Raw genomic sequence first — 43,704 nt, 5'->3', positions numbered from 1 at the left:
CTTTCATTCCAAAAGCCCTGATCGCTAGCGCGGTCAGGGCTTTTTTCATTCCCGCCTGCCGATGACCTACCGCTGCGCGGTACGGTCATGGTGACTCGCTGCGCTCGGGGCTGCGCCCCGCCGTCGCAAGCTCCGGCGCCCAAACCAGCTACGCTGGTTAGTCAGGTTCCTCAGCTGGCGGATGCCGCATAGCGGCAGATCAGCGTAGGTCATCACTCCGCCGGACTTTTCACATCAACCCTCTACTAAACCGCTAGAAAGAAAAACGGTACCCCACGGAAAAATCGTGACTGACATAGCTGTCGGTTTTGAAGCGGTATCCGGTCGGGTCGTCCATCTGCCCACTATCTATTTCCCCGAGATCGGCATAGCGATAGCTGAATAGCCAGCTATTTCCGGATGCCAGGGTCTTCTGCCAGCCTATCTGCAGGTTCCAGGTCAGGTCGCGGACAGTATTTTTTTTATAAAACTTTACTTCACCAACCCCGCGGATCGGGACAAGCACGTCGCTCTCCGAGCGATTTCTAATTGTGCCGATGCCGACGCCGGCAAAAAAGCGGCCGCCGGTAAAAATCCCGATATCTTTCAATATATTCAGGGTGATGGATTGGCTGTTGAGGTTATTCATGTGCTTGGGGTAATAGCGCATGATCTCACCGTCGAGGTTCAGATCGAAACGATAGCGGTAAAGATATTCAAGCTCGTAGCGCCAGGTGTTTCGTTCGAGCCCGAGTGCAAAGCCGAGGGAGCTCACAGCATCGTCTTCGCCGTCATCGACCATGTCTCCGGCCGGTGTCGTCTCGACCTCATTCACACTGGTCCATGACTCCATGAATGCGGTGCCGAAATAGATGTCGCGCTCAGCAGCGAACGCGATAGCAGGCAGGAGGTTGCAAGCAAGGGTGGTAGCAAGCAAGAAACAGGCTGTACGCAGCATTGATCGAGGCCTCGATAGTCTGACCTATCAAAGCTAGTACAGCCGTACCTGATTATCGGAATTGCCGCGCCAAAAGTGGGGCCGTGATACTAGGCATGACGAAGCCGCTGTACTGATATGGCGGATATGAGGAGGAACCCTGCAGATACCCACAGGCACGCAGCCATACCGTATGACTGGTATAACCAGCCCGAGAGCAGGGTGCCGATGAGCCTGCCGCCGGCGTTGGCCATGTAATAAAAACCGATATCCAGGGAGGCGCCATCTGCCTTGGCACTGCGCACAATGAGGTAACTGTGCAGTGCGGAATTGATGGCGAACAGCACCCCGAACAGCGCCAGACCCCAGAGCAGGTAAGGGGCAGGGTCATCGGCATAGGTGAATGACAGCGCAATGCCGGCTGGCACGCACATCAATAGTGCTGCCCATCGCGCGGCGCCGTGGTCTGAGGCGGTGCTGTCATTACGAAGCCCCGTGATGCGGGGCGCCAATGCCTGCACTATGCCGTAGCCGATGATCCACGCAGCGAGAAATGCACTGGTCCTAGGGTGTCCCCAGCCGAGCTGGCTGCTGAGAAAGACTGGCAGGGCCACTACAAACCAGACGTCCCGTGCACCAAAGAGGAAAAACCGTGCAGCGGACAGGATGTTAACGGTGCGACTGGTGGAAAAGATATGCGTGAACTTGGGCTTAGACTTGGCCTTGCCAATGTCACCTCGAAGGAACATTACGCTAAATAGCCACACGAGTGCCAGGGCGCTCGCCATGGTGATGACCGCACCGCGAAAGCCCAGCAGCGCGAGCAGGGCGCCACCCATAAAGAAGCCGATGCCCTTCAGTGTGTTTTTGGATCCGGTCAGCAGTGCTACCCAGCGGTATAGCTTGCTCTGTGCATTCTCAGGGACCAGGAACTTGATCGCACTCTTGGCACTCATCTTGTTCAGGTCTTTGGCGATGCCGGAGAGGGCCTGCGCGGCCATGACCCAGGGAATACTGAGCATGGTATCCGGCACCGCCAGCATCAGCAGGGCGGCGACCTGCAAGGCCAAACCGATATTCATGGTCCGGTTCAGGCCCAGTCGAGCACCCAACCAGCCACCAACCAGGTTGGTGACCACGCCAAAGAATTCGTAAAAGATAAACAGCAGGGCAATCTCGAGTGGCTTGTACCCGAGCTCGTGAAAATAGAGCACCACCAACATGCGCAGAGCGCCGTCAGTAAGGGTGAATGCCCAGTAGTTACCGGTTACCAGCAGGTACTGGCGGATGGCCGGTGAGAGCTGTGCCAGCATTAACCGGCTTTGCCGACCAGCTCCGCCAATTCGACGGTGCGATTGATATAGCCCCACTCATTGTCGTACCAGGCGTAGATTTTTACCTGGGTGTCGTTGATGACCATGGTGGAGGGCGCGTCGATGATGCTGGAACGGGGGTCGGTACGATAATCGACAGAGACCAGCGGGCGGGTCTCGTAGCCGAGCACGCCTTTCAATGGGCCGTTCGCGGCCTCTGCCAGTGCGGCATTGACGCTTTCGGCATCGGTGGCATTCTCCACCTCGAACACACAATCGGTCAGTGAAGCATTTGCCAGCGGCACCCGAACGGCGTGCCCGTTCAGGCGTCCGCTGAGCTCCGGAAAAATCTGCGTGATCGCCTTGGCGGAACCGGTCGTCGTGGGAATCAGATTGTCCCCGCAGGCCCGCGCACGGCGAGGATTCTTGTGGGCGCCGTCGAGAATGGTCTGGGTATTGGTCAGGCAATGAATGGTCGTCATGCTGCCGTGCCTGATACCGAAGTTTTCCTGTATCACCTTCACCACTGGCGCAAGGCAGTTGGTCGTACAGGATGCAGCGGTAACGATCGGGTGCTTTGCCGGTTCAAACAGGTGCTGGTTCACACCCATGACGACATTGAGCACGCCAGCGTCCTTGACGGGTGCAGTAACCACGACGCGTTTTACGCTCTGATCCAGGTACGCCTGTAATTCTGCCGCAGTCTTGAACTTGCCGGACGCCTCAATGACGAGGTCGCAGCCGGACCAATCAGTTTCGGAGATGTTGTTGTTGCGGGTAAATGCCAGCTCACGGCCGTCGACCGTGATGGAATCGCTATCGGCACTGATGTCATGGCCCCAGTGGCCGTGCACAGAGTCGAACTCCAGCAAGTGCGCAAATACTTCGGCCGACCCGGAAGGGTCGTTTATCTGGACAAATTCCAACTCTGGGTTGCCCCAACCGGCACGCAGAGCCAGTTTCCCCATGCGGCCGAATCCGTTGATGCCGACTTTCAATGCCATGTTCAGATACCTTTTCCCGGGTCTTTATTGCTTATTTGACGATGACAGAATTGTGACTGCGAAATATTGCCGCAAGATTACCGGAGCGAAATTTACTGTTCCGGTTTGTGAGAGGTCGCTATTGCGCCTTTGCCGAGCCCCTCAAAAGCCCGCACACGCACGGTGCGACCCGGATGCTGCTCGGCAATGCGATCGGCAATGTACTGTGCCAGGTGTTCAACCGTGGAGTCCGTATCAATCAGTTCACACATGCGCGCGGGGATGCTGAGGGAAAAGTCACCCTGCTGGGCAACATAGGCAAATTCGAACTGTGTCGCGGTTTCATCGTTACCAAGATCTTCGCGCGTACCCAGATAAATATCCTGCCAGCGCTGGGCCCAGCGGGATTCTTCCGCCCCTGAGCGCATATCGTCGAGGAAGACTTCAATACGCGATCGGTGACCGTGGGCGATACGCTGGCAGTTGCCAGCGTGCTTCTTCAGGCCGTGGCTGTAATGATAGAAAGCGCCGTCAATCGGTTCACAGGTAAAGCGCAATTCGAGACGTTCGACCTGTGTTGGGAACTCATTTGCGAGTTGCGTCACGGCCCAGCGTGCGACCGAGTCTTCGGTAATCCGCGGGGCGTCAACCAGCGCAAATGCCTGTCGGGGGCCTTTCACGACAATGGTCTCGCCAGACCCGAGTCGCCATTCCAGTTTTACGGCATCGTCGCTGTCTTGGGTGAGTTGTAGTTCCGGCGCCTGCAGCGGAACGAGCAGGCGATGATCGATTTCCTCGTCCAGCCAGCTGCGCAGGGTTTTCTTCACGACTCCGAAGTCACAGACCATTCCCTGGCTATCCAGCGCACCGTCCAGTGTGGCGTGCGCCAGCCAGGTTTCTCCTACGATGCCCCTGTCGGGATCGAGAAAGCTGAAGTCAACATTGATCAGGTTATCGACAAATAAGTGCATGGCGCGGGGTTACTTTCGGACGTTTGGCTAAGGGTTGGGTAATGACTATTCAGGCCGCATTATACTCTTATCTGGGCACTTGCGTTTAGGTGCCATTGTCAGGATAATGCGCCGCTCCTGCAGCATTGATGCAGGTTCTCGATGGTGGCCTCTCCGGTCCCCTCGCAATGAACAGCTGTGAACTCCGCCAGGCCCGGAAGGGAGCAACGGTAGCAGTGGTATCATGTGCCGAGGGTGTGCTGGTTAGGCCGCCACCCAAACCTTCCCTGCTTTCGTCTCCTGTTCTCTTCGCCATTCGATTCCTCGTTTGTGTTATAAACTCCGGGTCACTGCCGACCAATTGGCCGGAATAACGAGGAAAATAATGAAAAAACTGGTAATTGCCCTGGGCGCTGCCGCAGCCCTGACTGCCTGTGCCCCGGAACAGGAATCCACTACCACCAGCGCGCCGCAGGCCGCAGCTGCCAACTCCGCTCAGGAAGGTGCAAAACCGACAGCCGCGGATGCCAAGGCATTTCTTGAAGCTGCGGAAAAGTCTCTGAAGGATATTGGTATCGAGGGTGCGCACGCCGCATGGGTGGCCCAGACCTATATCAATATCGACAGTCAGTTTATTGAGGCCAAGGTTTCGGAGCGAGGCACCGCGCTCGCGGTCAAGCTTGCCGCCGAGGCTGCCCGGTTTGACAGCCTGGATCTGGACGCGGAAACACGCCGCAAGCTGGACAAGCTCAAGCAGGTACTGGTGATTCCAGCACCGCAGGACGAAGCGATGACTGCAGAGCTGGCCGATATCATGTCGAAGCTGACCGGTATGTACGGCGCGGGCAAATACTGCAGTGGGGAAGGGGATGCGCAGAAGTGCTATTCCCTCACTGACATGACCGCCATTATGGCGAAAGATCGCGAACCGGAATTGTTAAAGGAACTGTGGGTGGGCTGGCGCAAGGTTTCTCCCCCAATGCGCCCGCTTTACCAGCGTCAGGTGGAAATCGGCAATGCCGGCGCGCAGGAACTCGGTTACGACAACCTGAGTGTTTTCTGGCGCTCCAAGTACGATATGGAACCGGATGCTTTTGCTGCCGATGTGGATGCGCAGTGGAATAAAGTCAAGCCGCTGTACGATGCGCTGCATTGCGCTGTGCGCGATGGGCTCAACAAACACTACGGGGACGATGTTGTGCCGGCAGACGGCAAGATCCCCGCGCACCTGCTCGGCAACATGTGGGCGCAGACCTGGGGTAACGTTTATGACCTGGTGAAGCCGGAAGGTGCTGAAGCGCCCTACGACCTGACGGCGCTGATTGAAAAAGCCGGCATGGACGAGATGGAAATGGTCCGTACCGGAGAGAAATTCTTTACCTCGCTGGGCTTCGAGCCTCTGCCGGAAACTTTCTGGGAGCGCTCGCAGTTCTCCAAGCCGCGCGACCGTGAAGTGGTGTGCCATGCCAGCGCCTGGAACCTGGATTACAAGGACGACCTGCGCATCAAGATGTGTATCCAGAAGACCGGGGAAGAGTTCAACACCGTCCACCATGAACTTGGCCACAATTTCTACCAGCGCGCCTATAACCAGCAACCGATCCTGTTCCAGGGTAGCGCCAACGATGGCTTCCACGAGGCGGTCGGCGATACCGTGGCGTTGTCCATTACACCCAAGTACCTGATGGAAATTGGTTTGCTCAATGAGGAGCCGGGTGCAGACAAGGACATCGGTTACCTGATGCAGATGGCGCTGGACAAGATCGCCTTCCTGCCGTTCGGTCTACTGGTGGACAAGTGGCGCTGGCAGGTCTTTAACGGTGAGGTTTCCCCGGAAGATTACAACAAGGCCTGGTGGGCTCTGCGTGAAAAGTACCAGGGCATTGAAGCTCCGGTAGAGCGCACCGAAGCGGACTTTGATCCGGGTGCCAAATACCATATCCCGGGCAATACACCGTACACGCGTTATTTCCTGGCATTCATCCAGCAGTTCCAGTTCCACCGTGCATTGTGTGAGACAGCGGGCTTTGAGGGGCCGCTGCATCGCTGTTCGATCTATAGCAATGATGCGGCTGGCGAGAGGCTGCGTGCGATGATGGAAATGGGCAGCAGCCAGCCATGGCAGGATGCGATGGAAGCTCTGACCGGTCAGCGTGAGCTCGATGCTTCTGCGATCATCGATTACTTCCAGCCGTTAATGACTTACCTGGAGGAGCAGAACAAGGGGCGCAACTGCGGTTGGGAATAACAGGGATTGATTGGAAGCGGGCGTCAAAAAAGTTCCCGTTAACAAAAGAGCCGGGCGATGCCCGGCTCTTTTGTTTGCGCGATTTGTATCGCCTAGAAGGTGTAATTGAAGTTGACGCCGAACAGCCACGCTTCGGTTTCGGTGGTGCCACCATCAAAGCGCGTGGTGCCACTGACACCGGGCTGGTTTACCGGGTCCACCGGGAAGCTGAATTCCTCGATGACGGATTCATCGTCACCCCACAGGTAGCTGAAGCCGGCATCGATACTGAAATTTTGGTCCCAGCGATAGGTGCCGCCGAAGGATACCCACCAGCGATCAGTATCCGGAATCGACAGCGTCCGGTAGGAGATATCACTCAGGTCCCCAAGGCTCTCGGCGGACCGCAGTCCAGCCTGTGCGGTGCCTTCATCCCAGGCAAAACCCGCACGCCAGGTCACTTCGGGGCAGGGGTACCACTCGAGGCCGAAGCTTGCGCGCCAGTTGCTCTCGAAATCCTCTTCCTTAAGCGTCAGCTCCTCGATCACGATACGCTCGCCGGTAACCGGGTTGTTTACCTGGGTGCGCACATCGCTCAGGACCAGTTCCTGAAAGTCATCCCACTCGGTGTACATGACGCCTGCGGCGAAGCCCCACTCGTCATTGAAGCGGTGGTAGAAACCCAGTTCCCAGATGCCTGGTATGTCGATGGTAAGGTCAGCGCTGGCCAGGTCGATCAGGCTGTTGAGGTCTGACCTGATATCGCCATCCGCTTCAAAATCGAAGCCGTCCTGATAGCTGAAGCCAAGGCGGCTGTGCTCGTCGAACTGCCAGAGGAAGCCGATGGTCCAACTGAAATCCCAGTCGCCATCGTTCTCGTAGTCAAGGATACGTTCGCCACCACTGAACCCGCCCTGGGTGAAGAAGGGGTTAGCATCATTGAACGGAACCGAGGTGCGGAATTCGCCTTCACCGTAAAGTGCATTCAGCGACAGGCCGACAGAAAAGTTGTCCCAGCTGTAGGCGATGGACGGCGCCAGGTTGACCGCCAGAATCGAGGCCTTATCGGCGACTTCAAGCGCACCAAAACCGCTTGAGAAGTCGGATTCCAGACCGTAGTTGGAGAAAGCACCGAAGCCCCAGGTCCAGCAATCGTCGATGCGGCCCGCGATGGAAAAGTTGGGGACGAAGGCGTCGGTCACATAGTCGCTGCCGCTGGTAATAAATGGCTCATAGCCGGGCACCAGCGCACCGAGTGGCACGCGGTTGACGCCGTTTTCGGTTTCAAAATCCAGGAAGTGGCTGACTTCGCCGCGGGCCGAGATGTTCGGGTTGACGTAATTGAATCCGCCGGAAATGGCGATGTCTTCAAATAGCGCAGAGCCCGCCGGGTTGCGAATCACGATGGCCGCGGTGTCGCCAATGGTGTTTTCCGCGGCGAAGGCGCGTCCCAGTCCCGCGGAGCTGTGCTCCTGCAACTGGAACCCCGCAGCCAGGGTGTGGCAGGAGACAGCGCTGATCGCGGCTGCCAGAATAGCGCGTTGCATGGTTTTGGCTTTCATGGGTAACTCCTCTCCATAAAGCGAATTGGCCCGCCACCGAGCAATAATGTGCTCGTTGGCACCATGACACACAGACTAGCAGTCCCGAAAAACAGGAATGTGTGGTTCGGCGACTAATTAGTAAATTGGTTCCAGTTTTGACCGGCGGCGAATTTGGAAGTGCTTTGCGGGGCAGGGCGCGGCACCGGGCCGCGCAGGGCGTGCAGATTTACTCTTCAGGGACCTTGCGGCCGTTGTGGGTCAGGCTGGAGAGTGTGATGGAATAGAGTTTGCCGTTTTCCTCGCGCTGGTGCAGTTTGACCAGTGCATAACCCCATTCGGGGGCAAACCAGATGGTTGTGCGGCGCTTGGAGTCCCCTTCGCGGATGCGGGCAACCTTGACGGCCTTGATTTTGCCCAGCGGGGTCTTGACGACTTCCTCGCCCAGTTTCTCGAACCGGTATTGCTTGACGCCGCGCCGGTCGGCGACGTTGTAGCTCATGGCGGTCTTGCCCGCCGCCAGGTCCCGCGCCAGTTGCAATTGAATACTGAGCTTGTCCTGTGTGCCGACGGGAATATTGTCCCGACTGCGTGAAGGGTCGCCAATGTTTCTGAGGGTCCTCGCATGATGGTCGATTTCGAGTACCAGGTGCCGGTCTTTGCCAAGGCCGGTGCGGTGGTATTCGTAGCGAGTCGGCACGAGGCCCTCGTCGCTGCCGGCAAGCTCGGAGGATTCGGCGATTTTTGCAAAAAAGGATTTTGCCGTGAAATCCAGGGCCCAGCCGTCTTGCTTGCGGGCAAGTTCGCGGGTAGCGGTAACGTCAAAGCGGCCGTATTTGGCGGTATAGGTCGCGGTGAAAGGCTCCAGCCGGAAAGGCTCTTCTGCCGATGCCGACAGTGGCTGCAGCAGCAGTAATAGCGCGACGCTAGCAATCAGGTTTTTGAGTGGCACTGAAAATCCCTCGTCCTGAGCCTCTTTTCATTATGGAGTGTTTTTATCGGTGCAGGTTCCCCGCTTTTCCATAATGCGAAAATGTCAGCCCTCGGTAAAGGCCCTGCCGGTCGGCGGCAGAAGTGTCCCGTCGAGGGTACATCCGTCGTCACGCATTGCCAGTCTGCCGCGCGCGAACCAGTCCACTGCCAGGGGATAAATCAAGTGTTCCTGCACATGTACGCGCTCTGCAAGCGCATCCGCGGTGTCCTTTTCGAGTACCGGTACCGTTGCCTGCAACACTGGCGGGCCGCCGTCCAGCTCTTCGGTAACAAAATGCACTGTGACGCCATGTACCTTGTCGCCCGCGTCCAGAGCACGCTGGTGCGTGTTCAGGCCCTGGTATTTTGGCAGCAGGGAGGGATGGATGTTGAGCATGCGGCCGCTGTAGTGCTGAACGAAGCCGGGGGTGAGGATGCGCATAAAGCCGGCCAGCACCACCAGGTTTACTTCGTGCTGGTCGATGGCTGCCATCAGCGCGGCATCGAATGCCTCACGGGTATCGAAGCTGCGGTTCGGTACGACTTTAGTGGGTATGCCGGCCCGCCTCGCACGCTCAAGGCCGAATGCATCGGCCTTGTTACTGACCACCACAGCGATCTGCACGTGCTGTTCATTCTGAAAGCGGTCGATCAGTGCCTGCAGGTTGGAGCCATTGCCAGAAATCAGTACTGCAATGCGACAGGGAGTGATCCCGGTTTGCTCTTGCGCCGTCACGCCAGCTCAACCTGTTCCTCGCCGCCATCGGCCGGCATGATCTCACCGATGACGAAGGCGTCTTCGCCAGCCGCCTTCAGTTCTGCAAGGGCCGTGTCGGCTTCGTCCGCCGGAACACAGATCACCATGCCAACGCCACAGTTGAAGGTGCGGTACATTTCACGCGAGTCGATATTGCCCGCCTGCTGCAGCCAGCGGAAAACCTCCGGCATTTCCCAGCTGCCGGTATTGATCAGCGCTTTGCTGTTTTCCGGCAGTACGCGCGGCAGGTTTTCCAGCAGTCCGCCACCGGTGATGTGGGAAAGGGCGTTGACGGAAACTTTTTTCATCAGTGCCAGCAGGGACTTGACGTAGATGCGGGTCGGCTCCAGCAGCGCTTCGCCCAGTGGTTTGCCACCGAGGTCCTGTGACAGGTCGGCACCGGAAACCTCGATGACCTTGCGAATCAGGGAGTAGCCGTTGGAGTGGGGGCCGCTGGACGCCAGGGCGATCAGCTTGTCGCCGCCCTGTACCTTGCTGCCGTCGATGATTTCGGACTTTTCCACGACGCCAACACAGAAGCCTGCCAGGTCGTAGTCCTCGCCCTCGTACATGCCCGGCATCTCTGCGGTTTCGCCGCCAACCAGGGCCGCGCCGGCCAGCTCACAGCCGCGGCCAATGCCGGTGACCACGTCTGCCGCAACATCCACGTTGAGTTTTCCGGTGGCGTAATAGTCGAGGAAGAACAGCGGTTCGGCGCCTGCGACTATCAGGTCATTTACGCACATTGCGACCAAATCGATGCCGATGGTGTCATGCTTGCCGATGTCCATAGCCAGGCGCAGCTTGGTGCCGACACCATCGGTACCGGATACCAGTACCGGCTCCCGGTAACCCTTCGGCAACTCACACAGCGCGCCGAAACCACCGAGACCGCCCAGCACTTCGGGGCGAGTGGTGCGCTTGGCAACCCCCTTGATTCGATCGACCAGGGCGTTGCCAGCGTCGATATCGACTCCTGCGTCTTTGTAGCTGAGGGATTGGGGCTTGCTGTCGCTCATACTTGGACCTGTCTGGAAAACCGCATGAATAGGAGCCGCTTTCTGGCGACCCCATATTTTGGGCGCGTATTCTACCAGTGACCGCACGGTAGGACTATGCATAAAGCGGCTCGCCGGAGGTTTTACGGGTAAAAACCGTGAACTGGCGTTTATCCGCGATCGCCTGCGCTGATACAATGGCGTTCATTTTGTGGTGAGTGCCACCTGCGGGTGCCTGGAACCACGAGTCGAGTAATATCCGAATCATCGGGTACCAGAATCAAGAATAGCCATGTGCCGGGAGTGTGTTGGAATGCGGAAGATCGGATTGCTGGGGCGAAGCCTCCTCGCAGTGCTGGCTTTGGGCCTTGCTGTCTGGACCCCGGTGCAGGCCGAAATCCTGCCCGGAATGTACGAAGTGACCGAGATTGTTGCTTCCCGGGAAGCCTCCGAGCGCAGGGAGGCCAGCGGCAGGGCGCTCGGCCGAGTGCTGGTGCGGGTCACTGGTAATGCCGATGCAACCGCTAACCCGGAGGTGCAGGAAGTCCTGCGCCGCGCCGGGGATTACCTGCAGACTTACCACTACAGCAACGAAGCGGGCTCCCTCTACCTGAACCTCGGCTTTGAGCCGCAGGCCATCAACAGCCTCGTGCAGCGCCTCGGCTTGCCGCTGTGGCCAAACAACCGTCCGCGTACCCTGGTGTGGCTCGCGGCAGACACCCTGCGCGAAGGGCGCCACCTGGTAGACGAAACCCTGCACCCTGAATTTCTCGGTGCGCTCGAGGGCGTGGCACGCGAGCGTGGTCTTCCACTGGTTTTGCCGGCGCAGGATGGAGCCGACCTGCAGGCGTTCCATGTGGGCAGCCTGTGGGCATTGAACGAGCAGGTCGCACAGAGTGCCTCGGTGCGCTACGGCGCGGATGTGATCCTGATGGGGCGCCTGCTGGAGGCGACCGGTGGGCGCTGGCAGGCGAACTGGGTGCTGATGCACCAGGGCAGCAGCTTTGCATTTGATTCCCGTGGCAACTCGATGGAGGAAGTGGCTTCCGGTGGTATTTCGGGCGCGGTTGGTTTCCTGGCGCAGCGTTATGCCGTGCGCGCCAGCGGTCCGGGCAGCTCCGAGGCGCTGGTGTTGGAGTTGTCGGGCCTGAATGATTTTGATGATTACAGTCGCGCCAAAAAATACCTGCTGGACCTGGCGCAGGTAAAAAATGCTGTTGTGGCGTCTGTATACCGCGACCGGATGACGTTGTATCTCTACACCGTGGGCCAGCTGTCCAGCCTGCAGAACGCACTGGCGCTAGATCGCAAGCTCGCCCAGCAGGACGAAACCGGCCTGATGGACCTGAGCGGATACCGTGCGCCGCTGGGCAGCCCGGAAAATCCGCTGCGCTATCGTTGGCAATAAGCTTTACGGAATAACCCTTTGATGCGTGGTAACCAGCAGCCGCAACAACTCCCGCTCGGTGTCTCCGTGCGGGACCATGCCGATTTTTCCAACTTCTTCCTCGGACAGTCCGGGGCAAACCGCCAGTTGCTACAGCAACTGCAGGCGTTTGTGACTTCCGCCCAGGAACAGTTCCTGTTTATCTGGGGGGAACCGGGCAGTGGGGTGTCCCACTTGCTGCAGGCGGCCTGCAATGCCGCTGAAGAGGCGGACCAGTCGTCGCTCTACCTGCCACTGTCGGAGCTGGTGGGCGCGGATCCGCAGGAGCTCCTGGATGGGCTGGAGCGGATGGAAATCCTGTGTATCGATGACCTGCAGCTACTGGAGCACCGCCCGGACTGGCAGGAAGCCGTATTCCACCTCTACAACCGCATTCGCGATGCCGGTGGGCGCCTGCTCATTGGTGCGCATAATTCCCCGCGAGGTCTTGCGATTGAGCTTGCGGACCTGCGCTCACGCCTGCAGTGGGGTGTGACCTATCAGGTGGAGTCCCTGTCGGATGACGACAAGGTTGCGGCCTTGTGCGAACGCGCGCGCAAGCGCGGCTTTAACCTGCCGGAAGATGTTGCCCGGTACATCCTGTATCGATCGCCGCGGAACACCGCGGTACTGTTTGCCTGCCTGGAGCAGCTGGACAAGGCCTCCCTGATGGAGAAGCGCAGGCTGACCCTGCCATTCGTGAAGCAGGTTCTCGGAATCTGATCGCGCGCTGCCCGTCAGGGGGCAGCGCAGTCGAGGCAGCGTGCGTAGATTGCACGCGGGTCGTTAAAGGTCGACAGCAGGTGGCCGCTGGCCAGTGCAGGGTCGATATTTTGCAGCCAGGCCAGTAACGGCAGGTTCGCTTCTATTCTCGCGTCGACACCCTGGTTCAGGGTGCGCAGGAATTTTTCCAGCGCATTCAGGTCTCGCTCAATTTCCACCACCCGGTAATCCTCGAGCTCTGCAATCTGGGCAGCGTCTGCGATGGCTTCCTGCAGCCCGCCGAGTTCATCCACCAGGCCGAGCTGCTTCGCGTCGCGGCCGGTCCAGACCTGTCCCTGCGCAATCTTGTCGATCTCCTCTGGCGTGCTGTTGCGGGCTTCCGCCACCAGTGCCAGGAAGCGCGCATAGGTGTTTTCCACACCCTGTTGCAGCAGGGACTCGGCCATTGGGCTCAGCGGCCTGTCCAGGCGCATGGCGCCGGCCAGCTTGCTGGTACCGACGCCGTCGTTGTAGATGCCGATGTGTTCCAGTGATTCTTCAAACGTCGGGAAAGCCCCGAACACGCCGATAGAGCCGGTAATGGTGCTGGGCGAGGCCCAGATTTTGTCGGCGCCGGCGGCAATCCAGTAACCGCCGGAGGCGGCCACGCTGCCCATGGACATGATGACAGGGATGCCATCGTTGCGCAGTGCCAGTACAGCCTGGCGAATTTCCTCGGAGGCAAAGGAGGAGCCGCCACCGCTGTCGATGCGCAGGACAACCGCGTTCACTTTTTCTTTTTGCGCCTTGTAAAGCCGCTGCACCAGGGTGGCGCTGCCGATCTGTCCGGGTGGCGCCTTGCCATCCACGATACTGCCGGAGGCCGTCACCAGGCCAATCTTGCCTTTCCTGGAGCGATCTTCGATCGAAGTCAGGCGTATGTGGCGGATATAGTTAATGGCTTCGATGGACTGGTAGCTGTCACCGTCCTTGTTCTTGCCGACTTCCTTCTGCAGCTTACTTACCACCTGCCGACGGTGACTCAGGTCATCGACCAGGCCGGCTGATTTTGCCGCTTCGGCCCAGCTTCCGGCATGGCTTTCGAGCTGCTGGGGCAGGGTATGGATAAACTTGTCGATGCTGTCGGCGGGCAGGTCGCGCAGGGTGGAAACATGTTCCGCGTACTCGGTCCACAGGGCGTTGAGCCAGCGCTGGTTGTTCTCCCTCGATGCCGGCGACATGTCGTCGCGCAGGAAGGGCTCGACAAAATCCTTGTAATCTCCCACCCGGAAAACATGAAAGTTGATTTTCAGTTTCTCCAGCGCAGATTTGTAGTAGTTGCGGAAAGCGCCGAAACCGGTCAGCAGTACCGAGCCCATCGGGTTGAGGTAGACCTGGTCGGCGTGGCTGGCGAGGTAATACTGGGACTGGGTGTAATTATCCGCGATCGCATAGATCGGCTTGCCGGACTTCTTGAATTTCTGCAGCGCCGCGCCGATTTCCTCAAGCTTGCTGAGGCTGCCGCCCACCATGCTGTCGAGTTCCATTACGATCGCATTGATGCGCGCGTCCCCGGCGGCATGGTCAATCGCATCAACCAGGTCTTTGACCCGGGTTTCAGTCTGTTGCGGCTCGGCGCCGAGCAGCAGCGGCAGGGTGCTCTGCTGGGTGAGTTCATCCACCAGTACACCGGATGGCGCAATGCGCAGTGCACCCTTGTCCGGGATGCGATAGGGATCTTCCTTGTCACCGAACAGTACACTGCCGATCAGCAGCAGGATCAGCAGGAATATCAGGTTTGCAAACAAGGTGCGCAGCCAGCCCAGCAAGTGCCAGATGCCACCAAAAAAGCGTCTTATCAAGCCCTTTTTAGGGCGATCCGATTCGGTCAACGTCCTGTTCTCCCGTTGTCAGGGCCATCCTGAACTGTAGCAGTGGTTCTGTTGTGGTGATTACTGCGCCAGTCGCTGCCAGCGCGCGCTCATCATGGATGAAACGAAAAGTACGCCACTTAGCAGCAAGAGTACACCGTGCTGCCATTGCCTGGTGGGCATGGCGAAGTCCACGATACCTGCAGTGACATATATCAGCAGGATAAAGCAGAGCCACAGGTAGCTGCGGTTGCTCTCCTTCAACAGGCCCGGCAACACCAGCAGCAGTGGTACCGCCTGTATCACCAGCAGGCGAACAGAGCCGCCATCAACGAAAAAGCTCCAGATCGCGAACAGGACAAACAGGCCGATATAACAGGCCCAGTTGATCTTTTTGGCGAGCGCATACTTCTGTGCAAATGTCATAGCGGGCTCCGGTTATTTGAGCTTGCCTGCCAGGGTGGCAAGGCGTGTTCCGAGTGCGCGGCACAGCCGGGATTCCTCTGCGGTTAGCGGGCGGGGCTCGCTGCTGCCTCCCCAGTGCGATGCACCATAGGGCGTGCCGCCGCTGCTGGTCTCCATCAGGTCCGCTTCACCGTAGGGAATGCCGGCAATAACCATACCGTGGTGCATCAGAGGCAGCATCATGGAGAGAAGGGTGGTTTCCTGGCCGCCGTGCAGGCTGCCGGTCGAGGTAAACGCGGCGGCGGGCTTGCCGGTGAGGCTGCCATCCAGCCACAGATCACTGGTCTGGTCGATGAAGTACTTGAGGGGTGCGGCCATATTGCCGAATCGGGTGGGGCTGCCCAGTATCAGGCCGGCACAACCGCGCAGGTCTTCCTTGGTGCAATAGGGCGCGCCGCTATCCGGTACCGGTGGCTCGGAAGCGTCGGTATCCGGTGAAACGGCGGGCACGGTTCGCTGGCGCGCCTCGTATCCAGCCGCTTCCACGCCCTGCGCAATCTCCGCTGCCATGGCGCGGGTAGATCCGCTGCGGCTAAAATACAGGATCAGGATATATTCAGTGCTGCTCATGGCTCAGATCAGGTCCAGTACGTTTTCCGGCGGGCGGCCGAGTACGGCCCTGTCACCCTTGACCACGATGGGCCGCTCAATCAGGCGCGGGTGTTCACACATCGCTGTGACCAGCTCCGCTTCCGACAGGGACTCGTCGGCGAGGTTCAATTCCTTGTACTCCGCTTCGCCCTTGCGCAGCAGCTTGCGTGCGGGGATGCCGAGTTTGTTCAGTATTTCACCGAGTTCGGTAGTGCTGGGCGGGTTTACAAGGTACAAAACTGTGTCAGGTGTCACACCATTTTCTTCAAGCAGTTGCAGAGTCTGGCGGGATTTGGAGCATTTGGGGTTGTGATAGATGGTCCACACGGTACGCTTGTCCCTGTTAGTGTTAAAAAAACTTATTCTAACCGTTAATAACTAGCAGGTCAGTGCAAAATGCCCGGCACCAATATTACAATCTCTGATTCACTTCCTGGGGAAAAGGGGCAGGCATGAAGGAACAGCTGGCGCGCTGGTGGCGCTTTATTAAATCGTTGTGGACTCTGTTCCGCGAAAAAAACTGCCAGCAAAGTGCCGCTGCCCTTACTTACATGACCCTGTTTGCGCTGGTTCCGCTGGTGACGGTCAGCTATGCGATGCTGTCACTGTTCCCCGATTTTGCGGACCTGCAGGCAAAGCTGCAGGAGCTGATCTTTGCCCATTTTGTGCCCGAGAGTGGGCGCGAAATTGAAGATTACCTGGCCGGCTTTTCCCAGCAGGCGCAGCGCCTGAGCGGCGCCGGCGTCGCAATGCTGCTGCTGACAGCCGGCTTGATGCTGCGCAATATCGAGCACACGTTCAACGCAATCTGGGACATCCCCCGCGGACGCAAAGGCGTCGCCAGCTTCCTGCTGTACTGGGCAATTCTCAGCCTGGGGCCGTTGCTGCTCGGGATGGGGCTGGCCAGCTCTACTTATCTGCTGTCCATGCAGTTCCTGGTCGAGGACCCGGAGAGCCTTGGCCTGATGAGCGGGATCCTCAAGTTCATGCCCTACGTGCTGACGACAGCCGCGTTTACGCTGCTGTTTGTTGCAGTACCCAATTGCCGGGTGCCGATCCGGCACGGCCTGGTGGGCGGCCTGATCGCTGCGCTGGCGTTTGAGGCGGCAAAAAATGCTTTCGGCACCATTGTCGCCAAGACTTCCCTGCAGGCAATCTATGGCGCTTTCGCTTTCGTGCCGCTGTTCCTGATCTGGGTCTACCTGATGTGGATCATCGTGTTGATCGGTGCTGTGCTGGTACGCACCTTGTCCGCCTACCATGCGGCGGCGCAGGGCCGCGACCACACCGATCTGGTTTCAGCCATGTCGGTGCTGTGGCGCATGTTCAGCAACCAGCAGAAGGGGCGACCCCTCAGTGAGCAGGACGTTTTCCGGGCAGGCATAAAACCCGCACAGTGGCGCCGGTTGCGGCAGATGCTGCAGAAGCGCAAAGTGATTGCGGCAACCGATAAGGGCGAATACCTCCTGGCAATGGACCTGAACAAGCTTTCCCTGTCGCAGCTCGGCGAGTGGATCAGTCCGTCCCTGGTCGGCCAGCACGCCAATGGCCGGCTGGCTGGCGAGGCCTGGTATGACGAGGTCTACCGGCGCTTTGCCAACGCAGAAAAGAAATCCCGCACCCAGCTCGATATCAGTCTGGACGCACTGTTCCGAGGCATTTATGCCGGGGAGCAGGAGCGGATCGCGAATGAAAAACAACAACAGGATCAAGCAGAGTCGTCAGCAGATGTTAAGAAATCAAAAGACAGGGCCTCTGGGAGTGGCTCCGGAAAAAAGCCGGTTGAGCAGGATGGTGGCGGCGTGGGCCGTCGTTTTTTCGTGCGCGCTACTGACTAGCGCCTGCGGCAACAGCGGCCCATCAATGCCGCTCCTGGATGGCGGTAACGTGCCTTTGCGTTCGCTGCAGGGGCAGGTGGTTCTGGTCAATTACTGGGCTGTCTGGTGCAAGCCCTGCCGGGAAGAGATTCCGGAGCTGAACCATTTCGCGGCCGAGCAGAAGGGTAATATTGCGGTATTCGGGGTCAATTTCGATGCGCCAGAGCCGGACAAAAACCGCGCGCAGGCAGAAAAACTCGGTATTGAGTTTCCGGTGCTGGCGGCTGATCCTGCAGCGCTGTGGCAACAGCCGCAGCCGCAAGTACTGCCCGCAACATTTGTGATCGACCGGCAGGGAAACTGGTCCAGGACGCTGTTTGGCCCGCAGACAGAAGAGACCCTCAAGGCTGCTGTTGCCGGCCTCTAGCCGGCAACAAATTTGCGAAATCATTTATTTCGCTGTCAACCAAACCCATCTGTCTCCGTTTTAACTGGTAAGCGCGCGGAAAAGCGCCGGGTGCCCCCGGCGCGCCAACCATAAAACGGAGACAAACATGAATTCACGGATTGTATTTACTGCTTTGAGCCTGGCGTACCTGATCAGCGCACCGGCGCTTGCGCAAGATGGCGAAAACCTCGCCGGGCACCTTGATCGCAAGGGAGACAGGATCGAGCAACATCTCGACAAAAAAGGCGACCGGATCGAAGCGCGCCTCGACAACAGGGGTGATCGCATAGAGCGCCACCTGGACAAAAAAGGCGACAGAATCAACGGCCGCCTTGATGCAGCCTCGGACAGGGCCAGTGAAAACGGTCGCGAAGGCCTCGCTGCGAAGCTGGACCGCAAGGGTGATCGAATCGATGCGCGCCTGGACAGGAAAGGCGACCGTGCTGACCGCAAACTGGATAAGAAAGGCGCGAAGGCAGATCGCCGCCTCGACCGGCGTGGCGCCAGGGCAGATCGCAAGCTGGATCGTAAAAGTCACAGGTTGCAGCGCCGTTCAGGTGGGTGAGGCCCTTCTGGGTGTGCCACGGTGAGATGTAAAACAGAATTGGTGCAAAATAATAAACGCTGGATAACTATCTGCAGTGCAGCCAGAACTCAAACGCAAACTGGACCAGTTCCTGGCTGGTGTCGAGCGGCGGGCCTTCAATATTGCAAGGCTCGCCGTCGGCTCGTCTGACGATGCGCTGGACATCGTACAGGACAGTATGCTGGCGCTCGTGAAAAACTACAGTGGCAAGCCGCAAAGGGAGTGGCGGCCACTCTTTTTTACGATTTTAAATCGGCGCGTGGTCGACTGGCATCGGCGTAACAGGAAGATCTCCCGCTGGGAGTTGTTTCTGGACAGGGTGCGGGGTGATGAAGGCGAGGCCGAGCCTGATATCGGTATTCTTGAGGATGTGGCAGGCGTTGGGCCCGCGAGGCATGCGGAGAATGCTGCGGTCGTACGCGGGCTGGAATCTGCACTGGCCACACTGCCGCTGAGGCAGCGGCAGGCTTTCCTGTTGCGCTGTGTGGAGGGGTTTGACGTGGCGGAAACCGCAACGGCAATGGGCTGCAGTGATGGCAGTGTCAAAACGCATTTATCCAGGGCATTGAAATGTCTGAGGCCACAGATGGAGGAGTTTCGGTGAACAGGAAGCAAACCTCAGAGCATGGCGCATGGCGAAAGTCGACGGATGCCGAGAAGGCTCTGTTTCTCCAGGGACAGGAGGTGCTCAGGCAGATGGATGAATCGCTTGATGCCGCAACCTTGTCGCGTCTGCAGCGCGCGCGTTCCGCAGCCATCGGTAGCCTGGACAGTGGGGCGGATCGCAAGTTGCCGCGCGATGTCGTGCGCTGGTCACTGCTGGGCGCATCTATGGCAACGGTGCTGGCGGTGGTGCTGCTGTTGCCCGGTCCGGGAGAACAGCTGCCCGGTAACGGAGACCTGTTCGGGGATGACGTCTGGCTGGTGACCGAAGACATACAGATGATCGAGGATGTTGATTTTTACCTATGGCTCGCTGAGGGAGGGGTTGATGGAGAGGTCGATGCGCCCTCGACCTGATGGTCTGCAGCATCTACTACTGGCCATTGCGCTTTTTTTAGTGGCGACAGTTTCGGCGGATGATCAGGCGGATGATCAGGCGCGGGAACAACAGGAAGCACTCGATGAGGCGTTCCTGATTTTCCTTGGTGAGTGGGCAGACGAGGAAGGGAACTGGCTGGCGCCATCAGAGCTGGAAGGGGAGCAGCCACAGCTCGAGCGTGAGAGTGAGAAAGCGCCCGAAAACAAACGCGCCCCGCAGAAAGAGGTTGAGGACGGTGAATATGAATAGCAGGCACAATATCGCCGCGTTACTGCTTACCGCGCTGATGCAGTTGCTGGCGCCGCTGGTGGCGGCCGAACCAGTGGCGTGGGAGAATCTGTCCGAATCGGAGCAGGAACTGCTCGGGCGATTCCGCGAGCGCTGGGCCGAACTGCCCGGGGACAAGCAACAGAAGCTGCGCGATGGTGCACAACGCTGGCAGCAGATGAGCCCGGAAGATCGCCAGAACGCTGGCAGGGAGTTTCGTCGCTGGCGGCAGATGAGCCCGGAGCAGCGGCAGAAGCTGCGCGAGCGCTACCAGCGTTTCCGTGAACTGACTCCGGAGCAGCAGCGCAGGGTGCGTGCGGCCCGGAAGCGCTTTCAGCAGATGCCGCCCGAGCGCCGCAAGGAGCTGCGGCGTAAATGGCAGCAGATGAGCCCTGAGGATCGCCAGCGCCTGCGCAAGAACCTGAGAGAACGTCAGCAGAAACGCCAGGGCGCGCGCCGGACCTAGCGCAAAGAGCCTGATAACTTACAAAGGTTAAGGTTAGGTTCAGCAAAGGCTGCCTATGCTGCGGATATTCTCGCTGGAAATGGAGAGCAGCCATGAACCTGAAAACCCCGCTCACAAGCTTCCTTGGCCTGGCCGCCCTGGTCAGCCTGCCGGCCCTTGCCGGTCCCTCCGGTTATGCGGACGACTACGATTTTGCCCAGGTGACATCCGTGACTCCCGTCTATACCCGGGTCGAGGTTGCCCAGCCGCGAGAGCGCTGCTGGGACGAGCAGGTAGCGGTGTACCCGCGTCGTCACTCCGCCACGCCGGCAATCCTCGGCGGCATCATAGGCGGAGCCATCGGTAATGAATTGGGGCACCGCAAGCGCAACAAACAGGTCGGGGCGATTGCCGGTGCCGCGCTGGGGGCCTCCATTGGCAGGGATATCTATCGTCACCAGGGGCATCACGGAGTTCGCTACGTGACCGAGCGTCGTTGCGAAGTGGTTAACGAATATACAACCCGCCAGGAGATCAGTGGTTACGACGTGGTCTACCTCTACAACGGCCGCGAATACACCACTCGCACAGACCGTCATCCGGGGGATAGAATGCGTGTAATGGTCGCCGTCACCCCTCTGCCTTGAGGGGCGGACGCATTCAATACAACGCTGAGCTGGAATCGACTATGGCAATCGGAAATCGCATCTTGGGCCTTGTGCTGGCACTGGCGGTGATGCTGCCGGCAATGCAGGTCGACGCACACGGTCAGGGCCATCGCGAGCCGGTCGATGCAATTGCGGAGCGGCGTGCGATACCCGGCTGGAACAAGCCGCTTAGGGTTCCGGTACAGAAGCAGGGTGTCAGTCGCGAAGAGGCCGCGAAGAAGGTCAAGCAGCGTTACGGCGGCAAGATCCTGGCAGTGAGCGAGGCCAAGAAGGATGGGCGTGCAGCCTATCGGGTCAAGGGATTGACCGGCAAGAACCAGGTTTACGTGGTGTATGTGGACAAGCGCACCGGCAGGATCTCGCGTTAACCCATCGGCGAGCTGAAGGAGATAATCAATGCGTTTGTTACTGGCAGAAGATGAACTTTCCCTGCGTCAACAGCTGGCCAGGTCGTTGCGCAGTGCCGGGTACACGGTAGACGAGGCGCCCGATGGCAGTGAGGCCCTGTTTCTCGGGCGTGAGATGGATTACGATCTCGCCGTAATGGATCTTGGCCTGCCGGAAGTGGACGGTATCGAAGTGATCCGCACACTGCGCGCGGAAGGCAAGCATTTTCCCATCCTGATCCTCACCGCGCGTGGCCACTGGCAGGAAAAGGTCGAGGGGCTTGAAGCTGGTGGCGATGATTACCTGGTCAAGCCTTTCCATACCGAGGAGTTGCTCGCACGCCTCAACGCACTGGTGCGTCGCTCCGCGGGCTTTTCCACTCCGGTGATTGAGGCGGGGCCCATCCGGATGGACACCTCCGGACAAAAAGTTTTTGTCAGCGACAACGAAGTGGAGCTGACCTCATTCGAATATAAGGTGCTCGAGTACCTGATGTTGCATCCGGGCGAGGTGGTCTCGAAGACTGTCTTGACCGACCATATCTACGAGCAGGATTGTGACCGCGATAGCAACGTCATTGAGGTGTTTATCGGGCGCCTGCGCAAAAAGCTTGACCCGGGTGGCGATATATCGCCGATCGAAACGCTGCGCGGTCGCGGCTACCGTTTTGCCCTGACGGCAAGTTAAGCCTCTAATGGCGCCTTCACAAATTTTACACTCCCTCAAGGGCCGCCTAGCCCTGGTTGCCTCCGTGGTGTTACTGGCATTTCTGATACTGGTGACCGGTGTCTTTGTGCGTGCCTACCAGGCTTCCCTTGACGAGGCCAAGCAACGCGAGCTGAAACTGCATATCTACAACCTGCTGGCGGCCGCTGAGGACGAGGGTGATGGCCGCCTGCAGCTGCCACCCGCGATGCCGGAAGCGCGCTTTAACCAGCCGGAATCCGGCCTGATCGGTACCGTAGTCAATGATGCTGGCGAGGTCATCTGGCGTTCGGAGTCCGCGTTAACCGCTGGTGGGCTGCAAATAGAACCGCTCGAGCAGGGCGCGGAGAAGTTCGTGGCAAACCAGGATGGCTTCGCACAGATGGCAATGGGGGTGGGGTGGGGCCTCGAGTCAGAGTATCGGTTTACCTTCTCTGTCTTCGAGGATGTGAGTTCCACCCGCGCGCAGGTCGAACAGTTCCGGGGGACTATCTGGCGTTGGTTGGGAGTGGGCGCTGCGTTGCTGCTGCTGGTACTCTGGCTGGTGCTGCGCTGGGGCCTGGCCCCGCTGCAGGAGGTGGCGCGCTCACTGAAGAAAATCCAGCAGGGCGAGGCGGAGAAACTCGAGGGGGATTTTCCAGCAGAGCTCAGGCCGCTGACGGAAAACCTCAATCTGCTGGTGGATAATGAACGGCGCCAGCGCCAGCGTTATCGCAATACCCTGGCGGACCTGGCCCACAGCCTGAAAACGCCGCTGGCCGTGCTGAAGGGCGTCGATGGCAGCCCCGGCAGCCTTGAGTTGATCCGTGACCAGGTGGCGCGTATGGACCAGCTGGTGAGCTACCAGCTGCAGCGTGCGGTAACCAATGCGCCGCGTACCATTCTGCGCGGTATTGCCATCAGGCCCATTGCGGAAAAGCTGGTGCGTGCGCTGGAAAAGGTTTATGCCAGTCGTGACATCGAGATCTCACTGGAATGCGCCCCCCAGCTGCTGTTCCATGGCGATGAGGGTGACCTGATGGAGCTGCTGGGCAATCTGCTGGACAACGCCTGTAAATATGGCGGCGGCGTGGTCCGGATTGAGGTTGCGCCGGAGCAGGGCGAATACGGCCTGTCCTTTGTGGTGGCCGACAACGGCCCTGGCCTGACCGGTCAGCAGTGGCAGCAGGTTCTGGCCCGCGGCGTGCGTGCCGATGAGCAGCAATCCGGCCAGGGTATTGGCCTGGCCGTGGTGAGCGATATCGTCGAAAGTTATGGTGGCGAGATTGCGCTCCTCGCCGGAGACGCGCCCCAGTCTCTCGGTGGTGCGACCATTCGCATACAGTTGTAATGCTCTCCCGGCGTGCGCAAGAGCGGTGTTAATGCGGTAGCAGCAGCCACATACAACCGGAGATCACCAGCGCGCCAATCAGATTCAATATCACGCCTTCCCGGGCCATACGGCTGACGGTGATGGCCTCGTTGCCGTAAATGATGGCGTTGGGCGCGGTAGCAACCGGTAACATAAATGCGCAGCTGGCGCTCATGGCTGCGGGTACCATCAGCAGTTCCGCCGGCAGGCCGGCGCTGGCCGCTGCTGCGGCCAGGATAGGCATCAGCAAGGCAGTGGTTGCGGTATTGCTGGTAACCTCGGTCAGGAACGTGACGCCGAGGGTGATACACAGCAGCAACGCGAACAGGGGTAGCACGGTAAAGGCGCTGAGCGCCTCACCGATGTTGGCGGCAAGGCCGGACGCAGTGAACCCCTTGGCCAGGGTGATACCACCCGCGAACAGCAGTAACACCCCCCAGGGGATTTTGTTGGCGGCTTCCCAGGTCAGTAATCGCCCGCCGCGACCGTCCGGGATGATAAACATCACCACGACCGCCAGCAGCGCTACCGCCGCATCGTTGGCGTTGGGGATGTCCAGCATTGCCTGCCAGCCTCCGAATGGCTGGCTGCGGGTAACCCAGGCCAGGGCCGTCAAAGCAAATACCAGCAGGACCCGCCGCTCTATCGGCAGCCACGCACCTACCCTGGGGATTTCCACTTCGCTGCTACCCTTCAGGCCCCGGGTCAGCCAGAGGATCATGAAGAACAGGAAGATAAATACCACGGGCAGCGCCCACATCATCCAGTCCAGAAAGCCGATGGTCTGCCCGGTGGCTTCCTCGTAGGCGCCCATAAATATGACGTTGGGTGGGGTGCCGATGGGGGTGCCAATGCCGCCGAGGCTGGCGGAATAGGCAAGGCCAAGCAGCAAGGGTACGGCCAGTCTGTCGCTGTTACTGCTGCTGATGATCGCGAGCGCAATAGGCAACAGCATCAGTGTGGTGGCGGTATTGGAGATCCACATTGAAAGCAGGGCCGCAGCCAGCATAAAACCGATAACGATATGGCGATCGCTGTGTGCTCCGACCACCCGGATCATCGATAATGCCAGGCGCCGGTGTACGCCCGAGTATTCCATTGCCGTCGAAAGCAGGAAGCCACCCAGCAGTAACAGGATCAGCGGGTGCCCGTAGGCTGCAGCCACGTCTGACGGGGTAATGACATTCATCAGCGGTAGCAGCGTCATGGGCAGCAGCGAGGTCACCGGGATCGGCAGCGCTTCTCCGATCCACCAGATGGCGCAGAGTACGGTCACGCCGAGCGTGGCAACGGCAGGGGCTGCCATACCGGCCTGCGATGCGATGGCTGCGGTTGCTGCGGCTGCAACCGGACCAATCCAGATAAGCTTGTCTTTCACCAGAAACTGTTCTTTTATTTTTGGGTTTCTTTGCAGTTTGTGTTTTCCCGGGTACTCGCGCTGTTTGAAGGGTTAGCCGAGAGAAATCTTGATTTCGCTGGAGCCGGGTAACTGTTCCACCAGTCCAGGGCCGCAGAGGGTCGCTGGCGTGAAGTAACCACCTTCACCCTGGTAGTTTGCCAGGAAATCCATGACAGCCAGACAGCCGTAAACCGTCACGTCGTAGCCGTTGGCCGTGGTGACCTGGCCGACTTTACGCTCGCCACGCCGGTCATTGCGCACTTCACCCCAGACCCAGGTCTTGAGGCCAGCCCGTTTTTCCGCAGAGGGTCCGCGTACGCTTTTTTCGATCTTGCCTTTCAGGAAGTTCTGGATGAAGCCGGTACGGAGCAGTGGGCGCAACCAGTTCAGGCGGCGCATCTGCTTCGCCTTGCGCGGGCTGAGCGGGATATACACTTCGATATTGGGAATGCCCGTGCTGTAAAAAGCAGTGGCGACATCGCCCCAGGGAATGGCAATGGCAAATTTCTCGCCGCGGCCGAAGTCGATCGTGCGCTCTTTTTCCGCATGGCCGATAATCTCGATTTCTCCGTTGCGGCGCACTGCGCCGCCGACACCGAGGCTTTCCACGGAAGTTTTGGCCGTACCCGGGCTGAGCCTGGAGTCGGAGTCGAAGCCCAGGGTCAGGTGAGTCGCGCCGGGCATGGCGTCACTCAGTGCACGTGCGAGGCAGTCCGTCGGGATCACGTCAAAACCCGTGCCCGGACACAATACGATGCCGGCCTGTTTTGCCTGTTCGTGCAGGCTGTGGCCGAGCATGTAAACCTGCATTTCACCGGTGATATCCTGGTAGTGGGTGCCGGTGGCGATGCAGGCGCGCATCATGGGTTCTGCAGTGGCAGAGAAGGGGCCGGCGCAGTGGATGACGATATCGATTTCGCGCAATGCATTTGCCAGTGCATCATCGTCGTCGAGCGCGATGGCCATGGCAGGGAGGTTGAGCTCTTCTGCGAGAGGTGCCAGTTTCTGGGCGTTGCGGCCCGCCAGCAGGGGGCTGTAGCCGCGGGAAACCGCTTCCCTGGCCAGCAGGGTGCCGGTGTAACCGTTGGCACCGTAAATCATGATCCGCGGCTTGTTGGTATTGGTTTCCACGATGTTCCCCTGACTTATGTTCTTGGCCGCGACTCTGGCGGGCCGGATTATGTGAATTGGCGCTGTGACCTAGAGGATGCCGTCGCCCGGCGTGAGGCGGTGCGGTGCGAGCTGGATGTTGGCCAGCCTGCGGCCGTGCAGCTCGATTTCACCCGGGTAGCGGGCTTCGCCGGTGGAGGTGAATTCGAAGCTGAAATAGCGCTTCAGCGCGAGGTGCCCGCGCGAAGTACGGCCGATGCGCACGCGGGTCTGTGCCACGGTATCGTCCAGCAGTTGCAGGCCGCGCTCGCGACAGTGGGCTTTTACCGCACGCCGGGCGTGGTCCTTGGCCGCCATACCCATCCAGATATAACTGCCGCCCAGGAATAAAACAAAAACCCAGAAAAGGTCTGAAATAGAGTAATACATTCCGCTTTTGCTTGTTGGTTTCAGCGCCGGCTGCTAGGTTAACACAGAGCGCCACGGCTGATTATTTTTCGGTGACGGCGGGGAGTTCCAGTGCCAGGTTTCCCGCCACCAACTGTTCCTTGCGCGCCTTGGGCCAGCGTTTGATTGCGATCTCGAGTCGCTGCGCGTCCGTGCGCGAACCGACTTCGATGGAAAAGGCCAGCTGCAGTGGCCCGCGGCCGCGCAGGGCTTTGGCACCGCGTACGCCGTCGCAATGCTCGCTGAAGCGGCGCGCTACATCGGTGGTGATACCGGTATAGAGGTGGCCCTTGCTGGTCCGGACTAGATAGAGATGCCAGATTTTGCTCAAATCGGGTACCGGCAGATAATGATTTCGTCGATTCTAGCGTAAATACCCCGGCCAGTAATGCCCGGGCCGGCTTATCAGGAAAAGCGGAAAACCAATGGATATGGAACGAGTTGGAGCACTGCACAATCTCGCGGTGGGTGTAGGGGAGATACTGGCCCTGGTGTTTCTTTTCGGGCTTGTGTTGCTGTGCCTTTATCTCCTTTACCTGTACCTGTCGGACATTACCCAGACAAAGCAGGCGATACGTCGCAACTATCCCGTCATCGGTCGCTTCCGTTACAAGTTTGAGCATCTGGGGGAATTCTTCCGGCAATATTTCTTTGCGCTGGACCGCGAGGAGCTGCCATTCAACCGGGCACAGCGGGCGTGGGTTTATCGCTCCGCCAAGAATATCGATTCCACCCTTGCATTCGGCTCCACCCGGCCACTGAACCAGCCCGGCGATATTGTTTTTCTCAACCACCCGTTTCCCACGCTGGAAAAGGACGCTGTGCCGCCGCGCGAGATCGTTTTCGGCGGCCACTATGTACGCGAACCCTATACAACCAGCTCGATCTTCAATGTTTCCGGCATGAGCTATGGCGCGATCTCCGTACCCGCTATCAAGGCGCTGGTGGACGGTGCCAAGCGCGCAGGCGTGTGGGTAAACACCGGTGAGGGTGGTTTGTCCAAGCATCACCTGGCTTCGGGCTGTGACATCGTGTTCCAGCTCGGTACCGCCAAATACGGGGTGCGGGACAGTGAGGGGCACCTGTCGGACACGCGACTGGGCGAAATTGCAGCGCACCCGCAGGTGCGTATGTTCGAGATCAAATTGTCCCAGGGGGCGAAGCCCGGCAAGGGCGGTATCCTGCCGGGTATCAAGGTAACCGCGGAAATTGCCGAGACCCGCGGTATCCCGGAAGGCATGGATTCAATAAGCCCCAACGGGCACCCGGAAATTCGTTCAGTCGCAGACCTGCTGGATATGGTTGCCCATGTGCGCGAGGTCACCGGCAAGCCGGTCGGGTTCAAATGTGTGATTGGCACCAGCGACTGGTTGCGGGACCTGTTTCAGGAGGTGCATCGGCGTGGCATCGCGTCTGCACCGGATTTCATTACCCTCGATGGCGCCGACGGCGGCACCGGCGCTGCACCACAGAGCCTGATGGACTATATGGGCCTGCCGCTGGTGCGCAGCCTGCCGCTGGTGGCAGACCTGCTGGCGGAATATAACCTGCAGGACCGGATCCGGGTTATTTCCAGCGGCAAGCTGGTTACGCCGTCAGGCGTTGCCTGGGCGTTGGCGATGGGAGCGGATGCTGTGGTATCCGCGCGCGGTTTCATGTTCGCGCTGGGTTGCATCCAGGCCCTGCAGTGCAACAAGAATACCTGTCCCACGGGCATCACCACCCACGACCCGGACCTGCAGCAGGGGCTCGACCCGGTCAGCAAGGCGGAGCGGGTCTTTAACTATGCTCACAATATGGCGCACGAAGTTGGCATCATCGCGCACTCCTGTGGTGCCCGGGAGCCGCGTGAGTTGCGCCGCCATCATGTGGAAATGATCGACGAGCAGGGGGTACCCAGGCCAATGAATGAGACTTTCCCTCCGGTACAGACGTCGCCCGAGTGGTTGATTGCCTCAGACAGAAGGGGTGGGGAGCCGGGCTGATGTATGCCGTGGTGACTCTGGTTGGGCAGGGCCTGTTCCTGGCGTTGGTTGCCCTGACCGGGATGTGGATCGCGCGTTTTTTTCGTGGCGACAATACCCTCGGTTGCCTGATTGCCGGCATTTTGGCCGGGCTGCTGCTTCCCGTGTTCGAATTCGATACCGGCCTGCGATATGACAATATCCGCGAGCTGGTTTTCTTCCTGATCCTGCCAATACTGATTTTCCGCTCCGCATGGCTGATTGACCCGAGGATCATGAGGCGCTGGCTGATGCCTGTCCTGTTGCTGGCAACTGTCGGGGTTGTGATCTGCTGGTTGCTGGTGGCGCTGCTGACCTATTTCGGTATCGCCCACCCAAGCGGTTTCCCGTGGCATGCGGCGCTGCTGACCGGCGTCATCCTGGCGGCCACTGACCCGATGTCGGTGGTGTCCAAACTGCGGCAAGACGGGGCAGATGAGAACCTCGTTGCGCTGATGGAAGGTGAGAGCATATTCAACGATGCCGCTGCGATCGTATTGTTCACGGTGGTTCTGGGGGTGGCGACGAGCGGCGATGGTGCTGGCCTCGGTGCGGTATCCCTTTATTTCGCCGTCATCTTTCTGGGCGGCATCGCGGTCGGCGCCATCTGCGGCCTGCTGGTGGCGATCGTGGTACTGCTGCTGCGCAATCCTGCAGCATCGCAGATTGCCCTGGTGATGGGCGCCATCGGCAGCTTCTACCTGGCGGAACACCTGGCCGGGGTATCCGGCATCATGTCGGTCATGGTGTGCGCAATTATCGCGCGTGTCTGTCTGCACGAGCACCGCCAGGCATTCCTCAAACATACCTCCGTGACCTGGGAATGGCTCGGGTTGCTGTTCGAGGCGCTGGTGTTCGTGATCATGGGGCTGGCCATCACCTTCGGCATGTTCGAGACCCACTGGCTGGCCATGCTGATTGCGATCGCGGCGACGTTACTGGCAAGGACTGTGGCGATCTTCGCCCTGACGCCTGCGAGTAACCTGGTTGGCCGCCCGGTGCCGCTCGGCTGGAAGTGGGTCATGATCTGGGGCGGGCTGCGCGGGGTGATTGCGATCGCGCTGGTGCTGTCACTGCCGGTCGACCTGCCTTACTGGTATACGGTGCAGTCGATGGTGTTTGGTGTGGTGCTGTTCAGTGTGCTGGTGCAGGGGACCAGTACGGGGCTACTGATAAAAAAGGCTGCCTGAGCGGCAGCCTCTTGTTGCGGATTGGTGCGGGTTGGTGCGGGTTGGTGCGGGTTGGTGCGGGTTAGCGCGGACATCAATCCCAGCTCAGGATCACCTTGCCGGACTCACCGGAAGCCATGGCATCGAAGCCTTTCTGGAAGTCATCGATCGGGAACTGGTGGGTGATGATCGGTGACAGATCGAGGCCGGACTGGATCAGGCTGGCCATCTTGTACCAGGTCTCGAACATTTCGCGCCCGTAAATCCCCTTGATCACCAGCCCTTTGAAAATGACCTCGCTCCAGTCGATGGCCATTTCCCCCGGGGGAATCCCCAGCATTGCGATCTTGCCGCCATGGTTCATGGTGGCAATCATGTCGCGGAAGGCCACCGGCACGCCGGACATCTCCAGACCCACGTCAAAGCCTTCTGTCATACCCAGCTCGGACATGACATCGCTGAGCTTTTCCTTGCTGACGTTCACTGCGCGGGTTGCACCCATCTTGCGGGCGAGCTCCAGGCGGTAATCGTTAATATCGGTGATGACGACATGGCGAGCGCCGGCATGGCGCGCAACGGCAGCCGCCATGATACCGATAGGGCCGGCCCCGGTGATCAGCACATCCTCGCCTACGAGGTCGAAGGAGAGGGCGGTGTGTACGGCGTTGCCGAACGGATCGAAAATGGACGCCAGCTCATCGGAGATTTCGTCCGGGATCTTGAAGGCGTTATAGGCCGGTATAACCAGGTACTCGGCAAAAGAGCCTTCCCGGTTGACCCCGACGCCGTAGGTATTGCGGCACAGGTGGCGTCGCCCGGCGCGGCAATTGCGGCAGTGGCCACAGGTAATGTGGCCTTCCCCGGAAACACGGTCGCCGATTTCAAAGCCGCGTACTTCCTGGCCCATGTCGACCACTTCACCCACATATTCGTGACCCACCACCATCGGTACCGGGATGGTCTTCTGCGACCATTCGTCCCAGTGATAAATGTGCATGTCGGTGCCGCAGATGGCGGTCTTGCGGATCTTGATCAGCAGGTCGTTGTGGCCGGGCTTGGGCGGTTCGACGTCCGTCATCCAGATGCCAGGCTCTGCTTTCAGTTTTGAAAGTGCTTTCATGACTTAGATAATTTCCAGCTCTTTGCCGACCTTGATAAATGCATCAATGCACTGGTCCAGTTGCTCGCGGGTATGCGCCGCGGACATCTGTGTACGGATACGGGCCTGTCCGTTGGGTACCACCGGGTAGAAGAAGCCAACCACATAAATGCCCAGCTCCAGCATGCGGTCCGCCATTTTTTGCGCCAGGGCGGCTTCACCGATCATCACCGGGATGATCGCGTGGTCCTCGCCGGCAAGGGTAAAGCCGGCCTCGGTCATGCGCTGACGGAAGTAGGCAGAGTTCTCACGCAGCTTTTCGCGCAGGTCGCTACCTTCTACCAGCATATCCAGAACCTTCAGCGATGCCGTGACAATCGCCGGGGCAACGGAATTGGAGAACAGGTAAGGGCGCGAGCGCTGTCGCAACAGGTCGATGACCGGCTTTTTACCGGAGGTGTAGCCGCCGGACGCGCCGCCCAGGGCCTTGCCGAGGGTGCCGGTAATGATGTCCACGCGATCCATCACGCCACAGAATTCGTGGGTGCCGCGACCGTGCTCGCCGACAAAGCCGACTGCATGGGAGTCGTCGATCATCACCAATGCATCGTACTTGTCGGCCAGGTCACAAACCCCCTTGAGGTCGGCAATGACGCCGTCCATGGAGAAAACACCGTCAGTTGCGATCAGCTTGGTGCGTGCGCCGGCAGCGTCAGCTGCCTGCAGTTGCTTCTCGAGGTCGGCCAGATCGTTATTGGCATAGCGGAAGCGCTTCGCTTTGCACAGGCGGATACCGTCGATGATGGAAGCATGATTGAGCGCGTCGGAGATCACAGCATCTTCCGGTCCGAGGATGGTTTCGAACAGGCCGCCGTTGGCGTCGAAGCAGGAGGTGTAAAGGATACTGTCCTCGGTGCCGAGGAACTCGGAAAGCCGGTCTTCCAGGGCCTTGTGGATGTCCTGGGTGCCGCAGATAAAGCGTACCGAGGCCATGCCGAAGCCGTGCTCGTCGAGCCCTTCCTGGGCAGCTTTCACCAGCTCGGGATGATTGGCCAGACCCAAATAGTTGTTGGCGCAGAAGTTCAGCACACGCTGGTCGTTGTTTACCTGGATCTCCGCATCCTGCTGCGAGGTAATAATGCGCTCGCGCTTGTAGAGGCCGTCGGCGTCAATTTCCTGCAGTGTGGATTCGAGGCGGTCGTAGAAAGACTTTGTATTGGACATAGGATCTATGGTCCCCATTTCCGACAATCATAGGGTAGCAGCCGGGTCTTTCCGCACTGCCGTGAATCATTCTTTTAATTCGGTCAGCTCACAGGCGCGGTGCGCGCAGACCGTCGCTTCCGAGGCGCAGCGGGCGCTGAAATCCAGCGCCTCGTCCAGCGTGCCAAACAGCAGTTGCCACTGGATCTGGCGGTCGTCCTGGCGGTAGGCGCTGACGGCGGTGTAACGCCGTTTGCCAACCCGGGCCGGGGCGAGCTGCACATAGACCGGCAACCCCTCGTACTCGCTCGATAACAGGCGCTGACGCCAGTTGTTCCTGTCGAGCCGATCAGCCAAACGATTACGGGCCTCGCCCAGATAAGGGCTGGCGGGCGTAATTTCGATTTCGATTAAATTGTTGGCAAGTCGCTCGGGCTGTGCGGGCCAGGGCGCGTCGTTCTCTGGAATCCGGGCCTGAGTGGCCGGGGTCGCGAACGATGCGTTACCGGACGATAAAGAAATACTGCTTTGGTTGCTGGTCATGTTCCCTCCAAAAAATACTGGAGGGCTGACGGCGATAGCGCGATCGCTGTTCTCGGAACCGAGAAACTTCCCTGATGTATTGCCTCTTGCGAGACCACATCCCCATAACTTCGGGAAACCACCTTGCCTCAGGTCGGCAGGTTGGCGTTGGCGTCAGCCACTCTCTTGATGACGGGGCAACCATAGCGATGATGCGGCAGGGCGTCAATAGCCCCGCCGTATCAGTTTGTAAAGCGGTTGTGTCGGGTCAGGACGGCATCTGGATGGCCTTGACCTCGGTAAACTCCTCCAGGCCCTGGCTGCCGAATTCGCGCCCGTTACCGGACTGCTTCATGCCGCCAAAGGGCGCGTCGTAGTTGAAGTCGCCGCCATTCATAAAGCACAGGCCGGCGTCCAGGCGCCGGGCAATGGCCAGCGCCTCCTCGTCGGTGCCGGCAAAGACGCCGCTGGAGAGGCCGTAGCTGGTGTCGTTGGCGATGGCCAGGGCTTCGTCCAGGTCCCTGTAGGGGATCATGGAAATCACTGGGCCGAAGATCTCCTCGCGGGCGATGGCCATCTCGTTGTTCACATCGGCGAAGACGGTGGGGCGCACGTAGAAGCCGCGGGCCTGCCCCTCCGGCATATCAGTGCCGCCGGTGACCAGTCGGGCGCCCTCATCGATGCCCTTCTGGATGTAGTCGAGTACCACGCGCTTCTGGCGCGCAGAGGACATGGGTCCCATGAAGGCATCGTCGCCGCCGCCCACTGCCACTGCCTCGGCATTGGCCTTGGCCAGGGCTACGGCCTCCTCGTAGCGGCTCTCCGGCACCAGCATACGGGTGAGGGCGGTACAGGTTTGCCCGGTGTTGATGAAAACATCGTCGCAGCCGTATTTGACCGCTTCTTCCAGATTGGCGCTTTCCGCGATCAGCAGCGGTGACTTGCCGCCCAGTTCCTGGGTAACGCGCTTGACCGTGGGAGCCGCAGCTTTGGCGATCTCGATGCCCGCACGGGTCGATCCGGTGAACGAAACCATGCTGATGTCCGGATGCGCCGAAAGCGCCGCGCCCACCACCGGGCCGGTGCCCGGCACCAGGTTGAACACGCCCGCCGGAACACCGGCCTCCTGCATGATCTCCGCCATGATGTAATCCTGCAGCGGGGTCTGCTCGGACGGCTTCTGGATCATGGTGCAGCCGGCTGCCAGTGCGGGCGCCACCTTGCCGACAAACTGGTGCAGCGGGTAGTTCCAGGGGGTGATGAAGCCACAGACGCCGACCGGCTCCTTGACCACCAGGGAGTTGTTGACCTTTTCTGATTCATCCATGAGCTTTGCGCGCGCGGCAAACGAGCGCATGCCGTAGATCGGCCCCATCACGTGGATGTCGCGGGCGAGGTGATAGGGGCTGCCCATCGAATCGGAGATGGCCCGGGTCAGGTCGTCGGCACGTGCCTCCATGCGGTCGGCGATCGCATTGATCAGCCGCTCACGTTCCTCAGAGGATGTGTTGCGCCAGCTCCTGAAAGCCTCTTTTGCCGCGGCAACAGCTTTGTCCACGTCACTGGCCGTACCGCTTGCGACTTCCGCAACCACCTCTTCGGTGAACGGGTTGACGACGGCGAGCTTTTCGCTGGAGCCCGGCTCAACCCAGGCGCCATTGATGTAGAGTTTATCGAGGTGCTTCATTGGGCATACTCACTAAAAATTTTATTAAATTCGAACGTCGATCAGGGTTGGGCGGCCCGCGCTGAGCGCTTCCCTTACGGCATCGACGAGCTGTTCCGGCGATTCTACCGCAATACCATTGGCGCCGAATGCCTTGGCTGTGGCGACGAAATCCGGAGGCGCGATATTGACGCCCTCCTGCTCGACCTCGGCAGCATCCATGAAGTCGCGAATTTCGCCGTAGCCGGCGTTGTTCCAAACAATGACTGGCAGGCTGAGCGACTGCTCTACTGCTGCCGCCAGTTCAGGCAGGGTAAACATAAGGCCGCCATCGCCAATCAGTGCGCAAACCGGTCGATTGCTGCCCAGGCAGGCTCCAATCGCTGCTGGCAGGGCATAACCCAGGGTGCCGTAACCGGTAGTGCAGGTCAGGTGGCTACGCGCCTCGTACAAGGGTAGGGCGTGGTTGGTGTTGTACGCGAGTTGGGTGGAATCGGTAACGACGATGGCTTCCTTAGGCAACGCTTCGCGCAAAGCCTCTACCCACGGCAGGCGTTCCTCTGACCCCGGCCACCAGTGTGCCCGGCACTCGGCCAGCAGCTTTTTCACCGTGCCGGCACTATTTGTCTTTGCCGGACGTCCCGTTGCGGCTGACGCCAGAGCGGAAAGTGCCAGTTGCGCGTCTGCGCAGATTGGCAGATCTGCCGCAGCACCGGTGGATAATTGCGCGGGATCGATATCGATGCGAATGACGCGGCCCCTGAACCGGTAGCTGTCTCGCTCCAGGTTGCGGTCAGTTTCGGCCAGTTCCGTACCCACCGCGAGGACCAGGTCGGCCTTTTCGATGTGCTCGCGCACAGGCGGGAAACTCAGGTTTGCGCCGCCGCAGAGGGGGTGGCGCTCGTCAACAATGCCCTTGGCAGCGAGAGACAGGAATACAGGCATATCCAGTTTTTCACATAACGCCGTGGCGGCTTTCCCCGCGTCCATGGCACCGCCACCCAGTAGCAGGACCGGATTGCTAGCCTCCGCCAGCCAGGCACTGGCGGATTCCAGCGCAGCGGGGGCGATGCCGGGCTTGTGGATAGTCATGGCGCTGCCCGCATCGACCGTTACCTCTGCCGGGAAAAGGTCAATCGGGATTTCGATATGTACCGGTCCGGGGCGCGCGCTGCCGAACAACTGGAAAGCGCGGTGGATGGCTGCCGGCAGCTGGTTGGGGTCGGTGATGGAATGCTGCCAGATGCAGAAACCACGGGTTACATCCTGCTGGTGTGGTAACTCGTGCAGGCGTCCCTCGCCCATGCCGAGATCCGCGCGACGGTTGACCGCGGAAATGACCAGCATAGAAATTGAATCGGAGTAGGCCTGCGCCATTGCCGTGGCGGCATTGGTCACACCTGGTCCCGTGATCAGAAAGCATACACCCGGCTTGCCCGTGGCCCGCGCGTATCCATCGGCCATAAATGTGGCGCCCTGTTCGTGTCGGGGCGTGATGTGGCGCAGGTTGCTGTCGGGCAGGGCACGATAGAGTTCGATGGTGTGGACGCCGGGGATGCCGTACACCGTGTCGACGCCGTAATCGGCAAGCAGGGAAACCAGCGTTTGCGCGCAGCTGGGCATAGTAAACTCTCTTGTAATTGGCTTTTTGTTTGGGCTGAAAGTTGTAATGACAGCGCAGCCTATAGCCAAGAATGGTAGGCTGCAAGCCGCTGCAGAGACTGCGCGGCGGCAATGGAAAAGGCGAACAATCTTGCGCGCGACCAACAGCCTCGGCATTATCTTGCGCCACGGCACGACTCAGCTCGCAGAGGGAATTTTATGGATTTGGAAAACTGGCGCCGGGAGTATCTCAAGAGTGGCCTGAACCGCGACGACATGCTGGATTCGCCATTCGAGCAGTTCCGTGTGTGGATGCAGGAGGCGGTCCGCTCTGAGTTGAGTGACCCGTCGGCGATGTGCATAGCGACGGTGGATGCCAGCGGGCGCCCCACGCAGCGCATCGTGTTGCTAAAGGCATTTGACCCCAGCGGGTTCGTTTTCTATACGAACCTGGGCAGCAGAAAGGCGCAGGATATCGCCGCCAACGAACAGGTGAGCCTGCATTTCCCGTGGCATTCCCTTGAGCGCCAGGTCGCCATCAACGGCCGCGCAGAGAAATTGTCTGCCACCGAGGCGCTGAAATACTTTGCCACCCGCCCGCGCGGGAGCCAGCTGGCCGCTTGGGCCTCGAGGCAGAGCAGCCCGATCAGTACCCGCCAGCTGTTGATGCAGCAATTTGAAAAGATGAAGGAAAAATTTTCGGACGGTGAGATTCCGCTGCCGGATTTCTGGGGTGGCTATCGCGTGGTACCGGACCGCTTTGAGTTCTGGCAGGGTGGGGCGCAGCGCCTGCACGACCGCTTCGAGTACACCCGGGAAGGCGAGCAGTGGGACATCCATCGCCTGTCGCCCTGATCAGGAACCTGCTTCTCGGTGCACTGGTGCTGGCTTCCCTGCATGCTGGTGCCAGGGAGGCAGCGGCCAATCCTCTGGTTGGGTTGTGGGTGTTCGAATCGGCCAGCTATGAATTGCCGGAGGCCTGCAATAAAGCGTACCTGAATTTCCTCGATCACTACCGTATCGAAGGTAGTGATGGCGTTCGCAAAGGCGTGCTGGAATATTCCCTTGAGCAGGTCGCATCCGGCAGGGGTTACAACCTGATCGTCAAACGCATCAGTAATGACGGTAACCCGAGCTGCTACGGGCGTGAGGCCGCAACCCAGGACCCCGAGGAGCTGCTGTTTTTTTATGTGATGCTTTCCCCGGATGGGGGCAGGATGAAGTTCTATCTCAGCAACGATGCTTTTCATGGGTACCGGCGTGTGCTGGACCCCTGAATTTACCTCTTGGCAATAAAAAAGCCCGCCGAAGCGGGCTTCACGGAAAGGCAGGTTTAGAACCGGAATGCCCCTTCCAGCGCCAAGGTGCGCGGCGGCTTCAGGAAAGCGTAGTAAGTGCTTGCCCCGAAGGTGCCGGATAGCGGCGCGTTGCCGGCGTAGGTAATAATATCCTCGTCGGTCAGGTTCTTGCCCACCAGCGCCACCGACCAGCTGTCACTATCCAGTGCCAACCTCGCATTGATGGTGGTGTAGGCATCGATGCGGTATTGCGGATCGAGGTTCGGGTGGACGTTATGGGCATCCACGAACTGCAGGTCCAGTGCGGAATTGAGCTCCAGATCGCCGTTGAGCGGCAGGTTGTGCTCGATACCCGCGTTGAAAGTGAGTTCCGGTGTGTACTGCCCCGCCTTGCCGGTGTAATCACACAGCTGCACGCCCCACGGCGCGATGACGCCATCCGGGACCTGGCCGGCGTAGCAGTTGCCGTTTTCAAAGTCCTCATAGTTGAAGTCCAGCAGCGAAGCGGCATAACTGACCGTGAGGCTATCGGTCATCAGCCAGCGGCCATCCAGTTCGATGCCCTGAACGACTGTCTCCCTGGCGTTACCCACATTGAAGCCGAGCGTGCCGTCAAACTGGCTGATCTGCAGGTCATCGTACTCGGTGCGATAAACAGCGATATTGAATTCCGCACGACCATCGGCAAAGCGGGTCTTTGCCCCAGCCTCGAATGCGGTGGCTTCTTCCTCATCAAACTCGAAGGAGTTGATGTTATTCGCACGCGCATCGAAGCCGCCCGCCTTGAAGCCGCTGGTAAAGCTGGCGTAGAGCATGGCGTTTTCATCGAGGTCGTACTGATAGCTGATCAGCGGTGTGAAGGCAGATTCCTGGCGGTCGCCGGACAGGTTGTGCCCCAGGTTGCCACCGAGCCCGTCCGGGTTGAACTGCTCGGACTGTACGGCAAACACACCGTAATAGAGCGCTGCCGCCGCCGCATTGGCGGCGCCGAGGGGCGAGCCGTCGATCATGGTGGCATTCAGGACGCGCGAGCCGTCCTTGTCTTCGCGGGTATAGCGACCGCCAACGGTCAGGCGGTTGCTGTCATCGATATTCCAGGTGAACTGGCCAAAGGCCGCCCAGGCATCGCTACCCTGCTCGAATACGCGCGCGGCAGCGGTGCCGCCAATCTGTACCGCCGCCTGGGGCGGGACACCGAGTACGGTCAGGGCCGGGACCACCACGCTGGTGGTTTGCACATTGATCGCATCGCGGAATTCCTGGTCGGAGGTCTGGTAGAAGATGCCGCCGATCCAGTCGACAGTTTCACCGCCCGGTGAGGTAATGCGGATTTCCTGGCTGAACTGCTCGTAGTCCTCGGACATTGGCACAGTGAAAATGTCCGCAGCGATGTAGTCGCAGTCACACAGTTCGTCGAAGTCATACGCAACCCAGCTGGAAATTGCAGTCAGTGTGTTTTCACCGAGCTGGTAGTCTGCCGTGAGGGTGTAGTTGGAAAGATTGTTCTTGCTGAAGTCACCACCGTCGGCCTGGCGCTTGCCGTCGATTCGGCTTTCAAAGCCCGGCTGGCCGAATGCCTGCATAGTGGCGGAATAGACATCGTCCTGAACGATCTCTATCTGGCGGCCGCTGACGTCAAAGGTGTCCCGCTCCGCCTTGAAGGTGATGTCCAGATCCGGGGTCGGAGACCAGAGCAGGGTGGCGCGGATCGCCTGTTCATCGAGGTTGGGTTCATCGTCACCGGTAAAGGTATTCTCGATATATCCGTCCTGCTGGTGGTTGCGGTATGCGAGCCGGCCCAGCAGGTTTTCGGCGATTTCCCCGGAGACGACGCCGGTGAGTTCAGTGCCGCCCACTTCCGGGGTATAGGCTGCGCGGATGCTACCCTCGAATTCCTCCGTGGGCTTGGCGGTGGTCATGTTCAGTGCGCCGGCGATACTGTTCTTGCCGAACAGGGTGGGCTGCGGCCCGCGCAGGACTTCAACGCGCTCCAGGTCCAGGAACGGTGCCCGGATCAGTTGCTGGCGCCCGTAATAGACACCATCGACATATTGCCCGACGGACTGTTCAAAGCCCTGGTTGTTGCCGGAGCCAATGCCGCGGATACGCAACTGCGTGCTGATACCGGATTCGGTCATGTGCATATTGGGCACATAGGCGGTGATGTCGGCAATTTTTTCAATGCCCGCATCCGCCAGTTTGTCGCCACTGACGGCGGAAACCGATATGGGTACATCCTGCAGGCTTTCCACACGTTTCTGTGCGGTAACGGTGACTTCCTCGAGCGTGCGGCTTTCCTGTGCCACGGCCGGGATGGCGAGGCTGGCAATTACCATGCTCAGTATTTTTTTGTGAAGGGTCCGATTCGTCATGCTGATCTCTCCTGGCTGATCATAGATACGCTTCGGCTTTATTTTTTTCCGTGTTTTCGGAACATCCCCGTAGTGAAAACACTGGCGTTATCGCCGAATGCAGTTTCCATGTTATACAGATTTTCGGCGACAAATAAGTGAATTTAAAAGCACGTTCGTGCCAGGCATGCAGGAGTTGCTGTCGTCCCTTTATATAGCGCGGGCAACGTTTTGATTCGTAACATTTTTTTGGAGTTTTCAGTGCGATACATCGACTGCCCGGAGCCGGGCGCAGCGGAAAATATGCAGGTCGCTGAAGGGCGCAAGCCAGAAGCGGGGCGCGGCGAGGTGCTGATTCGCGTGGCAGCGGCCGGGGTCAACCGGCCTGATATTGTGCAGAGGCAGGGCTTCTATCCGCCGCCACCCGGGGCATCACGGATTATGGGGCTGGAGGTTGCGGGGAAGATTGAGGCACTCGGCGAGGGTGTGACGGGCTGGCAGGTGGGCGACCAGGTCTGCGCCCTGACCAACGGTGGCGGGTATGCAGAATATGCCGCGGCACCGGCCGCGCAGTGCCTGCCAGTGCCAGCGGGTCTGGGGCTGGTTGAAGCGGCGGCGCTTCCGGAAACTTTGTTTACCGTCTGGAGCAATGTGTTCGATCGCGCAGGCTTGCTGAGTGGTGAAACCCTGCTGGTGCACGGTGGTTCTTCCGGAATCGGTACTGCGGCAATCCAGCTGGCCAGTGCAATGGGGGCGCGAGTGTATGCCACGGCGGGCAGCGCTGAAAAGTGTGCGGCCTGTGAGTCTCTCGGCGCGAGTCGCGCGATCAACTATCGGGAGGAGGATTTTGTCGAGGTGATTCTGGAGGAAACCGGTCTGGCCGGAGTCGATGTGATCCTCGATATGGTTGGCGGTGACTACGTAGAGCGCAGTATCAATGTGGCCGCGCAGGACGGCAGGATCGTCAATATCGCGTTCCTGCAGGGGGCGAAAGTCGAACTCAACCTGATGCCATTGATGCTGAAGCGGTTGACCCTGACGGGCTCCACGCTGCGCGCTCGCTCGCCTGAGGTGAAAGCGGAGATCGCGCGGGCACTTCGCACCAATGTATGGCCCCTGATCGAGGCGGGCCAGCTAAGGCCGCAGGTTTATTGCTCTTTCCCGCTGGAAGAGGTTGCAGAGGCGCACCGGCTGATGGAAACGAGCCAGCACATCGGCAAGATTGTGCTGACTCTCTGATAACCCGCACCGCCGTCGGTCAGGGTGCTGCGAATTCTCGTGGTGACGGCAGGTAGATCGGGATATAGCGATAGATTTCCGGGTCGTAGAAGGGCGAAAGCGCTTTTGCGACCGCGGCATAGGCGACATAGTGCTCCCGAATGGTCTTCACATAGTGCACCGGCTCGGAACCGCGGGCGTAACCATAGCGCGCCTTGCGGAAATACTTTTCCTGCTCCAGTAACAGCATCGCTTTTTCCACGTTGCCGAACCAGACATCCTTGTTCCAGCCCTGTTGTTTGGCCAGCCTGCGTGCATCGAATACGTGGCCGATACCGGCGTTATAAGACGCGAGGGTAAACCAGATCTTGTCCTCCGGCTCGATAACGTCCTTGAAACGGTTCTCTACCCAGACCATGTACTCAACACCAGCCTTCACCGATTTCTTGGGGTCGTAGAGCGGGGGCTTATAACCCATACCCTTGGCCGTGGCCGGCATGACCTGCATCAGGCCCTGGGCACCCGCGTGGGACTTGGCCTTGGGGTCAAAGCGGCTTTCCTGCCACATCTGCGCCACGATCAGGCGCCAGTCGAAGTCTGTACCCTCAACAGCTTTCTTAACGATGTCATCGAACGGTGAAATGGCGCCGCTCTTGTCGTAGCTCTGCTTGAATGTCGCTGCGTGTTTGGCTTCCGGCTTGAAATAGGTGTCGTAAGTCTTGTCCAGGAAGCCGGATTTTTCCGCCTTGGCGATAAACGTGTTGAGCTCTTCTGCCAACGCCGGGTTCTCATCCCGTACCGCCATGGCCTGGGGTTTCTCCCCGCCAACCTTCATGCCCAGTAGCAGGGTGTCGAAGTTACTGATGGAGATTTCCGCAAGGTTTGTGTCCACGATTGTTGCATCATATTCACCGCTGGCGACTTTTGAGATGATGGCGTCGGTGGAGATATCGCGGGGCGCAATCTGCACTTCAAAACCGTGTTGCTCGGCCAGCGCGCGTGCCTGAGAGACTACGGGTGAATGGTAACGAACGGTAAGCACCTTGCCTTTCAGCTTTTCCGGGCCGTCGATCTGGCCGGTTTGCTTGTTCGACAGGATGTTGGTGCCGACCTTGACGTACGGTGCGGTAAAGGTAGCACCCTGGCCTTCCCGCTCGGGGGTGACCGTCAATGAGCTGGCAACGAAATCGCCCTTGCCTTCCTTCAGCATCTGTAAAAGATCGATGTCAGAGGGTACCGCGACCACCTGCAGGCCCAGTTTGTTATTGAGGGCAAACTGCCTGGCCAGGTCAAAGTCGAAGCCCATCAGGCGGCCGCGCCAGATGTAGTAGGTCTCCGGTGAATTGCGAGTGAGCATACGGATCACGCCGCGCTTCTTGATTTTGTCCCAGTCATCCGAAAACCGGGTAGTAGTGGAGGCCTTTGCAACGGAAAAGGTGATGAACTCATTGAGCTTGGCTATGAGTTGCGGGCTTTCCTTTCTCAGTGCCCATGCAATGTGACGTCCTTCATCTTCGCGGTCCAGTACCTGGAAGTCATCACGGTAGTGCTTCAGGGCATTTACTTCATTACTGTCAGCGATGAGGATACTGTCTGGTTCGGCATTGATGCGGTCGACCAGGTCATCCATGCGTGCATCGTTGGGGATCTCTTCCACATCGATATGCATTTCCGGGTTTTCCTTCGCATAACGCTCGGCCCACTCGCTGAACAGGGAGTCTTTCCTGGCAAGCAATTTCCTGCCCGTAAGGTTATCCGGGTCGTCCGGCGCTTTTGCATCCTTGCCGATCAGCCCGAATTCATTCACTGCAGCCAGTGGCTTGCTGAAATCCACCAGCGCGTGGCGGCGTTTGGTTTCTGACAGGTTGTCGCCGATCAGGTCGCCCTTACCTTCGCGTAGCGCCTCGATGGCAGCTTCGGGAGAGTCCACCAGAATCCACTCCGGCGTAAGTGTCAGCCACTCGGCAAAACTCTGCGCCATCTGGATATGGCCGCGGGTGACAATGTCATTGCGCGGCAGCTCGGTATTCTCCATCAGTGAGAAAGTCAGTATGCGCAGGGTGCCGCGCTTAGCGATGGCATCCAGATCGCCAGTCTCGATGTAGCGCGCGACTTCCTCTCTGGCTTCTTTCACGGCCTCCTCCAGCGGATCCTCCTGTGAAGTACCACTGCTATTGCCATCGTCATCGACTGGCGTCGATTCTGGCTTTTCAGCGGGAGTTTGTTTCGCGAGATTTTCGGCCTCTTCTGGCGGCGGGACCTCCGCGGCAGTTTCCGCCGGGGGCGCTGCGGCAGGTTGCTCGCCAGCCGATGAGCCGGATTGTGAAGGCCGCTCAGGGGTGCAGGCGAATGCCAGCACCGCTATAAGGCAGGTAGCGAGGGTGCGTGCGAAACGTTGGGACGATGAAATCAACACGACGGGCTCCAATAGCCGGACATGTGTTGGAGTGTAAAACTGGTCCCGGCCAGATGGCAGCGAAAAAGGTTATAAGGCCGGTGCTGGATATAAGGCCGAATTATTTCTGTTCGGGTCCTGCTGCCGCAGTGCCGGTGCCGACCACTTCTGCCTCGATTTCACCCCGCGCGACGCGCGCACGAATGCGGTCACCGGTGCTAACCTGCGCGGCATCGGTTACGACCGAGTTATTGCTGTCCAGCACGATGCTGTAGCCGCGCCCCAGTACTGCGAGCGGGCTCACGCTGTGCAGCAGCTGGGCGCTGCGTTCGAGTTTGCCGGTGCGGAGCTTGAGCAGGTGCCGGATCGCGGTGGCGAGCCGATCCCGGCTCGATGACAGCTGGCGCTGTGCGGCAGCGAGGCGGATGCCGGGGTTGTGCGCATGGAGCACGCCGCGGGCCTGAGCCAGTTTGTGCTGGCCAGTAGCGATACGCTGGTTTGCGGCGCGTCGGAGGCGCAGCTCCAATTGGTCGAGACGCTGTGCGGCACTGTTTATGCGATCGCTCGGGTGACGCAGGGCATTGCGAATACCGCGCAGGCGCTCGGCGTGGTGGCGCAGTGTGTTGAGGATGCTGCGTGCCATTCGCTCGGTGACATCCTGCAGTTGTTCTGACAGGCCAGCCGCGTTGGCGCTGGCGATTTCCGCCGCTGCGGAGGGGGTTGGTGCTCGGACATCGGCCACGAAGTCGGCAATGGTTGTATCGGTCTCATGGCCGACTGCAGATATGGTGGGA

General features: G+C 59.3%; 43 protein-coding genes, 1 other RNA gene and 1 riboswitch (1 of these 45 cut by a window edge). Of the genes, 20 read left to right on the top strand and 24 right to left on the bottom strand.

Features of this window, described 5'->3' with window-relative positions; genetic code table 11:
- Window positions 1-253: 253 nt before the first annotated feature.
- The 4 genes from QSJ80_RS14390 to QSJ80_RS14375 all read right to left on the bottom strand — a co-directional run bounded on the left by QSJ80_RS14390 (window position 254) and on the right by QSJ80_RS14375 (window position 4,183).
- The gene (locus tag QSJ80_RS14390; protein ID WP_285765167.1) at window positions 254-937 is read right to left on the bottom strand and encodes a hypothetical protein; all 684 of its coding nucleotides are present in this window, start codon (window positions 935-937) and stop codon (window positions 254-256) included.
- Between the two features lie 89 nt (window positions 938-1,026).
- A complete protein-coding gene (gene arsJ / locus QSJ80_RS14385) occupies window positions 1,027-2,229 on the bottom strand; it encodes an organoarsenical effux MFS transporter ArsJ (protein ID WP_285765166.1) in 1,203 nt (400 codons plus the stop codon).
- The gene (locus QSJ80_RS14380; RefSeq protein WP_285765165.1) at window positions 2,229-3,233 is read right to left on the bottom strand and encodes an ArsJ-associated glyceraldehyde-3-phosphate dehydrogenase; all 1,005 of its coding nucleotides are present in this window, start codon (window positions 3,231-3,233) and stop codon (window positions 2,229-2,231) included. Before QSJ80_RS14380 ends, arsJ begins: the two co-directional genes overlap by 1 nt.
- A 92-nt stretch (window positions 3,234-3,325) precedes the next feature.
- On the bottom strand, window positions 3,326-4,183 hold the full coding sequence (locus QSJ80_RS14375) for a 6-carboxytetrahydropterin synthase (RefSeq protein WP_285765164.1): 858 nt from the start codon (window positions 4,181-4,183) through the stop codon (window positions 3,326-3,328).
- Window positions 4,184-4,334: 151 nt separating this feature from the next.
- Here QSJ80_RS14375 and ffs point away from each other — a divergent pair.
- Together ffs and QSJ80_RS14365 are read left to right on the top strand one after the other, a co-directional pair.
- An RNA gene (ffs, locus tag QSJ80_RS14370) (signal recognition particle sRNA small type) lies at window positions 4,335-4,431 on the top strand.
- 116 nt (window positions 4,432-4,547) lie between these two features.
- Window positions 4,548-6,410: a M2 family metallopeptidase gene (locus tag QSJ80_RS14365; protein WP_285765163.1), complete on the top strand. Its 1,863-nt coding sequence runs from the start codon at window positions 4,548-4,550 to the stop codon at window positions 6,408-6,410.
- Between the two features lie 92 nt (window positions 6,411-6,502).
- Here QSJ80_RS14365 and QSJ80_RS14360 read toward each other — a convergent pair whose 3' ends face one another.
- The 4 genes from QSJ80_RS14360 to purM form a co-directional block, all read right to left on the bottom strand.
- A complete protein-coding gene (locus QSJ80_RS14360; protein WP_285765162.1) occupies window positions 6,503-7,951 on the bottom strand; it encodes an OmpP1/FadL family transporter in 1,449 nt (482 codons plus the stop codon).
- A gap of 208 nt (window positions 7,952-8,159) precedes the next feature.
- On the bottom strand, window positions 8,160-8,882 hold the full coding sequence (locus QSJ80_RS14355; RefSeq protein WP_285765161.1) for a DUF3108 domain-containing protein: 723 nt from the start codon (window positions 8,880-8,882) through the stop codon (window positions 8,160-8,162).
- Between the two features lie 84 nt (window positions 8,883-8,966).
- Window positions 8,967-9,638: a phosphoribosylglycinamide formyltransferase gene (gene purN / locus QSJ80_RS14350; protein ID WP_285765160.1), complete on the bottom strand. Its 672-nt coding sequence runs from the start codon at window positions 9,636-9,638 to the stop codon at window positions 8,967-8,969.
- Window positions 9,635-10,678, bottom strand: a complete 1,044-nt coding sequence (gene purM / locus QSJ80_RS14345) for a phosphoribosylformylglycinamidine cyclo-ligase (protein ID WP_285765159.1) — start codon at window positions 10,676-10,678, stop codon at window positions 9,635-9,637. The genes purN and purM overlap by 4 nt, the downstream gene beginning before the upstream one ends.
- Window positions 10,679-10,970: 292 nt before the next feature.
- Between purM and QSJ80_RS14340 the strand changes: the two genes are divergently transcribed.
- Both QSJ80_RS14340 and hda read left to right on the top strand, forming a co-directional pair.
- Window positions 10,971-12,065, top strand: a complete 1,095-nt coding sequence (locus tag QSJ80_RS14340; RefSeq protein ID WP_285765158.1) for a DUF2066 domain-containing protein — start codon at window positions 10,971-10,973, stop codon at window positions 12,063-12,065.
- Window positions 12,066-12,086: 21 nt separating this feature from the next.
- On the top strand, window positions 12,087-12,806 hold the full coding sequence (gene hda, locus QSJ80_RS14335) for a DnaA regulatory inactivator Hda (RefSeq protein ID WP_285765157.1): 720 nt from the start codon (window positions 12,087-12,089) through the stop codon (window positions 12,804-12,806).
- 14 nt (window positions 12,807-12,820) lie between these two features.
- Here the strand turns inward: hda and sppA are convergent, their stop codons facing one another.
- The 4 genes from sppA to arsC are packed head-to-tail and all read right to left on the bottom strand — an operon-like array spanning window position 12,821 to window position 16,039.
- Complete coding sequence (gene sppA, locus QSJ80_RS14330) at window positions 12,821-14,677, bottom strand: signal peptide peptidase SppA (RefSeq protein ID WP_285765156.1); 1,857 nt, start codon at window positions 14,675-14,677, stop codon at window positions 12,821-12,823.
- Between the two features lie 60 nt (window positions 14,678-14,737).
- Window positions 14,738-15,082, bottom strand: a complete 345-nt coding sequence (locus tag QSJ80_RS14325) for a DUF2069 domain-containing protein (RefSeq protein ID WP_285765155.1) — start codon at window positions 15,080-15,082, stop codon at window positions 14,738-14,740.
- A gap of 12 nt (window positions 15,083-15,094) precedes the next feature.
- Window positions 15,095-15,691, bottom strand: a complete 597-nt coding sequence (wrbA, locus tag QSJ80_RS14320) for an NAD(P)H:quinone oxidoreductase (RefSeq protein ID WP_285765154.1) — start codon at window positions 15,689-15,691, stop codon at window positions 15,095-15,097.
- A gap of 3 nt (window positions 15,692-15,694) precedes the next feature.
- A complete protein-coding gene (gene arsC, locus QSJ80_RS14315) occupies window positions 15,695-16,039 on the bottom strand; it encodes an arsenate reductase (glutaredoxin) (RefSeq protein WP_285765153.1) in 345 nt (114 codons plus the stop codon).
- Window positions 16,040-16,164: 125 nt separating this feature from the next.
- Between arsC and QSJ80_RS14310 the strand changes: the two genes are divergently transcribed.
- The 11 genes from QSJ80_RS14310 (at window position 16,165) to QSJ80_RS14260 (ending at window position 23,407) form a co-directional block, all read left to right on the top strand.
- Window positions 16,165-17,550: a YihY family inner membrane protein gene (locus QSJ80_RS14310; RefSeq protein WP_285765152.1), complete on the top strand. Its 1,386-nt coding sequence runs from the start codon at window positions 16,165-16,167 to the stop codon at window positions 17,548-17,550.
- 25 nt (window positions 17,551-17,575) lie between these two features.
- Entirely contained in the window at window positions 17,576-17,956 is a 381-nt protein-coding gene (locus QSJ80_RS14305; protein ID WP_285765151.1) for a TlpA disulfide reductase family protein, read from the top strand.
- A gap of 127 nt (window positions 17,957-18,083) precedes the next feature.
- Window positions 18,084-18,542, top strand: coding sequence for a hypothetical protein (locus QSJ80_RS14300; RefSeq protein ID WP_285765150.1), 459 nt, complete (start codon window positions 18,084-18,086; stop codon window positions 18,540-18,542).
- Between the two features lie 76 nt (window positions 18,543-18,618).
- Window positions 18,619-19,167 carry an RNA polymerase sigma factor gene (locus tag QSJ80_RS14295; protein ID WP_285765149.1) on the top strand — a complete coding sequence of 183 codons (549 nt, stop codon included), beginning with the start codon at window positions 18,619-18,621 and terminating at the stop codon, window positions 19,165-19,167.
- A complete protein-coding gene (locus QSJ80_RS14290; protein ID WP_285765148.1) occupies window positions 19,164-19,583 on the top strand; it encodes a hypothetical protein in 420 nt (139 codons plus the stop codon). The genes QSJ80_RS14295 and QSJ80_RS14290 overlap by 4 nt, the downstream gene beginning before the upstream one ends.
- A complete protein-coding gene (locus QSJ80_RS14285) occupies window positions 19,567-19,854 on the top strand; it encodes a hypothetical protein (protein ID WP_285765147.1) in 288 nt (95 codons plus the stop codon). Before QSJ80_RS14290 ends, QSJ80_RS14285 begins: the two co-directional genes overlap by 17 nt.
- Window positions 19,847-20,338, top strand: coding sequence for a DUF3106 domain-containing protein (locus tag QSJ80_RS14280; RefSeq protein ID WP_285765146.1), 492 nt, complete (start codon window positions 19,847-19,849; stop codon window positions 20,336-20,338). The genes QSJ80_RS14285 and QSJ80_RS14280 overlap by 8 nt, the downstream gene beginning before the upstream one ends.
- Before the next feature lie 92 nt (window positions 20,339-20,430).
- Window positions 20,431-20,964: a glycine zipper 2TM domain-containing protein gene (locus QSJ80_RS14275; RefSeq protein WP_285765145.1), complete on the top strand. Its 534-nt coding sequence runs from the start codon at window positions 20,431-20,433 to the stop codon at window positions 20,962-20,964.
- A 41-nt stretch (window positions 20,965-21,005) separates the two neighbouring features.
- The gene (locus QSJ80_RS14270) at window positions 21,006-21,353 is read left to right on the top strand and encodes a PepSY domain-containing protein (protein WP_285765144.1); all 348 of its coding nucleotides are present in this window, start codon (window positions 21,006-21,008) and stop codon (window positions 21,351-21,353) included.
- 28 nt (window positions 21,354-21,381) lie between these two features.
- Window positions 21,382-22,059: a response regulator transcription factor gene (locus QSJ80_RS14265; RefSeq protein WP_285765143.1), complete on the top strand. Its 678-nt coding sequence runs from the start codon at window positions 21,382-21,384 to the stop codon at window positions 22,057-22,059.
- 7 nt (window positions 22,060-22,066) lie between these two features.
- Complete coding sequence (locus QSJ80_RS14260) at window positions 22,067-23,407, top strand: ATP-binding protein (RefSeq protein ID WP_285765142.1); 1,341 nt, start codon at window positions 22,067-22,069, stop codon at window positions 23,405-23,407.
- A 28-nt stretch (window positions 23,408-23,435) separates the two neighbouring features.
- Here QSJ80_RS14260 and QSJ80_RS14255 read toward each other — a convergent pair whose 3' ends face one another.
- From QSJ80_RS14255 to QSJ80_RS14240, 4 genes are all read right to left on the bottom strand, one after another.
- On the bottom strand, window positions 23,436-24,806 hold the full coding sequence (locus tag QSJ80_RS14255; protein WP_285765141.1) for an SLC13 family permease: 1,371 nt from the start codon (window positions 24,804-24,806) through the stop codon (window positions 23,436-23,438).
- 72 nt (window positions 24,807-24,878) lie between these two features.
- On the bottom strand, window positions 24,879-25,958 hold the full coding sequence (locus QSJ80_RS14250; RefSeq protein WP_285765140.1) for a saccharopine dehydrogenase family protein: 1,080 nt from the start codon (window positions 25,956-25,958) through the stop codon (window positions 24,879-24,881).
- Window positions 25,959-26,027: 69 nt separating this feature from the next.
- Complete coding sequence (locus tag QSJ80_RS14245; protein WP_285765139.1) at window positions 26,028-26,366, bottom strand: DUF3301 domain-containing protein; 339 nt, start codon at window positions 26,364-26,366, stop codon at window positions 26,028-26,030.
- Window positions 26,367-26,427: 61 nt separating this feature from the next.
- On the bottom strand, window positions 26,428-26,715 hold the full coding sequence (locus QSJ80_RS14240; protein ID WP_285765138.1) for a GIY-YIG nuclease family protein: 288 nt from the start codon (window positions 26,713-26,715) through the stop codon (window positions 26,428-26,430).
- Window positions 26,716-26,809: 94 nt separating this feature from the next.
- On the opposite strand from QSJ80_RS14240, the gene QSJ80_RS14235 reads away from it, so the two are divergent.
- Both QSJ80_RS14235 and QSJ80_RS14230 read left to right on the top strand, forming a co-directional pair.
- Window positions 26,810-28,369 (top strand): FMN-binding glutamate synthase family protein, encoded by a 1,560-nt coding sequence (locus QSJ80_RS14235; protein ID WP_434219186.1) that lies wholly within the window; start codon window positions 26,810-26,812, stop codon window positions 28,367-28,369.
- Window positions 28,369-29,577: a cation:proton antiporter gene (locus tag QSJ80_RS14230; RefSeq protein WP_285765137.1), complete on the top strand. Its 1,209-nt coding sequence runs from the start codon at window positions 28,369-28,371 to the stop codon at window positions 29,575-29,577. The genes QSJ80_RS14235 and QSJ80_RS14230 overlap by 1 nt, the downstream gene beginning before the upstream one ends.
- Before the next feature lie 73 nt (window positions 29,578-29,650).
- Here the strand turns inward: QSJ80_RS14230 and tdh are convergent, their stop codons facing one another.
- The 5 genes from tdh to QSJ80_RS14205 form a co-directional block, all read right to left on the bottom strand.
- Window positions 29,651-30,676: an L-threonine 3-dehydrogenase gene (tdh, locus tag QSJ80_RS14225; RefSeq protein ID WP_285765136.1), complete on the bottom strand. Its 1,026-nt coding sequence runs from the start codon at window positions 30,674-30,676 to the stop codon at window positions 29,651-29,653.
- 3 nt (window positions 30,677-30,679) lie between these two features.
- Window positions 30,680-31,879 (bottom strand): glycine C-acetyltransferase, encoded by a 1,200-nt coding sequence (locus QSJ80_RS14220; RefSeq protein WP_285765135.1) that lies wholly within the window; start codon window positions 31,877-31,879, stop codon window positions 30,680-30,682.
- Window positions 31,880-31,945: 66 nt separating this feature from the next.
- Window positions 31,946-32,401: a hypothetical protein gene (locus QSJ80_RS14215; protein WP_285765134.1), complete on the bottom strand. Its 456-nt coding sequence runs from the start codon at window positions 32,399-32,401 to the stop codon at window positions 31,946-31,948.
- Window positions 32,402-32,466: 65 nt separating this feature from the next.
- A riboswitch (SAM-I-IV-variant riboswitch) is annotated at window positions 32,467-32,578 on the bottom strand.
- 70 nt (window positions 32,579-32,648) lie between these two features.
- Window positions 32,649-34,067 carry an aldehyde dehydrogenase family protein gene (locus QSJ80_RS14210; RefSeq protein WP_285765133.1) on the bottom strand — a complete coding sequence of 473 codons (1,419 nt, stop codon included), beginning with the start codon at window positions 34,065-34,067 and terminating at the stop codon, window positions 32,649-32,651.
- Window positions 34,068-34,091: 24 nt separating this feature from the next.
- Window positions 34,092-35,669: a 5-guanidino-2-oxopentanoate decarboxylase gene (locus tag QSJ80_RS14205; RefSeq protein WP_285765132.1), complete on the bottom strand. Its 1,578-nt coding sequence runs from the start codon at window positions 35,667-35,669 to the stop codon at window positions 34,092-34,094.
- A 198-nt stretch (window positions 35,670-35,867) separates the two neighbouring features.
- Between QSJ80_RS14205 and pdxH the strand changes: the two genes are divergently transcribed.
- Together pdxH and QSJ80_RS14195 are read left to right on the top strand one after the other, a co-directional pair.
- The gene (gene pdxH, locus QSJ80_RS14200) at window positions 35,868-36,503 is read left to right on the top strand and encodes a pyridoxamine 5'-phosphate oxidase (RefSeq protein WP_285765131.1); all 636 of its coding nucleotides are present in this window, start codon (window positions 35,868-35,870) and stop codon (window positions 36,501-36,503) included.
- Entirely contained in the window at window positions 36,476-36,925 is a 450-nt protein-coding gene (locus QSJ80_RS14195) for a hypothetical protein (RefSeq protein ID WP_285765130.1), read from the top strand. Before pdxH ends, QSJ80_RS14195 begins: the two co-directional genes overlap by 28 nt.
- 56 nt (window positions 36,926-36,981) lie before the next feature.
- On the opposite strand, the gene QSJ80_RS14190 is transcribed toward QSJ80_RS14195, so the two are convergent.
- Complete coding sequence (locus QSJ80_RS14190; RefSeq protein ID WP_285765129.1) at window positions 36,982-39,318, bottom strand: TonB-dependent receptor; 2,337 nt, start codon at window positions 39,316-39,318, stop codon at window positions 36,982-36,984.
- A 240-nt stretch (window positions 39,319-39,558) separates the two neighbouring features.
- On the opposite strand from QSJ80_RS14190, the gene QSJ80_RS14185 reads away from it, so the two are divergent.
- Window positions 39,559-40,536 (top strand): NAD(P)H-quinone oxidoreductase, encoded by a 978-nt coding sequence (locus tag QSJ80_RS14185; RefSeq protein WP_285765128.1) that lies wholly within the window; start codon window positions 39,559-39,561, stop codon window positions 40,534-40,536.
- 19 nt (window positions 40,537-40,555) lie between these two features.
- Here QSJ80_RS14185 and QSJ80_RS14180 read toward each other — a convergent pair whose 3' ends face one another.
- Window positions 40,556-42,931, bottom strand: coding sequence for a transporter substrate-binding domain-containing protein (locus tag QSJ80_RS14180; RefSeq protein WP_285765127.1), 2,376 nt, complete (start codon window positions 42,929-42,931; stop codon window positions 40,556-40,558).
- Between the two features lie 100 nt (window positions 42,932-43,031).
- A protein-coding gene (gene xseA, locus QSJ80_RS14175) for an exodeoxyribonuclease VII large subunit (RefSeq protein WP_285765126.1) crosses the window boundary here: on the bottom strand, window positions 43,032-43,704 show its end. Its footprint extends 692 nt past the window's final position; only the last 673 of its 1,365 coding nucleotides appear in the window; its start codon lies off the right edge, out of view — the gene reads right to left on this strand; its stop codon occupies window positions 43,032-43,034.

Origin of the sequence: Biformimicrobium ophioploci (genome assembly GCF_030270605.1) — a bacterium.
In the GTDB taxonomy this organism is placed as follows: Bacteria; Pseudomonadota; Gammaproteobacteria; order Pseudomonadales; family Cellvibrionaceae; genus Biformimicrobium; species Biformimicrobium ophioploci.
Note: the sequence above shows the minus strand (reverse complement) of the source record. Positions and strands in the feature narration are given on the sequence as shown.

Excerpts from the sequence above, each read along its gene's own strand:
- QSJ80_RS14230 (WP_285765137.1), top strand. The coding sequence starts at position 28,369 with ATGTATGCCGTGGTGACTCTGGTTGGGCAGGGCCTGTTCCTGGCGTTG.
- QSJ80_RS14375 (WP_285765164.1), bottom strand. The coding sequence starts at position 4,183 with ATGCACTTATTTGTCGATAACCTGATCAATGTTGACTTCAGCTTTCTC.
- QSJ80_RS14205 (WP_285765132.1), bottom strand. The coding sequence starts at position 35,669 with ATGCCCAGCTGCGCGCAAACGCTGGTTTCCCTGCTTGCCGATTACGGC.
- QSJ80_RS14300 (WP_285765150.1), top strand. The coding sequence starts at position 18,084 with ATGAATTCACGGATTGTATTTACTGCTTTGAGCCTGGCGTACCTGATC.
- QSJ80_RS14270 (WP_285765144.1), top strand. The coding sequence starts at position 21,006 with ATGGCAATCGGAAATCGCATCTTGGGCCTTGTGCTGGCACTGGCGGTG.
- QSJ80_RS14245 (WP_285765139.1), bottom strand. The coding sequence starts at position 26,366 with ATGTATTACTCTATTTCAGACCTTTTCTGGGTTTTTGTTTTATTCCTG.
- QSJ80_RS14275 (WP_285765145.1), top strand. The coding sequence starts at position 20,431 with ATGAACCTGAAAACCCCGCTCACAAGCTTCCTTGGCCTGGCCGCCCTG.
- QSJ80_RS14210 (WP_285765133.1), bottom strand. The coding sequence starts at position 34,067 with ATGAAGCACCTCGATAAACTCTACATCAATGGCGCCTGGGTTGAGCCG.
- QSJ80_RS14325 (WP_285765155.1), bottom strand. The coding sequence starts at position 15,082 with ATGACATTTGCACAGAAGTATGCGCTCGCCAAAAAGATCAACTGGGCC.
- QSJ80_RS14235 (WP_434219186.1), top strand. The coding sequence starts at position 26,810 with ATGGATATGGAACGAGTTGGAGCACTGCACAATCTCGCGGTGGGTGTA.
- QSJ80_RS14220 (WP_285765135.1), bottom strand. The coding sequence starts at position 31,879 with ATGTCCAATACAAAGTCTTTCTACGACCGCCTCGAATCCACACTGCAG.
- purM (WP_285765159.1), bottom strand. The coding sequence starts at position 10,678 with ATGAGCGACAGCAAGCCCCAATCCCTCAGCTACAAAGACGCAGGAGTC.
- tdh (WP_285765136.1), bottom strand. The coding sequence starts at position 30,676 with ATGAAAGCACTTTCAAAACTGAAAGCAGAGCCTGGCATCTGGATGACG.
- QSJ80_RS14265 (WP_285765143.1), top strand. The coding sequence starts at position 21,382 with ATGCGTTTGTTACTGGCAGAAGATGAACTTTCCCTGCGTCAACAGCTG.
- QSJ80_RS14365 (WP_285765163.1), top strand. The coding sequence starts at position 4,548 with ATGAAAAAACTGGTAATTGCCCTGGGCGCTGCCGCAGCCCTGACTGCC.
- QSJ80_RS14190 (WP_285765129.1), bottom strand. The coding sequence starts at position 39,318 with ATGACGAATCGGACCCTTCACAAAAAAATACTGAGCATGGTAATTGCC.
- QSJ80_RS14215 (WP_285765134.1), bottom strand. The coding sequence starts at position 32,401 with ATGACCAGCAACCAAAGCAGTATTTCTTTATCGTCCGGTAACGCATCG.
- QSJ80_RS14360 (WP_285765162.1), bottom strand. The coding sequence starts at position 7,951 with ATGAAAGCCAAAACCATGCAACGCGCTATTCTGGCAGCCGCGATCAGC.
- QSJ80_RS14390 (WP_285765167.1), bottom strand. The coding sequence starts at position 937 with ATGCTGCGTACAGCCTGTTTCTTGCTTGCTACCACCCTTGCTTGCAAC.
- QSJ80_RS14305 (WP_285765151.1), top strand. The coding sequence starts at position 17,576 with ATGCCGCTCCTGGATGGCGGTAACGTGCCTTTGCGTTCGCTGCAGGGG.
- hda (WP_285765157.1), top strand. The coding sequence starts at position 12,087 with ATGCGTGGTAACCAGCAGCCGCAACAACTCCCGCTCGGTGTCTCCGTG.
- QSJ80_RS14260 (WP_285765142.1), top strand. The coding sequence starts at position 22,067 with ATGGCGCCTTCACAAATTTTACACTCCCTCAAGGGCCGCCTAGCCCTG.
- pdxH (WP_285765131.1), top strand. The coding sequence starts at position 35,868 with ATGGATTTGGAAAACTGGCGCCGGGAGTATCTCAAGAGTGGCCTGAAC.
- QSJ80_RS14310 (WP_285765152.1), top strand. The coding sequence starts at position 16,165 with ATGAAGGAACAGCTGGCGCGCTGGTGGCGCTTTATTAAATCGTTGTGG.
- QSJ80_RS14380 (WP_285765165.1), bottom strand. The coding sequence starts at position 3,233 with ATGGCATTGAAAGTCGGCATCAACGGATTCGGCCGCATGGGGAAACTG.
- QSJ80_RS14280 (WP_285765146.1), top strand. The coding sequence starts at position 19,847 with ATGAATAGCAGGCACAATATCGCCGCGTTACTGCTTACCGCGCTGATG.
- arsJ (WP_285765166.1), bottom strand. The coding sequence starts at position 2,229 with ATGCTGGCACAGCTCTCACCGGCCATCCGCCAGTACCTGCTGGTAACC.
- QSJ80_RS14285 (WP_285765147.1), top strand. The coding sequence starts at position 19,567 with ATGCGCCCTCGACCTGATGGTCTGCAGCATCTACTACTGGCCATTGCG.
- QSJ80_RS14340 (WP_285765158.1), top strand. The coding sequence starts at position 10,971 with ATGCGGAAGATCGGATTGCTGGGGCGAAGCCTCCTCGCAGTGCTGGCT.
- wrbA (WP_285765154.1), bottom strand. The coding sequence starts at position 15,691 with ATGAGCAGCACTGAATATATCCTGATCCTGTATTTTAGCCGCAGCGGA.